The organism is Kitasatospora sp. NPDC042419, assembly GCF_056437345.1.
The window spans coordinates 1-57,671 of the sequence record NZ_JBWKAW010000040.1 but is presented as its reverse complement, the minus strand read 5'-3'; the positions used below and the strand labels follow the sequence as shown (position 1 = coordinate 57,671).

Below are 57,671 nucleotides of genomic sequence, written 5' to 3'. Positions count from 1 at the left end.
CAGCTGGCTGGCCTTCGCCGACCCGGCGGCCCCCGGTCTGCGGGTGCCGGCGGAAGCGGTCCTGCGGTCGGTCGTGCGGCGGGCCGCGGAGCTGGTCCTGCGGGCCCACCAGGGCGACGGTCCGGCGGCGCTGGAGCGGCTGGGCCTGGAGTCGGCCGAGGCCCGTGAGCGGGCCCGGCGGGACGACGCCTCCCATCCGGCCGAGCCCGACGCCTTCGCGCTGGTCTGGCACGGCGTCCAGGCGGCGGCCGTCGGCATCGGGCCCGGCGCGGAGGACGACGCGGAGGACGGCGCGGAGGACGACGCGGAGGACGGCGCGGCGGGCCGCGAGGACGTCCACGGCACGCGGATGGCGGAGCGGTTCGAGGCGTACGTCCGCGAGCACCACCGCCGCCAGGACACCCTCGCGCTCACCCTGGCCTGCGCCCGGATCGCCGCGACCGCGCTGACGGAGCTCAGCGACGGCGACGCGGGCCGGACCGCCGCCCTCCTCGACGAGCACACGGCCCGGCACCTGCGGCCCACCGGCCCCGCTCCGCTCTGGGTACCGGGCCGCCCCGGCCAGCTCACCGGCTGAACCGGTCGGGCCGGTCGGGCCGGTCGGGCCGGTCGACGGTGGGCGCGGCGGGCCGATCGCACGGTCCCGCGGCCACCCGCCGCGGGCCGCCCGCCGTGACGCGCCAGGAGTGACGCGCCGGCAGTGGAGCGCCCGTCGGGCAGCTGCCCGGGAGCAACCGTCCCGGCGCCGCCCGCCCTGCGGCGCCCCACCCGACGCCGCCCCGCCCTGCGGCGCCCGTCACCCGCCGGCGCCGGGCACCCCGTCGAGGAGGCGCGCCAGGGCGTCGTCGCGGAGCACGTACCGGACGACCCGGCCCTCCTTCACCGAGTCGACGGCCCCGTGCGCTCGCAGCAGGCGCAGGTTCTGCGAGACGGCGGTCGCGCTCACGCCGCAGGCGAGGGCGAGGTCGGAGACCGGGATCGGTCCGGCCGCGCGCAGGGCCACCAGGAGGGCGAGCCGCCCCGGTTCGGCCAGCAGCGAGTACCGGGCGGCCGCCCGCCGCAGCCCGTCCCGGTCGGCCACGGCCGCGGCCGCCGCGCGTGCCGCGGCGTCGTCGATCGCCCGTCCCACCCCGCCCCCCAGTGTCGTACGCATGCCGCCACGTTGCGTTATTGCAACATATGCGCAACTGCGCAGCCTTGTCGAGAAGAGCGGGCTGCCCCTACGGTGGTCCCCGCCGTGGTGTTCGGGAAGACCGGTGACGCCCCCTCGGGGCCAGTCCGGAGCGGCCCTCGCCACTGTGAACGGGGAGTGTCCCTGCCGGGTCCGCGCACGCGGGCAGTCACCGGTGCCGCGCGGCGCCGGGAAGACGAGACAGGGGCACGCTCGGCCCTGCCCGGACGCGGACGGGGCCGTCCACCCAGAGCCAGGAGACCGGCCACGGCGTGCACGACTCCCCCGACCTCACCCGGGGGTGCCCCCCATCGAGGAGCTGGAGAGGCTGCCCACCCATGTCCCTGACCAATGAGTCCCCCGGAACGACACTCCCCCTGCCGCCCCGCTGGCAGCGGCGGGACACCGTCCGCACCGCGATCCTGCTCGGCGTCATCGCCGCCATGCACGTCGTCGCCTTCGGCACGCTGTTCCTGCTGGTCGCGCCCAACGACTACACCGTCGGCACCCAGGTCTTCGGCGTCGGACTCGGCGTCACCGCCTACACCCTCGGCATGCGGCACGCCTTCGACGCCGACCACATCGCCGCCATCGACAACACCACCCGCAAGCTGATGGCGGACGGGCAGCGCCCGATCTCCGTCGGCTTCTGGTTCGCGCTCGGCCACTCCAGCATCGTCATGGCGATGGCCGCCCTGGTCGCCGGGGGCGCCCGGTTCGCGGGCACGCTGGTCGACGAGGAGTCCAGCGTGCACGGCGCGCTCGGCGTGATCGGCACCAGCGTCTCCGGCACCTTCCTCTACCTGATCGCCGCCCTCAACCTGTTCGCGCTGGCCGGCATCTACAAGGTCTACAAGGCCATGCGGGCCGGGCAGTTCGACGAGCGGCAGCTGGAGAAGCACCTCGACGAGCGCGGCTTCATGAACCGCGTCCTCGGCCGCCTCACCAAGTCCATCACCCGCCCGGGCCAGATGTACCCGCTCGGTGTGCTCTTCGGCCTCGGCTTCGACACCGCGACCGAGGTCGCCCTGATGGTGATGGCCGGCTCCGGCGCCGCCTCGGGCCTGCCCTGGTACGCCATCCTCTGCCTGCCGCTGCTCTTCGCCTGCGGCATGAGCCTGTTCGACACCCTCGACGGCACCTTCATGAACTTCGCCTACCACTGGGCGTTCTCCAACCCGGTGCGCAAGGTCTACTACAACCTCACCATCACCGGCCTGTCCATCGCCGTCGCCTTCCTGATCGGCACCATCGAGCTGGTGAGCGTCCTGCACGAGAAGCTCGACCTCACCGACCCGGTCAGTACCTGGATCGCCGAGATCAGCCTCGACAACGTCGGCTACGTCATCGTCGGACTGTTCGTCGTCGTCTGGGCCTGCGCGCTCGGCTACTGGCGCATCAGCAACGTCGAACAGCGCTGGGCCGCCCGGGTCGAGAAGACCGGCTGACCCGAGCGCTCCGAACGGCCGCCGCGCCCCCGGGCCGCCACCGCACGGTGGCCCGGGGGCGCGGCGCTGCCGCCCGGCGGTCCGTCAGGAACCGCCCGGACGGGCGTCGGCGCGGACGGGGTAGGGCACGAAGGTGCTGGCGTGCTCGTCGACGACGAGGGGCCGACCGATCGGCGGGGCGGAGCGCTGGGCGCAGGCCGGGCGCTCGCAGACCTTGCAGCCGAGGCCGATCGGGGTCGCGGCCGCCTGGTCCGCGAGGTCCAGCCCCGCCGAGTACACCAGCCGGTGGGCGTGGCGCAGTTCGCAGCCGAGGCCGATGGCGAAGGTCTTGCCGGGACGCCCCCAGCCGCCGGGCGAGCGGGTGAGCGCGCGGGCCGTCCACAGGTGGCGCTGCCCGTCCGGCATGGCGGCGACCTGGACGTGGACGCGGCCGGGCGAGGCGAAGGCCTCGTAGACGTTCCACAGCGGGCAGGTGCCGCCGGTCCGGGAGAAGTGGAAGCCGGTGGCGGACTGCCGCTTGGAGACGTTGCCGGCCCGGTCGACCCGGACGAAGGAGAACGGCACTCCGCGCAGCCGGGGCCGCTGCAGGGTGCTGAGCCGGTGGCAGACCGTCTCGTAGCCGACCCCGAAGTGGTCCGCGAGGTGCTCGATGTCGTAGCGGGCGGACTCGGCCTCGGCGTGGAAGGCCGGGTACGGCAGCACGAGCGCGGCGGCGAAGTAGTTGGCCAGGCCGATCCGGGTCAGCGACCACGCGGTGGAGTCCACCGGGCTGTCCTGGGCGGCGAGTTCGGAGAGCAGCGCGTCGTGCTCCAGGTAACCGAGCTGGGTGGCCATCCGGAAGGCCTGCTGGCCCGGGCGCAGCCGGTCGGACAGCCGCAGCACCCGGGCCCGCGGGTCGTACGCGTGGAGGCGTTCGCCCCCGGCGTCCGGGCGCTCTCCCCCGACGGCCACGCGGACGCCGTGCCGGTCGGCCAGCCGCTCGGCCAGCGCGGACCTGACGCCGCCCCGGCGCAGTCCGACGGCCGCGGCCAGCGCCTCGGCGGCGGTGTCGAGTTCGTCGACGTAGTTGCGGCGGCGGTAGAAGAACTCGCGGACCTCCTCGTGCGGGGTGCGCACGGAGTCCAGGGCGCGGCCGCGGTCCCCGGCGAGGACGGCGAGCTGCTCGGCGGTGTCCCGGCGGCTGCGGCCGAGGTCGGTCAGGACCCGGGCGACGGCGGGCAGCCGGGTTGCGAGGTCGTCGAGGTCGCCGGGGGTGAGGCGGCCGGCGGCGATCTCCTCGCCGAGGGCCTCGCGCAGTTCGGCGGTGAGCCGGGCGGTGTCGGGCGGGGCGAAGTAGCCGGCGTCGACGCCGAAGGCCTCGGTGAGCCTGAGCAGCACCGGGACGGTGAGCGGGCGGGCGTCGTGCTCCAGCTGGTTGAGGTAGCTGGGCGAGAGGTCGAGCAGCCGGGCCAGTGCGGCCTGGCTGAGGCCGCGCTCCTCCCGCAGGCGGCGCAGCCGCGCGCCGGCGAAGGTCCTTGCCATCGAGCCGTCTCCCGTCGCCGCCGTCCCGCCGGGTGTCGCGCGCGGTGCGCCCCCGGGTGCCCCGCGAGGTCGCCGCCGGGTGCCCCGCAGCATAGCCCGGGAGATCCGGCCGCACCCTTCGCAACCTTCGCCGATCGGCGCCGGGTGATTCGCAGAAGTTGGCAGCCGTCCACCGGTGACGGACACCCGCCGGGCCTGCCAGAGTCGGTCCTGCGGCCGGACGGCGCGTCACAACAGCGCCCCCACCAGGTGGTTTCTGCCCGGCGGTGGGGCCGAGGGCGACCACGTCCCGGCAGTTCCGCTGCCCGCCCCGGCGCCCCCGGCCGCACCTCACCTCGCCAGGTGAGCCCGCTCACACCCTTCGCAACGAGCACCCCCGGGAGCGGATCATGACCCAGTCGGTTCGGCAGCAGCAGGAGCAGCAGGCGGCGGAGCTGGCCGCCCGGTGGGCGTCCGACCCGCGGTGGTCCGGCGTCGAGCGCAGCTACCCGGCGGCGGACGTGGTGCGGCTGTCCGGGACGGTACGGGAGGAGCACACGCTGGCCCGGCGCGGAGCCGAGCGGCTCTGGCGCCAACTGCACGAGCAGGACTACGTCCACGCGCTGGGCGCGCTGACCGGCGGCCAGGCCGTGCAGATGGTGAAGGCCGGCCTGCAGGCGATCTACCTGTCGGGCTGGCAGGTCGCCGCCGACGCCAACCAGGCCGGGCAGACCTACCCGGACCAGAGCCTCTACCCCGCCAACTCGGTGCCGCAGGTGGTGCGCCGGATCAACAACGCGCTGCTGCGGGCCGACGGGATCGACGCCGCCGAGGGCAACGACGGCCCGGACTGGCTGGTGCCGATCGTCGCCGACGCCGAGGCCGGGTTCGGCGGCCCGCTGAACGCCTTCGAACTCACCAAGGGCATGATCGCGGCCGGCGCGGCGGGCATCCACTACGAGGACCAGCTCGCCTCCGAGAAGAAGTGCGGCCACCTCGGCGGCAAGGTGCTCGTCCCCACCGCCCAGCACGTCCGCACCCTCAACTCCGCCCGCCTGGCAGCCGACATCGCCGACGTGCCGACCGTGATCGTGGCCCGCACCGACGCGCTCGCCGCCAACCTGCTGACCACCGACGTCGACGAGCGCGACGCCCGGTTCTGCACCGGAGAACGCACCGCCGAGGGCTTCTACCGGGTCGAGCCGGGCATGGCCCCGGTGATCTCGCGCGGTCTGGCCTTCGCCCCGTACGCCGACCTGCTCTGGGTGGAGACCGGCACCCCGGACCTGGCCCAGGCCCGGGAGTTCGCCGAGGCCGTCAAGGCCGAGTACCCGGACAAGATGCTCGCCTACAACTGCTCGCCGTCCTTCAACTGGAAGGCGGCCCTGGACGACGACCGGATCGCCAAGTTCCAGCGCGAGCTGGGCGCGATGGGCTACCGGTTCCAGTTCATCACCCTGGCCGGCTTCCACGCGCTCAACCACTCGATGTTCCAGCTCGCCCGCGGCTACGCCGAGCACGGCATGACCGCCTACGTCGACCTCCAGGAGGCCGAGTTCGCCGCCGTGCCGGACGGCTACACCGCGGTGAAGCACCAACGCGAGGTCGGCACCGGCTACTTCGACCTGGTCTCCACCGCCCTCAACCCCGACGCCGCGACCCTCGCCCTGACCGGCTCCACCGAGGCCGAGCAGTTCCACTGAGCCGCCCCCGGCGGCCGGCACCACCGGAGCCAGGGGAGCTCCCCGGCCGCCGCCCACCCCGCCCGGGGCCTCGTCGAGGGACGAGGCCCCGGGCCCCGCCCGCCTGCTTCCTGGAGAACCGGATGACCCTGACCAGCCGGCACCTGACCAGCCGAGACCTCAGCAATCGGATCGAGATCCTCGGCGCGCACGAGCCGCGGTTCGACGAGATCCTCACCCCCGAGGCCCTGGCCTTCCTGGCCCGCCTCGACGAGGCGTTCGCGGACCGCCGCGCCGACCTGCTCGCCGAGCGCGGACGCCGCGCCGCCGCCCTCGCCGCGGGCGGCACCCTGGACTTCCTCCCGCACACCCGCGCCGTGCGCGAGGACCCCACCTGGCGGGTCGCCGGCGCCGGGCCCGGGCTGCACGACCGCCGGGTGGAGATCACCGGCCCGCCCGAGCGCCGGATGACCGTCAACGCGCTCAACTCCGGTGCCAGGGTGTGGCTCGCCGACTTCGAGGACGCCACCTCGCCCACCTGGCACAACATCGTCTCCGGCCAGCTGAACCTGCTCGACGCGACCGAGCGCCGGATCGACGAGACCACGCCGGACGGCCGCCGGTACCGGGTCGGCGACACGCCCGCCACCGTCGTGGTCCGCCCGCGCGGCTGGCACCTCGACGAGCACCACCTGCGGATCGACGGCCGCCCGCTGCCCGCCGCGCTGGTCGACTTCGGTCTCTACCTCTTCCACTGCGGCAGGCGCCGGACCGAGGCCGGCAGCGGCCCCTACTTCTACCTGCCCAAGCTGGAGAACCACCTCGAAGCACGGCTCTGGAACGACGTCTTCACCTTCGCCCAGGCCGAGTTGGGGATCCCGCACGGCACCGTGCGGGCCACCGTCCTGATCGAGACGATCACCGCCGCGTTCGAGATGGACGAGATCCTCTACGAGCTGCGCGAGCACGCGGCCGGGCTCAACGCCGGCCGCTGGGACTACCTGTTCAGCCTGATCAAGAACTTCGCCCGGCACGGCCCGAGGTTCGTCCTGCCCGACCGCGCCAACCTCACGATGACGCAGCCCTTCATGCGCGCCTACACCGACCTGCTGGTCCGCACCTGCCACCGGCGGGGCGCGCACGCCATCGGCGGGATGGCCGCCGCGGTCCCGCAGCGCGACCCCGGGGCCAACGAGGTCGCCCTCACCAAGGTCCGCATCGACAAGGAACGCGAGGCCCACGACGGCTTCGACGGCTCCTGGGTCGCCCACCCCGCCCTGGTCGCCACCTGCCGCACCGCGTTCGACGCCGTCCTCGGTGACCGGCCCCACCAGCTGGACCGCACCCACGAGGACGTCGAGGTCACCGCCGCCGACCTGCTCGCCGTCCAGCGCCTCTCCACCGGCCTGCCGACCGAACGGGGGCTGCGCTCCAACGTCGCCGTCGCGCTGCGCTACCTCACCGCCTGGCTCGGCGGCACCGGCGCCGTCGCCGTCTTCGGTCTGATGGAGGACGTCGCCACCGCCGAGATCGCCCGCTGCCAGCTCTGGCAGTGGCAGCACCACTGCTCCCGGCTCACCGGCGGCTCGCTCGCCACCCCCGGCATGGTCCGGCGGCTCATCGACGCCGAGCGGGCCGCCCTGCTCGGCGAGGGCGCCGACCCGGTCCTGATCGACGACGCGGTGCGGATCCTGGAGGAGACCGCCCTCGGCGCGGAGCTGCCCGCCTTCCTCACCACCGACGCCTACGCCCGCCACCTGGTCCGCACGGCCGCGCCGTCGGCCCGCTAGAGAGGCCCACCCCATGAACGAGATCCGCCGGGTCGCCGTCGTCGGCGCCGGCCAGATGGGCTCCGGCATCGCCGAGGTCTTCGCGCGCGCCGGGCTCGACACCGTCGTCTGCGAGCGGGGGCCGGACGCGCTGCGCGCCGCCCGCGCCCGGATCGACCGCTCCCTGCACCACGCCGTGGACCGCGGCCGGCTGAGCACCACCGGGCGCGAGGACGCCTGGGCCCACCTGCTGTTCGCCGACGACCCGGAGGCGCTGGCCGACCGTCAACTGGTCGTCGAGGCCGTGGTGGAGGACGAGGCGGTGAAGACGGACGTGCTGGCCACCCTGGACAAGGTGCTCGCCGACGAACAGGCCGTCCTCGCCACCAACACCTCCGCCATCCCCGTCACCCGGCTCGGCATCGCCACCGGCCGCGCCTCGCACGTCCTCGGCCTGCACTTCTTCAACCCCGCGCCGGTGATGCCGCTGGTGGAGCTGGTCTCCTCGCTGCACACCGACCACACGGTCCTCAACCGGGTCGAGGGCTTCGTCCGGGACACCCTCGGCAAGCAGGTCGTCCGCTCGCGCGACCGCGCCGGCTTCGTCGTCAACGCCCTCCTCGTCCCCTACCTGCTGTCGGCGATCCGGATGGCCGAGGCCGGCCACGCCACCGCGGCCGACATCGACTCCGGCATGGTGCACGGCTGCGCCCACCCGATGGGCCCGCTCCGGCTCGCCGACCTCATCGGCCTGGACACCGTGCAGGCCATCGCCGAGTCGCTGTACGCCGAGTACAAGGAACCGCTGTACGCGCCCCCGCCGCTGCTCGCCCGGATGGTCGAGGCCGGACTGCTCGGCCGCAAGGCCGGACGCGGCTTCTACCCCTACCGGGACCGCTGAACCCGCCGGTCCCGACCCGGCGTCCCCTCCCCGGCGTGCACGGTCCGGCATGCCCGACCCGGCATGCCCGACCCGGCGTGCCCAACCCCGGTACACCGGTGCCCCGGCCTCCGTCGCGGAGGGCCGGGGCACCGGCACGACGGCCCGCGGGTCAGGGCGCGGTGATGCCCGGCTGGGCACCCGCCCCGAAGGACCAGCCCTCGACCTCGCCGGGGGCCGGGTTGTAGCTGCCCGCGCCCAGGTTGCTGTACGACCAGGGGCCGCCGTGCGGCGCGTGCCAGTACGACCAGTAGGCGCTGCCGGTCGGGTTGGTGCAGGTCGCCGGCAGTGCGTTGATCTTGCAGACGAAGCCCGGGAAGCGCGGGTGGAAGGCGTACGAGAACCCGGCGCCGGTCAGCGCGGCGAGGCCGCTGGCCGGGTCGCCGGGGGCGCAGCCGGTCTCGATCCCGCCGCCGAGCGCGGTGAAGTCGACGACCACGGTGACCCCGGAGGTGCCGGAGCACGCGGCGGCCCGGGCCGGCGGGGCGGCGGCGGTGGAGACGCCGAGCAGACCGGCGGTCAGGGCCGCGGCGGCGGCGACCGCGGCGAACGCGCGGCGGGACGGGCGGTGGGACGGGCGGCGGGACATCCGGGTGTCGTTCATCGCGGTGCTCCTCGCGGTCACTGGGCGGCGGCCGGGCAGGCCAGGACGGGGGCGGCCGGGCGGGCGCCCTGCGCGGACAGCCCGGCCAGGTTCGCGCCGGAGAGCCCCAGCACGGCCTGGGCGGTGGCCCGGGTGGCGGTCGCGGGGTTGAAGCCGCTCGCGTCGTAGGCGACGGCGCCGCGGACGGCCGGGGCCGCCGAGCAGCCCTGCTGGAACTTGACCAGGCTGCTCCAGCCCTTGAGCCCGGACACGATCCGGCCGTTGGAGAGCAGCGCCGAGGTCGCCAGACCGGTGCTGTTGGCGTTGGAGGCGGCCGCGCCGGCCGCGGCGAAACCGCCGTCCGTGTTCTGGTGGGCCGTCAGCCAGTCCAGGCCCGCCTTGGCCTTCGCGTGGCGGCCGGTCGCCGCCAGGGCCTGGACGGCGAGCGCGGTGGCGTCGGTGTCGCCGGTGCAGGCCGCCTGGCCGAAGGCGACCGGGAAGCCGCCGTCGGTGCACTGGGCGGCGGCCAGGAAGTCGACGGCGGCGGCGGGCGCCCCGCCGGGGGTGCGCTGGAGCGCGATCAGCGCGAGCGACTGGCCGAAGGCGTTGCTGTAGTCGCCCCACTGGGAGCGGTCCGAGAACCGGCCGGACGGGGCCTGGAGGGAGCGCAGCCGGGCCGGCAGGTCGACGCCGCCGAACGCCGCCGGGTCGGTGCCGCGCACCTCGGCGGCCAGCAGCAGCTTGGCGGTGGCGCCGGCGTAGGCCTCGGTGGTGCCGTCGCCCAGGTAGCCGGCGAGGATCTCCGGCTTCGCGAGCCAAGCGGTGGCCTTCGCGGCCGCCTGGTCGGAGCTGCGGGCGGCGGCGAAGGCGAGGACGGCGTCGATGGTCAGGCCCTGGTCGGGGTAGGCGGTGCCGTCGAAGACCGACTCGAAGTGGTCCCCGTCGACCAGCTGGCGGGCCAGCCAGCCGGCCGCGGCGGCGTCCGGGCGGAAGGTCGCGGCGGCGTCCCCGGAGGCGGGAGCGGCCGGGGCGGCGGAGGCGGCGGACGCCGGGAGCACGGCGGTCAGGACGAGGGCGGGTATCGCGAGCAGGCCGAGGGAGCGGCGGCGGAGCACGGGCATCAGAGGCCTTTCCGGGCCCGGGCACACGGATCCCCACCGGCCGCCGGCACGGCACCGGACAGCCTCGGAGCTCCGGCCCGCAGACCACGACGGGAGGAGGGAACACACCTCCGCCGACGGGTACTCGGGCTCGCCGCCGACAGCCGTCGGAGGCCTACCGTTGCGGGTCAGCGCCGGATTCGAACCGGACTTCCCCCGACGGCGGAGTCGAACAATGACGGCTCATCATGGCGTCCGCCCGGAGAGGGGTCAAGGCCTGGACCCGGGGTGACCTGGCGAACCGTCACCGGCCGCCGCGCATCCTCGACCACCGAACGGGCCGACGGACGGCTCCTCGCGGACGGCTCCCCGCGGACGGGCTCGGCACGGCCGGCGTGGCCGCGATCCACCTCGGCGCCGGACAGCGCGACGTGGTCCGACCGCTGCCGTCCCCCACCGGCCTGCTGCCGCCGCTCGCGGCCCCCACCGCGGCCGGGGCGGCTACGGCTCCATGAAGAACCAGCTCATCGGCAGCATCCTGAAGGTGGCGTCCTCCTTCGCCGAGGCCGGATTGACGCCGAGGGATTCGACGTAGAGGTGATAGTCGCGATGCCGGATCCACCGGTCGCGGAAGTTGAACGACTGGAAGGAGATCCAGCCGGCGTCCAGGTTCCCGGCCTTTCCGGCACGGACGAGGAAGGTCGAATCGTCCGAGAAGAGGTCGGGGGCCGAAGCACCGTCCCAAGCCTCAAGGTTGAGCCGGAAGTTCCGATGCCGCAGGACGTGGCCGCCCTCCTCCGGACGGACGGAGTGGAAACGGATCGTCGGTACGGTGTCGGCACCGTCGATCGCGCTACCGCGCTCCAGGCCGAAGACGAAGCGGGACTTCCTGGCCGGATCGAACGGACTCAGTTCTCCTTCGGAGTTGTGGGACTCGATGAACCTGTCCTGACGGTTGAAGGACTGAAGCACCACCGTCTCGGCCATTTCGGACCCTCCGATCAACCAACCGGTGTCGGCTCCCCGCGCTGTGCGCGGTGGTGCGGGGTGCCCCGGGCCCACCGCGAGCGACCGCCGGGCGTCAGAAGAAGTGGACCACCCTCAGCCGGAAGCGGGCCTGCACCGCGATGCCGGCGGACTCGTTCGCGAAGGTCACGTCCCGGTGCAGGGCCACGTCGGGCTGGGTGACGTCGGCACTGGAGACCGTCCCGAAGGACTCCCCCAGGGACAGCGGCGCGATGTCCTCCGCGAACAGCTCCCCGCCGAAGTCGAGGAAGTAGCCGAAGTACTTCGGCTCCGTGGGGTCGAGGTTCTCGCCGATCGACAGGGCGATCCGCATGCCCGCGTCGACGGGCGCGGACTCGCCCTCGTAGAGCCGGAGCGGGCCCTCCGGGAAGGTGAAGACGTCGTTCCGCGCCATCTCGACGGCCGTGACGGCTCCACCGGACAGCAGGACCTTGTTGTAGGTGACTCCCCGGAGCACGCCCGACACGTCCACGTAGTCGTCGGATCCGAACCCGCCGGACTCGGCGTAGAGCTCCTCCAGGACCACCTCGACGAGTTTCGCCATCGGGGACCTCCGTCCGCCTCGCTCCACCCGGCCCCGGGGGCAGGCGCCCGCCGGGGCGGAGGCTCCTCCCCAGGATCCCAGCCGTGGAGCGGCCCCGCATGCCGGGCGAGGTGCCCGTCCCGCGGGGCCGCGGTGGTGGCGGGACGGCCTGCGGCGCCCCGGCGTGGCGTCAGCGCTTGACGATCCGGTCCAGGACGTCGGCGAGGCGGGCCTTGACCGCGTCGCGGTGGTGCAGCGGCTGCGGCGCCGAATCGGCGTCCGGCCGCACGCCCCGGTCCGCGAGGACGTAGAGCAGGCGCAGCGTGCGCAGGCAGTTGGTGAGGTGGGCGGGCACCGGCACGCGGATGCGGTCGGCGCCGAAGCGGTCGGCGAGCGGATCCAGCCAGGCGGTCGCGTCGCGCTCGCCCAGGTCGTTCCGGGTGAGGACCCGCGCGACCGCCCGCGCCAGGCGGTCGTCCTCCAGCTGGTCGAAGACGTGGGCGGTGGGTGCCGTCAGCCGCGCGGCGGCGAGGTCCAGCATCCGGACCGGCGGGACCTCCGCGTGGCACCCGAAGCGGCCGAGCAGGTCGGCGCCGTGGGCGACGGCGTGGAGCCAGCCGAGCTTCTCGTCGTGGCCGCGCAGGTCGGTCTCCCGCGGGTACCAGCGCTCGAACGCGGCCACCCAGTCCGCGCGGAAGTCCCCGTTGGCCACGAGCATGTCGAGTACGAGGGGCGCGAAGGTGCGGGCCTGGACCTGCGGGTCGAGGAAGCGGGCGGCCATCTCGTCCCCGAGCGCGAGGCGGCCGGGGGCGTCGATCACGCCGCGGGCTATCCAGGTGTCGAGGACGGTGTAGGCGGCTCCGTCCCGGACCAGCGGGTCGGGGTCCGCCAGGGCGCCGGAGAGTCCCCGCACCAGTTCGCCGAGCGGGCGGTCGGTGGGCACGGCGCAGTCGGCGGCCTCGATGCTGTTCCAGTCGATCACGGCGGGCAGGATAGCGCCGTACCGCCGTACCGCGCCGGGAATTTCCGCCGCGCGGGCGGGCCGGTGAGGCAGGCCGAGACCACCTGCTCCTGCTGCGGGTCGCGGTCCGGCGTCCGGGCCGGCCCCGGGGACAGGGGGGCGCGATCCGCTGACGTTCGAGGCAGGCGTTGACGAGGGCGGTGAGGTCGGCGAGCGCGGCGCTCTCGGTGCGGGTCGGCGCCTCCAGCACCACCGGGGACGTGCAGCGCACGCCGGGGGCGCGGTCGTCGGCGACCCGCAGCTGTGGCCGCCCGGCGGGGTCGTCGGCGACGGTCGCCTCGATGCCGAGCACCGACCGCAGGCAGTCGGCCTGCTTCCGCAGGGTCTCCTCCCGGGCGCCGCGCTCGGCGGGGGTGAGCCGGAACGGGCCCACGGCCCGGGCGTCGATGCGGTCGCCGGGAGCGCCGGGCAGCATGGCGATGTCGACGGAGAGCGGGTCGATGGTGGTGACGGGCGTACGGGGCAGGGCGGTCCGGTCGACGGTGCCGCTCCGGGTGTCCGCCGGGCGCGGCCCGGTCGGCGTCGCCGCCGTGGCGGGCACGGGCGGCGGGACGGGCGAGGGCGGGGAGCCGACGGGACGGGCTCAGCCGACGGTTTCGTCGCCCGGGGGCCGGCGGCGGAGGGCGTCCTGGGAGTCGACGTACTTGAGCATCAGCCGGGCGAACTCCAGGCGCTCCCGCTCGCTCCAGTCGGCGGTGATGTACTCGAAGGCCGAGCGCTGGTGGCGGCCGAAGCGGGCCATCAGTTCGCGGCCCTCGGGGCTGAGGTGGAGGACGGTCCGCCGGCCGTCCTGCTGGGAGGCCGCGCGGACCAGGTAGCCGGCCGAGATACAGTCGGAGACCATCCGGCTGGCCACCGACGGGTCCACGGCAAGGTGCCGGGCGATCGCGCCGACGGTGACCTCGCCCGCGTCGGACCGCGGCTCCGACGCGGGCCCGGCGGCCTCCTGTTCGGCGTCCAGGACGATCCTGAGCACCAGGGTGCGGCTCAGGTCCTTCTGGGAGATCGGGTTCTCGACCTCCAGGAGCGAGGAGCGCCGCAGCTTCCCGAAGGCCGGGCCCACCGCGTCCAGCAGCTCGTCAGCCGTCTTCGGCTCGTGCTTCGTCATGCCCGCCATCGTACAGATATGGATGACTGACCGAAGAGATGTGTTGACTCGCAAATATGTGCATGGCAACATGCATATGTCTTCACGCAACGAACGGAGCAGTTCCCATGACCATCCTCGTCACCGGCGCCCGCGGCAAGGTCGGCCGCGCAGTCGTCGACCGCCTGCACTCCACCGGGCTCACCGTCCGGGCCGCCAGCGCCGACCCCGCCCGCCTCACCGTCCCGATCGGCACCGAGGTCGCCGAAGTGGCCCTCGACCGGCCCGAGACCTTCGACGCCGCACTCCGCGGCGTCCGCCAGGTCTTCCTCTACCCCCAGCCCGCCGGCATCCACGACCTGGTCAAGGCCGCCGAGGCCGCGGGCGTCGAGCACGTCGTCCTGCTCTCCTCCTCCTCGGTCCTCGGACCCGACGCCGAGCACGACCCGCTGGCGAGCCACAGCCTCCAGGTCGAGCGGGCCCTCGCCGACTCCGACCTCACCTGCACGTTCCTGCGCCCCGACGCCTTCGCCAGCAACGCGCTCGGCTGGGCGTGGCCCATCGGCCGGTCGATGCCGGTCCGGCTCGCCTACCCGGACGCCCACATCGCGCCCATCCACCCCGAGGACATCGCCGACATCGCCGCCGAGGCGCTCACCGGCACCACCCTCACCGGCCGCCCGGTCACCCTCACCGGACCCGTGTCGCTCACCTTCCGCGAGCAGCTCGCCGTCCTCGCCGACGCCCTCGGCCGGCCGGTCCCGGTCGAGCGGATCACCCGTGCCGAGGCCGAGGCGGAGATGGGCGCCCACATGCCCGCCCCGATGGTCGCCTCGCTGCTCGACCTCTGGGAGGCCGCCGACCGGCACGGTCCGGCGGTCGTCGCCGACACCACCGAGACCCTCCTCGGCCGCCCCGCCCGCACCTTCGCGCAGTGGGCCCGGGAGAACACCGCCGCCTTCGCCCGGACCTGATCCGGCGGCGGGCGGGCACCCGGGCCTGCGGGCACGCGGCCCGGCCCGGCCCGGCCCGGCCCACCACGAACCCGGATCCCCGACAAACGCAGTGCCGCGCCGCGGGCCGTGGCATCGTGTGTCGTATGTGCGGTCGCTTCGTCTCCACCACCACGCCCGTCGACCTGGTCGCCCTGCTCGGGGAGATGCGCTGGGACCCCGCCGAGGCACTGGCGCCGAACTGGAACGTGGCGCCGACCGACCCGGTGACGGCCGTGCTGGAACGGCTCGACCGGGAGACCGGGGAGCTGGTGCGACAGGTCCGGCCACTGCGGTGGGGGCTGGTGCCGTCCTGGTCGAAGGACGCGTCCGGCGGGGCGCGGATGATCAACGCGCGGTCGGAGACCGTGCACGAGAAGCCGGCCTTCCGGAAGGCGTTCGCGAAACGGCGCTGCGTGATCCCGGCGGACGGCTACTTCGAGTGGCGGCCCGTCCCGGCCGCCGACGGCCGCAAGGCGTACAAGCAGCCGTACTTCCTCACCACCGGGGAGCCGGAGCCGCTGCTGATGGCCGGCCTGTACGAGTTCTGGCGCGACCCGGCCGTACCCGAGGACGACCCGGCCGCGTGGCTGACCACCACGACCATCGTCACCAGGGACGCCACCGACAGCGCCGGCCGCGTCCACGACCGGATGCCGCTGACCATCGCCGCGGCCGACCTCGCGACCTGGCTCGACCCCGCGACCACGGACCCCGACGCCCTGCACCACCTGCTGCACACCCCGGCCGGCGGCGACCTCACGGTCCGCGCCGTCTCCACCGCGGTGAACAACGTCCGCGCCGACGGCCCGCAACTGCTGGACGAGGTACCGGACCCACTGGGCCTCGCGGGCTAGCTAGGGGTTGTCCGCGGCGACCCCGGTCGGTCGTCCGCGGCACGTGACGACGGCGGCGCGGGCGCAGCAGGCCGGAGATTCGGCGTTCGCGCGCACAGCGGCGGACGAGGCGGCGGCAGCCGGTGAGACAGGCCCGGTACGACGCCGAAGGCAAGGCCACACCGCCGGCCGGGCGGCCCGTGCGCCGCCCGGTGGCCGGGGGCGGTGGAGGCGCCGGGACGGGCGCGGGCGCAGCGGTCGGTGTCGGCCTCGTTCAGTAGGCGTATTGACGTGGGCGACCCGCCTCGTTCAGAGTTCACATGTGAACCCATCGGGAGGGGTGTGGTCGTGAAGTTCCTGGCCAGTACGTTGGTTCCCAAGAAGAGCAGGGGCCTGGGAAGCCCGCCGCTCAGCCGGACGGAGCGGTTCGCGGAGCTGATCGATCTCGCGCTGTGGGCCGAGCGGGTGGGGTACGACGCGTTCGGGGTCGGCGAGCGGCACAATCCGGAGCTGCTGTCGGCGTCACCTGCGGTGCTCCTGTCGAACATCGCCGCCCGGACGTCCCGGATCCGCCTCGTCACCACGGTCGCGGTGCTGTCGCTCACCGACCCCGTCCGCTCCGCCGAGGACTACGCCACGCTCGACCACCTCAGCGGAGGACGGCTCGACCTGATCATCGGCAAGGGCGGCGACGCGGTCGCGCCGAGCGTCTTCGGCGTCGACCCGGCCGACCTGTGGGACCGGCTGGAGGAGGGTTACGAGCTGCTGCGGCGGCTGTGGCGGGAGGAGAAGGTCACCTGGGAGGGCCGCTACCGTCCGAAGCTGACCGAGGCGTCCCTCGAACCCCGGCCGCTCCAGCAGCCGGCGCCCCGGGTGTGGCACGGTTCGGCCACCGACAAGCGCTCCACCGAACTGGCGGCGCGCTGGGGGGACCCGCTGTACTCCGCCAACGGCACGGACCGCGTCGACCACTACCTGGACCTGGTCGCCCACTACCGCGAGCGGCTCGCCTTCCACGGCCACGATCCCGACACCGCGCTGGTCGCCGTGGGCGTGCACTCCCCCGTCATCACCGACCGCTCGCAGGACGCCCTGGCGATCGCGCGGCCGATGTTCGAAGCCTCGGTGGCCGAGCACTACCGCGTCCGCGCCCGTTTCCCCTTCGAGTCCCTGGAGGACTTCCTGGAGAACGGGTCCGCGCTCGTCGGTACCGCCGAGCAGATCACCGAGAAACTCCTCGGCCTGCAGCGGAAGTTCGGCAACCAGGTGTTCGGCGTCGGGGTGGAGGGGTTCTTCTCGACCTACACGACCGACCTGGCGGTCACCCGCGGCTACCTCGAACGGTTCTTCGCCGAGGTCGCCCCCGTCCTGCGGGCCGAGATCCCCACCACCGTCTGGGAGTGATCCTCAGCCCGGCGGGTCACGGCGCACATGGGCGCGGATCTTGTCGGAGATGGTGATGAGCCGCTCCACCTCGTCCGCGGTGAGGGCGCCGATCAGCTCCTCCCGGATGTGCCGGGCGCGGTACGCCTGCGCCCGGCGGAACACCGACAGGCCGTGCGGGGTGAGGGACACCACCGTGGCGCGGGCGTCGCCGGGCACCGGCCCCCGCTCCACCAGACCGCGCTGCTCCATGCGTCCGACGTGCTGGTGGAGCCGGCTCTTTCCGAACATCAGCGCCTTCGCCAGCTCGAACGCGCGCCGCGTGTGGCCCTCGGTGTTGCCCAGCGCGTCCAGGACCTGCCAGTCCGGCTCGGACAGCCCGGTGTCCTGCTGGAGCCTGTGGGTCAGCACCTGCCACAGCTCGACGTCCATGTGGAAGAAGGCGTCCCACAGTGCGCGTTCGCGCTCTCGCTGCCGCATGGCTCCACACTGTACCGAGCCACCGGTCGGAGCGTGTCGGCAGGACCGTCTTCGCAGGTCCAGGCGTCGTGACGACGATCGCGGCGTCGAGGCCGGCACGCCGCCGGGCACTGGTGAGCGGTCCGGAACCGGCCTCGGACCGGGCCGCTCACCACCTGCTACTCCTCGCTAGGAGTCGGCCGCCCGGCCCGCCGGATGGAAGTTGATGCGTTCACGGACGACGGGGAAGCCGGCCTTGGCGAAGTTCGCCGCCATGGGGAGGTTCCCCCGGTCCGTCGCTCCGCTGACGAACTCCGCGCCCTGCTCGACGAGGAGGTGGGTGCACTCCGCGAGGAGGTCGTAGGCGTAGCCGCGACCGCGCTGTTCCGGGACGACTCCGATGAAGCCGACGGTCGGGCCGGACGGGTTGTGGGCCGGGATGTGGATGCCGGCCAGCTCGCCCTCCGGCGTGTGCGCGGTCTGCCACCACTCCCGCGGGGAGGGGCACCAGTGGAAGAAGTCGAGTTCCTCCTGGGCGGCTCGGTCGAGGCCGCCCTCCTCGACGGCCCTGAGCGCGTGGGCGTCCAGGGTGACGGAGTGGATGCGGCGCAACGCGTCGAAGAACACGCTGTCGTCGGGTTCCGCACTGAAGCGCAGGCGTCCGGGCCGCTCGGGCAGACCGCGCTCCGGGGTCCAGCGGTACAGGAAGCGTTCCACCAGGAGTTCGTACCCCGCGGCCCGTGCGGCGGCGAAGCGCGCCTCGGCACCGGCGCGCAGGTCGGCCTGCTCACGCCAGCCGCCCGGCAGGTTGATCTCGAGTTCGACCTGCCAGGGGGCGGAGCGCAGGAGTTCGGCCCCGGCCTCCTCCTCGCCCTCGGCCACGTCGAACCAGTTGATGTTGACGGGCTCCGGGTCGTCGGGGCCGCCCCACCACGCGCCGCGTGCGACGACCTCGCCGTCGCGCAGGGCGACGCGCTTCCAGTCGGGGCGGAACCGGGTACGCCGATGGCCTTCACCGGCGCCGAGGGGGTCGGGGAGTGCGTCGAAGAGATGGGCGTCGCTCGCGGAGAGCGCGCGGATGACCGGATCGGTCATGGATTCCTCCGGGAAACAGGCTGCTTGGAGCGCTCCCGGTCAGAACTGACGAACCACGCCGGGACAGCGGAAGAGGGAGCGCTGGAAAGGTGTGAACCGCACGGCACTCGCCTCCTTCCGTTCGTCTCAGGGCGTGCAGCCACACGGTACGTGATCTTCCGTGGGCCCGTCCACGGATTTCCGCGCCCCTGCGCGAGGGTCCTCACCGGGTTTCCGGCGGCGGAGGCGGATCGGTGACCCCGACACCGGTTCGACGACTCGGCGTGGACTCGGGCGTGGACGCCGGCGCCGGGGGCGCGGCGGGCGGCAAACGTGCGGTCAGGCGGGCGGGGCTGCGGCGCGGAAGGCCAGCAGGGCGATGTCGTCGCGCGCGTCGGGGACCTGGGCCAGCAGGTGGTCGCACAGGTCGTCCAGCGTGCGGTCACGCGCCTGGTCGGCCGCCGCCGCGAGGCGGTCGAGACCGGTGGTCAGGTGCTCGCCGGGGACCTCGACGAGCCCGTCCGTGTACAGGAGCAGCGTGTCGCCGTCGGCGACGGCGGTGCGGTGGGTGTGGCGCGGTTCGGCGGGGGCCACGCAGAGCGGCACGTCGGCCTGCCCGGCGGCGAGGTAGCGGGGCGGGCCGACGGCGGGCAGCAACATCGGGGGCGGGTGGCCGGCGTTGGACCAGGCCGCGAGCCAGCCCGGGCCGGAGCGGGTGAGGTGGACGTGGACGGCGGTGGCGAAGGAGCCGATGCCGAGGCCGACGGCGGCCCGGTCGAGCGCGGCCAGGGTGTCGGCGGGGCTGTGCCGGGGGGTGGCGTTGTAGGCGACCGAGCGCAGCATGCTGCGGAGCTGGCCCATGGTGGTGGCGGCCGTGAGGTCGTGGCCGGCGACGTCGCCGACGGTCAGGGTGAGGGAGTGGTCGGGCAGCAGGAACGCGTCGTACCAGTCGCCGCCGACCTCGGCGGTGCGGTTGCCGGGCTGGTAGCGGGCGGCGAGCCCGGCGTCGGGGACGGCGGGCGGGTCGGTGAGCAGGGCCCGCTGGAGGAGGAGGGCGGCGTGACGGGTGCGCTGGAGCTCCAGGGTCTGGTTCAGGGCGCCCTGGGCGCGCTGGAGGACCTCCTGGAGGAGGTCGATGTCGCCGCGGCCGGGCGGGGGCGAGTCCTGGCAGGTGGCGGCCGCGGCGAGGACGGCGGTGGTGCCGTCGATGACCAGGGGCAGCAGGGTGAGGCTGGTGGCACGGGTGGCGGCCAGCCAGCGCGCGGACTCCTCGGGCACCAGCCCGGCCGGGACCTCGCCGGGCGGGAAGGTGAGCAGGACCGGGGTGCGGCCGGCCACCGCGCGCAGGGCCTCCGGTCCGAGCCGGAACGTCTGCCCGCGCAGCGGGGGCAGCGGGGGCAGGCCCGGGCGGGCGGTGGAGGCGATGCGGGTGCCGACGGTCGCCCCGCGCTCGCGGTCGGAGAGCAGGAACACGGTGCAGGCGTCCGTGAGGTCGGGCACCACCAGCCCGGCGACGGCCGCGAAGGCGTCCTCCGGGCCGGCGCTCTCGGTGACGGCCACGGTGTCGGCGAGCAGGCGCTCGCGCAGCCGGGTGCGCCAGCGGTCCTCGACGTCGGCGGTCGCACCGACCCACTCGACGAGCTCGCCCGCGCGCACGATCGGGACCCCGCGGGCGGTGATGTGCCGGTACTCGCCGGAGGCGAAGCGCAGCCGGTAGGTGTGTTCGAACATGGACGGCTCGCCGGCCTCCGCCCGGGTCCACTGTTCCCGCAGGCCCTCGCGGTCGCTCGGGTGGACCAGCGACATCCAGGCCTCGTCCATGGTGTCGCGCCAGGGGTGCCCGGTCAGCCGCTCCCAGCCCGGGACCAGCTCGGTCATCGCACCGTCCGGGTGTGCGGTCCAGACCAGCTGGGAGACCGCCGAGACCAGCGCCTCGTAGCGCTGCAGCGCGTGCAGGCGCTCCCCCGACAGCTGCTCGGCGCGCTGGGTGGCGTGCACCTGCGTGGTGGTGTCGATCGCGGAGACGAGCACGCCGGGGCCGAAGCGGGAGGCGACCGGCGAGCAGCTGTAGACGAAGTGCCGGTGCTCGCGCTCGCCGTCGCCGGAGGCCTCCAGCGTGCGCGGGGTGGTGACCTGCCGGGCGGTCGCGTCGGCGAGGACGAGGTCGAGGGTGTGGACGAAGCCCTCCTCCTGCGGTTCGCTGAACAGCTCGCCGACGGGCACGCCGATCGACCGGGGACCGAACAGGTCGAGGAAGGCGTCGTTGCGGTAGACCAGGCGGTGCTCCCGCCCGGCCGTGAGCGCGATCGCCACGATCGCCCGGTCGAAGACCTCGGGTGTCAGCTGCGGCTCGACCACCGCGACGGCCCCTTTCCGGTTTCCGGGCGACGGACCACGGGCGGTGGACCGACGGGTCGACGGGGCGACGGGTCGATCGGTCGACGGCGGTCCACGACCGCCCGGGGTCGGCTGCTCGGCTTCGGCGGCCCGGCAGGCGAAGCCGTCGGACCGCCGACGGGTTCCGAATGCCATAGAACCACTGATATGCCGCATTCCGCATCCATGCCGGACCCGCGGTGCCCGGTCCGGCCGCCCGGCCCGGGCGGGCGACCGTCGCGTTCACCCGTTCGGGCTAGGACCGGGCCTTCGGTGACGGGGCCGGTGACGACGACCGGTGACGGGGCCGGTGACGGACGGGCGGCGAGGGCCGGAAACGGGCGGGCGGCGGCGTCCCGGACCGGGGTGGGCCGGTCCGGGGCGCCGCCGCGGGATCACCCCGTCGCCGTCCACCGCAGCAGCGCCGCACCGAGCGACATGCCGCCGCCGAACCCGGCGAGCAGCACCAGGTCCCCCTCGCCCAGGTGACCGGCCCGGTGGGCCTCGTCGAGGGTGATCGCGACCGACGCGCTGCCGGTGTTGCCGTAGCGCTCCAGCGTCCGGTGGGTGTGCGCGTGGTCCAGGCCCGCGCGGGTCACCAGTTCGTCGAGCAGCACGCCGTTCGCCTGGTGCGGCACGAAGTGGTCGACGTCCGCCAGCCGGTGGCCGGTGCGCTCGACGAGCGTCCGGACCGCACCGGGGACGTGCTCCGTGGCGAAATCCCGCACGGCCCGGCCGTTCATCCGGAAGAAGTGGCCGCCCTCCTCGACGGTGCCGTGCGACGCCGGGGCCCGGCTGCCGCCGGCCGCCACCCCGATCAGCCCGTGCGCGTGCCCGTGGCCGGCCAGCTCGGCGTCCACGAATCCGCCCGACGGCACGGCGCCGACCAGCGCGGCCCCGGCGCCGTCGCCGAACAGCACCACGGTCCTGCGGTCGGCCGGGTCCAGGATCCGCGAGTACACGTCGGCGGCGACCACCAGCGCGTACGCGTCCGGCTCCCGGGCGACCAGGGCCCGGGCCAGTTCCAGGCCGTAGACGAAACCGCTGCAGACGACGTTGATGTCGAAGCACGCGGCGCGGTGCGCGCCGATCGCGTCCTGCACCAGGTACGAGGTGGGCGGCTGCGGCGAGTCGGGCGTGGAGGTGGAGACGATGAGGTACCGCAGCGACGAGGCCGGCAGGCCCGCCTGGTCGAGCGTCCGCACCGCCGCCCCGACCGCCAGGTCCGAGGTGGCCTGGTCCGGTGCGGCGTAGCGGCGGGCGGCGATCCGGGTCTTCCGTTCGATCCACTCCGGGGTGACGCCGGCCGGCCCGGCGAGCTCGGCTCCGGTCACGATCCGCTCGGGGACGTAGGAACCGGTGGCCAGGATCCCGGTCCCGTTCGTCACCGCGCCCGCGTCCCGCGTCGCCCCGCCCGTCCCGCCCGTCCCGCCCATCGTCACACCCGCGCCGTCGACGCGTACCGGCGCCAGGAGGTGAGCCGCTCGACGCCGATCCGGGCGCGGGTCTCCGGGTCCGTCACCCCGAGGCCCTCGGCGGGCGCGAGGCAGAGCACGCCGACCTTGCCGATGTGCCGGTTGGCCTGCACCAGCCGCAGCGCCTCGGCGGTCTCCGCCAGCGGGAAGACGTCGGTGAGGATCGGGACCAGGCCGCCCTGCCGGAACAGCCGGGCGGTGTCGAACACCTCCTGCAGGTTGGCGATGTGACTGCCGATCACCCGCTTGAGGTTCATCCACAGGTAGCGGTTGTCGTACTGGTGCTGGTAGCCGGTGCTCGACCCGCAGGTGACGACGACGCCGCCGCGCCGCACGACGTGCACCGAGGTGCCGAAGGTGGCCCGGCCGACGTAGTCGAAGGCGACCCGCGGGTCCTCGCCGAGCTCGGCCCGGATCCTGCGGCCCAGCCGCTTGCCGTACTCGATCGCGTCCGCCGGGTCCGGGTGGCCGTCGCCCATGCCGATCTCGCGGCGGTCGATGATCACGTCGCAGCCCTGCTCGCGGAGGATCTCCGCCTTGCGGTCGGAGGAGACCACGCCGACCGCGACGCCGCCGCCGTTCTTGACCATCTGGACGGCGAACCCTCCCAGGCCGCCGGTCGCGCCCCAGACCAGCACGACGTCGCCCTGCTTGATCTGCGCACCGTGCTCGCCGACCAGCATCCGGTAGGCGGTGCCCGCGCACAGCGTGATCGAGGCGGCCTCCTCCCAGGTCAGGTGCGCCGGCTTGGGTGCCAGCTGGGTGGCCCGCACGACCGTGTAGTGGGCCAGGCCGCCGAAGTTGGTCTCGTACCCCCAGGCCCGCCCGCCGGGGCCCATCATGCCGTCGTCGTGCGCGCCCGGCTCCTGCTCGTCGACGTAGGCCGGGCTGACCATGACGTGGTCGCCGATCTTCCAGTGCCGCACACCGTCGCCGACCCGGACCACCACGCCGGCGGCGTCCGAGCCGACGACCTGGTGCGGCAGGTCGTGGCGGGCCGCGTAACCGCCCTGCCGGGCCAGCCGGTTGAGCGCCGTGAAGGTCGAGATCGGCTTGAACATCGCCGACCACACCGTGTTGTAGTTGATCGAGCTGGCCATCACCGCGACGACCACCTCGTCCGGGGCCAGCTGGGGCATCGGCACCGGGCCGACGTGCAGCGACCGCCGGACGTCGGGGTCGGCCTCGCCGTCGAAGATCCCGACGTCGGAGGCCCGCAGGTGCGCCGCGGGGAACAGGTCGGGGAGCGGGAGCGCGCCGAGTTCCTCCGGCGCGGCACCGGAGAGCACCGCTTCGGCCAAGATATCCATGAAAAGTCCTCGCGATCGCGAACAAGGTGTGCGGTCGGCCGGCGGGGCCGGACGCGGTGACGCCGGCGGTGTCACGTGCCTCCCCCCGCGATCCTCGGGGTCCCCCGGGCCGGTTCACACCCCAGCACCGCCCCTAATCCCGGCCGCGGGGGCCGACGGGGAGACCCGCCGGCCTGGGACCGGGTGGCTGCCCGAAGGTGCACGCGCGGGTGCCCCGGCGCTTCTTATCCGCCGTCCGGCGCTTCTGACGGGATGCGCAGTGCCGTGCCGGCGCCCGGACGCACCCGTCCGCCCGCCGCACCGGCGTCCACACTTCGACGGCAGAGCGGTCGGAGCTGTCACCGCGCGCCCGTGGGGAAGGGCGCCGACGCGCACCGCGGCGCCGCCGTTCCCCGGAGGCCGGAAGGAATCCAGACCGGCGACTGCCTGACCATGGCGGTCGACACCACCGACGGTTCGCTGTCGGCCTACGGCCAGGGGTGCGGCGGCAACGGCACCAGCGCCCGGTTCGGCGATCAGCTCTGGGAGTTCGACGACCTGCGGATCCGGAACATCAGCGGGGCCGCGCTGACGAACTCCTCCGTGCAGTGGCACGGGCGCCCCTACCTCCGGATGGAGCTCAACGACGACGACTCCGCCGCACGGTTCTTCGCCCAGAGCACCTCCACCGGTCGCGCCCAGCTTCACAACGTCCCGACGGCGGGCCTCGGACGGGCGGCGGACTTCCTCAACAGCTCGACGGACCGGTACGGGGCGCCCTCGGACCTCCGGATACCGGCCAGCTACCGGGGCGGGCACTTCGCCGACGAGGAGGCGTTCGGCCGCGGAGTGGATCCAGTCCAACTCCTTCGACACCCGCAACAACCTCGGCTACACCGGCGGCTTCGCCGACACCTCCGACCGGGAGGACGGCAGCGGGATGGTCAAGCGGACCTGGAAGGCCACCGAGCACAACATCGACGTCGGCGCGTTCTTCGCGATGCTGTCCCAGGTCACCGGGGACGCCGTGTGGAAGGGCCGGTCCGACAACGCCTTCGCCTTCGTGAAGTCGATGCAGGCCGCCAACGGCCACCTGTGGACCGGCACCGGCCTGGACGGGGTGGCCGTCAACGAGGACGTCGAGCCCGAGGACGTCCAGACCTGGAGCTACCTGGCCACCCTCGACCCGGGCTACGCGCCCGCCGTCGACTGGGCGGCCGGCCGGATGGCGGCGACCGACGGCCCCTACAGCGGCGTCAGCTTCAGCGGCGCCGACACCTCCAAGGTCTGGTTCGAGGGCACCGCCCACCTGCCGGCCGCCTACCAGGCACGCCGGGCACCGGGCGACGACACCAGGGCGGCCGCGCTGATGGCCACCCTGGCCAAGGCCCAGGCGGACGCCCCCAACGCCGACGGCGGCGGAATCGTCGCCGCCTCCAGCGACGGCCTCGTCACCGGGGAGGGCGACATCTACTACGCGTCGCTCCACACCGGGGCGACCGCCTGGTACGTCATCGCCGCGCTGGGGGGCAACCCCTTCCGGCTGTGACCACCACGGGGTGAGGAGGTCGGTGCCGCACCGCGGCACCGACCTCCGGCGCGTCGGGGCGGGCGCGGCCGAGGCGCGGACCGGCGACGGCCGGCCGTCACGCAGCCGGTGCGAGCGTGACGCCCGCCGCCTCCGCGAGCACCGCGTCGGCCGCCGCGCCGGGGGCGCAGGAGCGCCGCAGGGCGGCCAGCAGCCGCGGGTCCAGGCGGGCCGAGGCCGCCTGCCGGCCCTGGTCGACCAGGCGGCCGGCCTCCGCCAGCCACTCGGCGGAGGCCGGTACGCCGAGAAACCCGGCCAGCCGGACCAGCTCCGCCTCGGCGTCGGCGACCACGGCCCCGTAGGAGATCATCATCCACCGGTCGGAGGGGAGCCGGAGCAGTTCCTCGGCGCCCTCGCGGACCATCGAGGACCACAGCGCGCCGAACGCGGTCACCGGGATGTCCCGCCGCATCAGCCGCGGCAGTTCCGCCGGGTTCACCAGCATCCCGCCCAACTCGGCCGGGAGCAGCCGGAACTGGGCGGCCCCCAGCTGCGCCGGGGAGGCGACGCCGGCGATCCGGGCGGCCTCCTGGCCCAGCAGCATCTGCCGGAACCCGGGGTGCTGGCTCATCGACAGGGCCGAGTCGGCGCCGTCGCGGGTGAGGTAGACGAACCGGGCCTCGGGGAAGCGCTCGCGCAGGGCCGGCAGCATCCCCAGCGACCCGCCGGACCGCTCCACGACCACCGGCCGGTCGAAGCGTTCGACCAGGTGGGCGAAGAGCGCCCGGTACTGGTCGGCGACCGGGCGGGCGGGCCAGCGCGGCAGCTCCTCGGCCAGTTCGTCGTGGAGCGCGTCCGGGTCGTCGGTGAGCATCGGCAACGTCATGTGGCAGATCGCCGGGATGCCCTCGGCCGGGTCGAACCGCCCCTTGCCGTACGGGTAGATCAGTTCGGAGACCTGGAGGCCCTCGGCGACCATGACGTCCATGGTCGGGTCGGGCTCGCTGAGCATCCGCCAGAACTGCGCGCCGTCGGGGGCGCCGTCGAGGTAGCCGCGGCTGCGGACGGTGCTGAAGAGCTCGCTGAGGCTGAGCACCTCGGGGTGGGCACGAAGCATCCGGGAGAGCAGGGTGGACCCGCAGCGGCCGGTGCTGATCACAATCGTCGGAGTCATGGACCGTCCTCAGAGCGAGAGGGAGAGCAGCTGGTCGCTGATCAGGTTGATCACCGCACGCTGGTGCTTGGCGAGGTAGAAGTGACCGCCCTCGAAGGACCGCAGCTCGAACTCTCCGGTGGTGTGCTCGGCCCAGGCGCCGGCCTCGTCGAGGGTCACCTTCGGGTCGCTCTCGCCGGTCAGCGCGAGGATCGGGCAGTCGAGCATCGGGCCGGGCCGGTACCGGTAGGTCTCGGCGGCCGTGTAGTCGCTGCGGATCGCCGGCAGGATCATCCGCAGCAGCTCCAGGTCCCCGAGGATGCGGGAGTCGGTGCCGCTGAGGGTCTTCAGCTCGTTGACGATCTCCTCGTCACCGAGCTTGTGCACGTTCTCGTCACGGTGGCGGGAGGGGGCGCGGCGGCCGGAGGCGAACAGCGTGACGGGGGCGGCGTGCAGTTCCTGCTTCATCCGCACGGCGACCTCGAAGGCCAGCGTGGCGCCCATGCTGTGCCCGAAGAAGGCGAGCGGCCGGTCCATCAGCGGGCGCAGCGCGGCGAACGTCTCGTCGGCCAGGTCGGCGATGGTGGTCAGCGGCTGCTCGTGCCGCCGGTCCTGACGGCCCGGGTACTGGAGCGCCACCACCTGGGCGGTGGACTGCAGCGCCTCGGAGACCGGGTAGAAGAAGCTGGCCGAGCCGCCGGCGTGCGGGAAGCAGACCAGGGTGACCTGGCTCGGTTCCTGGTGGAACCGGCGGATCCACAGGTTGTCGTAGGCGACGTTGTTCATCGGGTGGCGGCTTTCGGCTCGTGGGCGGATGACGGGGAAACGGATGACGGATCGGAGGGGGAAGGAGCGGGAGCAGCGGGAGGTGCGGAGAGCCAGGCGTCGACGGTCCGCGCCGTGGTCGCGGCGTGCTCCTCCATGACCGAGAAGTGGTTGCCGGGGGTGTCGGCGGTGCTGTGCGGCAGCGTCCACGAGGAGCGCCACTCACCGTCGCGCGACCAGCCGAACATCGGCTCGGAGGCCCGGACGAGCAGCGTGCGGGCCCGGATCGGGGTCGGCTGCCAGCCGTGGAAGAGCCGGACGTAGCCGCCCATCGCGGTGAGCCGGGTGTCGTCCATCGGGACGTAGCCGTCCTCCCGCTCGATCATGCCGGCGCTGAGGACCGGCTGGATGCCGGCGAGCGCCTCGACGTCGTGCGAGTAGATGTCGATGAGCACCAGCGCGTCCACGGCGGCGCCGGCGCGTTCGAGTTCGGCGGCGACGGCGTGCGCGAGCATGCCGCCGGAGGAGTGTCCGACCAGTGCGAACGGCGCCCCGCCGGTGTGCGCGAGGATCGCCTCGGCCTGGGCGGAGACCACCGCCTCCACCGTGGCCGGCAGCGGTTCGCCCCGGCCGAACCCGGGCGCCGCGATCGCGGCCACGTTGCGCCGGCCCCGCAGCGCGCCGGCGAACCGGACGTACTGGTGCGGGCCGGAGATGGCCAGGATGGACGGCAGGCAGACCAGGCCGGGCGGCCCGTCCGCGCCGCCGGCCAGCCGCACGACGTCGACCGGCTTGGGCAGCTCGTCGCTGCTCCGGAAGGCCGGACGGAACTCCGAGGCGGCGACCAGGAGGCCGAAGAAGTCGCCGCTGCGCCCGCTCGCGGAGGCCTCCCGGAACAGGGTGCCGAGCGTGCCGGACTCCTCCTGCGGCGCCGGCCGGTCCCGGGCCGTGAACTGGTCGGCGAGGTGGGTCACGAGGGCGTCGGGGGCGGGGTGGTCGAACAGCAGCGTGGTCGGCAGCCGCAGCCCGGTGGCCGCGCCCAGCCGGTTGCGCAGCTCCACCGAGGTGAGCGAGTCGAACCCGGCTTCCAGGAACGGCCGGTGCGGGTCGATCGCGTCGGAGCCGCTGTGGCCGAGGACGACCGCGGCCTGCCGGGCGACCAGGTCGGCCAGCGCCGCCCTGCGCTCGTCGGCGGGCAGTTGCGCCAGCCGGCGCTGGAAGGCCGCCAGCGCCGCCGTCTGGTCCGGCGCGCCGGCGCCGCCGGGCGGGCCGGCCGGCACCAGGCCGGTGAGGACGGCGGGGAGCGCTCCGGCGGCCCCGGCCGCGCGCAGCCCGGCCGGGTCCAGGGCGATCGGGACGACGAGCGGCCGTCCGTCGGCGAGGGCGGCGTCGAAGGCGGCGAGGCCCTGCGCGTCGGTGAGCGGGAGGACCCCGCCCTGGCGCATCCGCCGCCGCTCGGCGTCGGTGAGGGACTCCGCCATGCCCGAGTCCCACAGGCCCCAGGCGAGCGAGACCGCCGGGACGCCCCGCGCCCGCAGCTCGGCGGCGTAGGCGTCGAGGAAGGCGTTCGCGGCGGAGTAGTTGGCCTGGCCCGCGTTGCCGACGACTCCGGCCACCGAGGAGAAGAGGACGAAGGCGCTCAGCCGCCTGTCCTCGGTCGCGGCGGCGAGGTTGCGGGCCGCGTCGACCTTGGCGCGGAACACCGTGTCGAGGCGCTCGGGCGTCAGGTCGGCGACCAGGGCGTCGTCCAGCACGCCGGCGGAGTGGACCACCGCCGTGACCGGCTCGTCCCGCAGCGCCTCGGCGACCGCGTCGGCGTCGGCCACGTCGCAGGCCACCGCCCGTACCCGGGCCGGAGCGAGCTCCTCGGCGAGACCGGCGTCGCCGCCGGAGCGGGAGAGCAGCAGCAGGTCACGGACACCGTGGTGCTCCACCAGGTGCTTGGCGACCAGCCGGCCCAGGGTGCCGGTGGCACCGGTGACCACGACCGCGCCGTCGCCGAACCCGACCGCGTCGGAGTCGGGGGCGTCGGAGTCGGCGGCACCCTGGGCCGGCGCGGGGAGCCGGACCAGGCGCGGGACGGTGACGACGCCGTCCCGCACGACCGCCTGCGGCTCCGGGTGGAACACGTCCTCGGCGGCGTCCAGCAGGTGGATCCGGTCCGGGTGCTCGGCCTGGGCGGAGCGCACCAGGCCCCACAGCGCCGCGCCGTCCGCGTCCGTGACCTCCTCGCCCGCCGCGCCGTGCGTACGGACCACGAGACGGGACTCGGCCCACGCCGGATCGGGGAGCCAGGCGTGGAGCAGGGACAGGAGCGCGGCGGACCGCTCACCGGCGGTGCCCGGCGCCGTGGCGTCGACGAGCAGCACCCCGGCGGGCTCGGGCAGCGCGTCACCGAGGCGGATCACCGCGTCCGGTGCCGTGACCGGCTCCTCGCGCGGCGTCCACTCGACGCCGTGGAGCAGGCGGTCCGACGCTCCCCCGCCCAACTGGCCGGCCGTGACCGCCCGCAGGGTGAGCCGCTCGACCCGGGCGACCGGCAGGCCGGTCGGGTCCGCGAGGTCGATCCCCACCGCGTCACCGCCCCGGGCCGCCAGCCGGACCCGCAGCGCGGTGCCGGCCGGCGCGAACCGCCGCACCCCGGAGAACACGAACGGCAACCGGAGCCCGTCACCGGGCAGCAGCCCCGCCGGGCCGATCGTGTGCAGGACGGCGTCGAACAGCGCCGGGTGCAGCCCGAACCCGTCGTCCGGGGCGTCGGTCCGCACCTCGGCGAACACCTCCTCGCCGCGCCGCCAGGCCCGGCGCAGGCCCCGGAACGCCGGCCCGTAGTCCAGGCCCGCGTCCGCGAACGCCTCGTAGAGCCCGGCCAGCGGCAGTTCCTCGGCGCCGGACGGCGGCCAGTCGACCAGGTCGGCGTCCACGTCGGCGGACTCCTCGGCCGAGAGGACGCCGGTGGCGTGCAGGGCCCAGGGCTCGCCGTCGGCGGCCCGCGAGTGGACGGTGAGCGGGCGGCGCCCGTCCTCCTCCGTGACGGTGAGCCGGAGCGTGACCGTGCCCCGCTCGGGCAGCGTCAGCGGCGCCTGGAGCAGCAGTTCGTCCAGCACCGGTGCGCCGGCGCGCTCACCGGCGGCCAGGGCCAGCTCGACCAGCGCGGTACCCGGCAGCACGGCGCGGCCCAGCACGGTGTGCTCGGCCAGCCACGGCTGGGCGGCCGCGTTGAGCGTCCCGGTGAGGACGAGCGTGGAGCTGTCCGGGACGTCGACGGCGGCGCCGAGCAGGGGGTGGCCGGTCGGCTCCAGGCCCAGGCTCTGCGGGTCGCCGCCGCCGCCGGCACGCGGACGGGGCCAGAACCGGCGGTGGGTGAACGGGTAGGTCGGCAGGTCCGCCCGGCCGGTGCCCCCGACGACGGCGGCCCAGTCGACGTCGGCGCCGTCGACGAACAGCGCGGCGGCCGAGTTCAGCAGCGTCCGCGGCTCGGCCTGCCCGCGCCGCAGCGTCGGCACGGCCAGCAGTCCGGCGTCCGGGGCCGCGTCCTGGACCAGCGCGGTGAGCACCGCGTCGGGGCCCACCTCCAGGACCCGGGTGACGCCCTGGGCGGCGAGGGCGTGCACGGCGTCGGCGAACCGGACGGGCTCGCGGACCTGGCGCACCCAGTACTTCGGGTCGCTCCACTCGCCCGGGGCGACCGGCGCCCCGGTCACGGTGGAGACGGCGGACACCCGCGGCTCGGCGAACGCCGACCCGGCCGCCGCCTCGGCGAACTCGGCGAGCATCGGCTCCATGAGCCGGGAGTGGAAGGCGTGGCTGGTGCGCAGGCGGGTCGTCTTCCAGCCGCGCTCGGCGGCGGCGGCCGCGGCACGCTCGATCGCCGCGTCGGGCCCGGAGACCACCACCGCGCGCGGTCCGTTGACGGCGGCCACGTCGATGTCCGGGCACGCCTGGCGCACCTCGGCCTCGGACGCCCCGACGGCGAGCATCGCGCCGCCCTCGGGGAGCGCCTGCATCAGGCGGCCGCGCGCGGCCACCAGCTTCGCCGCGTCGGCCAGGGACAGCACACCGGCGGCGTACGCGGCGGCGATCTCGCCGACCGAGTGGCCGGCGACCGCGTCCGGCCGGATGCCCCACTCCTCCAGCAGGGCCAGCAGTGCGACCTCGACGGCGAAGATCGCGGGCTGCGCCGTTCCGGTGCGGTGGATCCCCTCCTCGTCGTCGAGCAGGTCGTGCAGCGGCAGGCCGAGGGCCTCGCAGGCCGCGTCGAACGCGGCGGCGTAGGCCGGGAACGCCTCGTACAGTTCGCGGCCCATGCCGGTCCGCTGGGCGCCCTGTCCGGTGAAGACGAGGGCGAGCCGGCCGGGGCGCGCGGTGCCCCGGACGGTCCCGCCCGCGGCCAGCTCGGCCGCCAGCCCGGCCCCGTCGCCACCGAGGGCGACGGCCCGGTGCGGCAGCCGGGACCGGCCGGCGAGCGTACGGGCGACCTCGCGCAGCGGGGCGTCCGGGCGGGCGGTGAGGTACGCGGCCAGGCGGGCGGCCTGGGCGTCGAGCGCGGCGCCGTCGGCCGCCGCGAGGACGGCCGGGGTGACCGGCAGTACCGGAGCCGGCGGCTCGGCGGTCTCGGCAGTCTCGGTGGTCTCGGCGGCCGGTGCGGCTTCGAGGATCACGTGGGCGTTGGTGCCGCTGATGCCGAACGAGGAGACGGCGGCGCGGCGCGGCCGGTCGGCCTCGGGCCAGTCGCGGGCCTCGGTGAGCAGCTCCACCGCCCCGGCCGACCAGTCCACGTGCGAGGACGGCTCGTCCACGTGCAGGGTGCCGGGGAGGACGCCGTGCTTCATCGACTGGACCATCTTGATGATGCCCGCGACGCCGGCGGCGGCCTGGGTGTGCCCGAGGTTGGACTTCACCGACCCCAGCCACAGCGGCTCGCCGGAGCGGCCCTGCCCGTACGTGGCCAGCAGGGCCTGGGCCTCGATCGGGTCGCCGAGCGGCGTCCCCGTGCCGTGCGCCTCGACGGCGTCCACGTCACCGGCTTCGAGCCGCGCGTTGGCCAGCGCCTGACGGATCACCCGCTGCTGCGAGGGACCGTTCGGCGCGGTCAGACCGTTCGACGCGCCGTCGGAGTTCACCGCGCTGCCGCGGACCACGGCCAGCACCGGGTGGCCCAGGCGCTGCGCGTCCGAGAGCCGCTCGACCAGGAGCATGCCCGCGCCCTCGCCCCAGCCGGTGCCGTCCGCGCCCTCGGCGAAGGACTTGCACCGGCCGTCGGGCGCCAGCCCGCGCTGCCGCGAGAACCCGATGAACGTGTTCGGGGTGGCCATCACGGTGACACCGCCGACCAGTGCCAGCCCGCACTCCCCGTTCCGCAGCGCCTGCACCGCCAGGTGCAGGGCGACCAGGGACGACGAACAGGCGGTGTCGACGGTGAGGGTCGGCCCCTCCAGGCCGAAGGTGTAGGCGACCCGGCCCGACGCGATGCTGCCGCCGGTGCCGAGGAAGCCCTCGGTGCTGTCGTCCGAAGCTCCCAGCACCATCGAGTAGTCGTTGTACATCACACCGGCGAACACACCGGTGCGCGAGCCCCGCAGACCCTGCGGGTCGATCCCGGCCCGCTCGAAGGCCTCCCAGGCGGTCTCCAGCAGCAGCCGGTGCTGCGGGTCCATCGCCAGCGCCTCGCGCGGCGAGATCCCGAACACCTCCGGGTCGAAGTCCGCCGCACCGTACAGGAAGCCGCCCTCGCGGGAGTACGACGTCCCCGGGTGGTCCGGGTCCGGGTGGTACAGGTTCTCGACGTCCCAGCCCCGGTCCTCGGGGAAGGGCACGATCCCGTCCCGGCCGGCGGCCACCAGCTCCCAGAGATCCTCCGGGGAGGCGATCCCGCCGGGGAACCGGCAGGCCATCCCGACGATCGCGATCGGCTCGGACGCGGCCTGCTCGGCCCCCCGGAGCAGCTCCCGGGTGTCGTGGAGCTCCGCGGTGACTCGTTTCAGGAAGTAACGCAGCCGATCCTCGGGGACCCGGCCTGGCTCGCTCATGTGCTGTCGCCCTCTCTCTTGCTGCGGCGGGTCAGGAGATTCCGAATTCCTTGCCGATCAGGTCGAACATCTCGTCGTCGGTGGCGGCCTCCAGCTCCTCGACGAGGACGGCGCCGCCGGTCGGCACCGGGTCCGCCGCCTGCCAGGCGGCGAGCAGGCCGTGCAGCCTGGCGGTCACCCGGGACCGCTCCTCGTCACCCGCCGCCGCCTGCAGCCCCTCTTCGAGCCGGTCGAGTTCGGCCAGCAGGGCGGCGACCGGGGACACCGTGGCGGGCCTGAGCCGCTCGGCGAGGTGCGCGGCGAGGGCGGCGGTGTTCGGGTAGTCGAAGACCAGCGTGGAGGGCAGTCGCAGGTCGGTCACGACCATCAGGCGGTTGCGCAGGTCGACCGCGATGAGCGAGTCGAAGCCCAGCTCGCTGAACGGCCTCCCCACCGGGACGGCGGCGCCGGAGTCGTAGCCCAGCACGGCCGCGACCTGTGCCTGGACGGCTTCGAGCACCAGCCTGTCCTGGTCCTCGACGGGCAGCCCCTCCAGGCGCCGGCCCAGCGTCGGCCCGGCGGGCGCCGCCCGGCGGGAGCGCGGTGTCCGGACCAGGCTCGCCAGCAGCGGGGGCAGCAGCCCGGCCGCCGCGGCCTCGCGCAGCGGGGCCGTGTCGAGCGCCAGCGGTGCGACGAGCGGGCGGTCGGCGGCGAGCGCGGCGTCGAAGGCGGCGAGGCCCTGTTCGGCGGTGAGCGGCAGGATGCCGCCCTGCCGGGCCCTCGCCCGCTCGGCCTCGCTCAGCCCGCCGCCCATGCCCGCGTCCCACAGGCCCCAGGCCAGCGAGACCGCCGGGACGCCCTGCGCCCGCAGTTCGGCGGCGTAGGCGTCGAGGAAGGCGTTCGCGGCCGAGTAGTTGGCCTGGCCCGCGTTGCCGAACAGACCGGCGGCGGAGGAGTAGAGGACGAACGCGTCGAGCGTCCGGTCCTTCGTCGCGGCGAAGAGGTTGCGGGCGGCGTCGACCTTCGCCCGGAACACCGTGTCGAGGCGCTCGGGCGTCAGGTCGGCGAGCAGGGCGTCGTCCAGGACGCCGGCGGAGTGGACCACCGCCGTGACCGGCTCGTCCCGCAGCGCCGCGGCGACCGCGTCGGCGTCAGCCACGTCGCAGGCCACCGCCCGCACCCGGGCCGGAGCCAGCTCCTCCGCGAGACCGGCGTCGCCGCCCGAGCGGGAGAGCAGGACGAGGTCACGGACACCGTGGGCCTCGACCAGGTGCTTGGCGACCAGCCGGCCCAGGGTGCCGGTGGCACCGGTGACCACCACCGGACCGTCACCGAACCCGACCGCGTCGGACGCGGAAGCGGACAGCCGGACCAGACGCGGAACGCTCACCACGCCGTCCCGGACGACCGCCTGCGGCACCGGGAAGTACGCGTCCTCGGCGGCGTCCAGCAGGTGGATCCGGTCCGGGTGCTCCGCCTGCGCCGAACGCACCAGGCCCCACAGGGCGGCACCGTCCGGGTCCGTGATCTCCTCACCCGCGGCGCCGAACGTCCGCACCACCAGCCGGGAATCGGACCGGGCGTCATCGGCAAGCCACGACTGCAGGAGCGTCAACAGGGCCGCGGAGCGGTCCAGGGCAGAACCCGGAGCCGTCGCGTCCACCATCAGCACCCCGGCCGAAGCCTCCGGCAGCGGAGCCCCCAGCACGAGCGGCACCAGGGCCTCCGCCGAGGCGGACACCTCCTGCGGCGTCCAGTCCACCGCGTGGAGCAGCCGGTCGGCCGCGCCCGGCCGGGTGGCCGAGACCGGACGCAGCACCAGGCCGTCGACCTCGGCGACCGGTGTGCCGGACGCGTCGGCGAGCAGCAGCCGAACGGTGTCGGCGCCGCCTGCCGTGGTCAGGTGCGCCCGCAGGCGCGGCCCGGCCGGTCCGAACGTCCGGAAGCCGGTGACGGCGAACGGGAGCCGGATGTCGCCGTCGGTGAACAGGCCGCCGGCGCCGATGGCGTGCAGCACCGCGTCGAACAGTGCCGGGTGCAGCGCGTAGCCGGTGGTCGCGTGGTCCAGCTCGACCTCGGCGAACACCTCCCCGTCGCGCTTCCAGACGCCCCGCAGGCCCTGGAACGCCGGGCCGTAGGCGAGCCCGCTCGCGGCCGTCTCCGGGTAGAAGCCGGTGACGTCGACCTCGTCCGCGCCGGCCGGCGGCCAGGAGACGAGGTCCGCCTCGGCGGGCGCCCGGTCGTCCTCGGCGGCCAGGACACCGGTGGCGTGGGTCGTCCACGGGTCCTCGTCCTCGGCGCGGGCGTGCACCGTCAGCGCACGGCGGCCGTGGGCGTCGGCCTCGGCGACCGTGGCCCGGAGCTGGACGCCGCCGCGGGCGGGCAGCGGAAGCGGCGCCTGCAGCAGGAGTTCCTCGACCACCGGGACGCCGGCGCGCTCGCCGGCGGCACGGGCCATCTCGGCCAGCGCGGTGCCCGGCACCAGCGGGGTGCCCTGCACGACGTGGTCGGCCAGCCACGGGTGGCTGCGCAGCGACACCAGCCCGGTGAGCAGCGTCGTCGACGCGTCGGGGGCCTCGACGGCTGCGCCGAGCAGCGGGTGGCCGGTCTCGGCGAGTCCCAGGCCGACCGCGTCGCGGTGGCCGCCGGTCCGCGGGCGGGGCCAGTAGCGCCGTCGCTGGAAGGGGTAGGTGGGCAGCTCGGCCTGGCGGGTTCCGGTGCCCTCGAACACCGCCTGCCATTCCACCTGCTGGCCCCGCACGTACAGCTCGGCGAGGGCGGTCAGCAGGGCCGTCGGCTCGTCCCGGTCCCGGCGCAGTCCGGCCACCGCCACGGCGTCCGGGCGCACCTCGCCGACCAGGACGGCCAGGACGCTGTCCGGGCCCAGTTCCAGGACCCGGTCGGCGCCCAGCGCCGCTGCCGCGTCGGCGAAGCGGACGGGCTCGCGGACCTGCCGCACCCAGTAGTCCGGGTCGGTCCACTCGCCGGGTGTCACGGTTTCGCCGGTCACCGTGGAGACGGCGGGGGTGACGGGCTCGGCGAAGGCGAGCGTCTCCACGACCGTGCGGAACCCGTCGAGCATCGGCTCCATCAGGCGGGAGTGGAAGGCGTGGCTGGTCCGCAGGCGGTTCGTCTTCCAGCCCTGCTCGGCCGACAGTTCGGCGGCCGCCGCGATGTCCTGCTCGGGACCGGACAGCACCACGGCGTCCGGCCCGTTCACGGCCGCGAGGTCGAGGTCGGGGAACGCCTCGCGCACCTCCGCCTCGGACGCGCCGACGGCCAGCATCGCACCGCCGGCGGGGAGTTCCTGCATCAGCCGGCCGCGCGCGGCCACCAGCTTCGCCGCGTCGGCCAGGGTCAGGACCCCGGCCGCGTAGGCGGCGGTGATCTCACCGACCGAGTGGCCCGCGACGACCTGGGGCGTCACGCCCCAGGAGCGGACGAGCTCCAGCAGCGCCACCTCGACGGCGAAGATCGCCGGCTGCGCCCAACCCGTCTGCTCCAGCCGGTCCTTGTCCTCCAGGACGTCGTGCAGCGGAAGGTCCAGCGCCGCGCACACCTCGTCGAAGGCGGCCGCGTACACCGGGAAGGTGTCGTACAACTCGCGGCCCATGCCGACCCGCTGGGACCCCTGACCGGTGAAGACGACGGCCAGCCGGCCGTTGCCCGCCACCCCGGTCTGCGGGTGGGTCCCGGCGGCCACCGCCGCCAGGCCCGCGTCCAGGGCGAAGTGGTCGGCGGCCACGACGACGGCGCGGTGCCGCAGCGCGGAGCGCCTGGTCAGCGACCGGGCCAGGTCGACGGTCGGCACGTCCAGTCCGTGCAGCTGCTCGGCGTGGGCGCGCAGCCCGGCCTCGTCGGCGGCGGTGAGGACGACGGGGACGACCGGCAGCGGTCGCACGTCGTCCGGCGCGGCGGTGGTCCCGGTGGCCGGGGCGGCGGCCGGTGCGGCTTCGAGGATCACGTGGGCGTTGGTGCCGCTGATGCCGAAGGAGGAGACGGCGGCGCGGCGCGGCCGGTCGGCCGTCGGCCAGTCGCGGGCCTCGGTGAGCAGCTCCACCGCACCGGCCGACCAGTCGACCTGCGAGGACGGCTCGTCCACGTGCAGGGTGCCGGGAAGCACGCCGTGCTTCATCGACTGGACCATCTTGATGATGCCCGCGACGCCGGCGGCGGCCTGGGTGTGGCCGAGGTTGGACTTGACCGAACCGAGCCACAACGGCTCGCCGGCGCGGTCCCGCCCGTAGGTCGCCAGCAGCGCCTGGGCCTCGATCGGGTCACCGAGCGGCGTCCCCGTGCCGTGCGCCTCGACGACGTCCACGTCACCGGCTTCGAGCCGCGCGTTGGCCAGCGCCTGACGGATCACCCGCTGCTGCGAGGGACCGTTCGGCGCCGTGAGGCCGTTCGACGCGCCGTCCTGGTTGACGGCACTGCCCCGGACGACGGCCAGGACCGGGTGGCCCAGCCGCTCGGCGTCGGCCAGCCGCTCCACCAGGAGCATGCCGGCGCCCTCGCCCCAGCCCGTGCCGTCCGCGCCCTCGGCGAAGGACTTGCACCGGCCGTCGGCCGCCAGGCCCCGCTGCCGCGAGAACCCGACGAAGGTGTTCGGGGTGCCCATGACGGTGACACCGCCCGCCAGCGCCGCGTCGCACTCGCCGGAGCGCAGCGCCTGCACGGCCAGGTGGAGGGCGACCAGCGAGGAGGAGCACGCCGTGTCGACGGTGACCGCCGGCCCCTCCAGGCCGAAGGTGTAGGACACCCGGCCGGACGCGATGCTGCCGCCGACGCCCATGAAGCCCTCGGTGCTGTCGTCCGAAGCCCCCAGCACCATCGAGTAGTCGTTGTACATGATGCCCGCGAACACGCCGGTGCGGGAGCCGCGCAGGCCGAGCGGATCGATCCCGGCGCGCTCGAAGGCCTCCCAGGAGGTCTCCAGCAGCAGCCGGTGCTGCGGGTCCATCGCCAGCGCCTCGCGCGGCGAGATCCCGAACACCTCCGGGTCGAAGTCCCCGGCGCTGTAGAGGAATCCGCCCTCGCGGGTGTACGAGGTACCGGGGTGGTCCGGGTCCGGGTGGTAGAGGTTCTCCACGTCCCAGCCGCGGTCCTCGGGGAAGAGCCCGATGCCGTCCCGGCCCGCCGCGACCAGCTCCCACAGGTCCTCCGGCGAGGCCACACCACCGGGGTAGCGGCACGCCATCCCGACGATCGCGATCGGCTCGTCCGAGGCGACGGCGGCGGTCACCACCGGGGCCGCCTCCGCGGCCGCACCGGCGAGTTCACCCGCGAGGTAGGCCGCGAGGGCGGTGACGTTCGGGTAGTCGAAGACCAGCGTGGACGGCAGGCGCAGGCCGGTCACCGTGTTCAGGCGGTTGCGCAGCTCGACCGCGGTCAGCGAGTCGAAGCCCAGCTCGCTGAACGGCAGGTCGGCGGCGACGGCCGATCCGTCGGCGTGGCCGAGGACGGCCGCGACGTGGGTGCGGACCAGGTCGAGGCCGACCCGCTCGCGTTCGGCGTCCGCCAGACCGGCCAGGCGCGCGGCGAACCCGCTGCCCGCCGTGCTCGCCGCCGCCCGGGCCGGCGCCGGGACGAGCCCGCGCAGCAGGGGCGGCACCCAGGGCCGGGTCCGCAGTGCGGCCAGGTCGAGGCCGAGCGGGACGACGACCGCGCGGTCCGCCGCGAGGGCGGCGTCGAAGGCGGCGAGGCCCTGCTCGGCGGTGAGCGGCACGATGCCGCCCTGCCGGGCCCTCGCCCGCTCGGCGTCGCTGAGTCCGCTGCCCATGCCCGCGTCCCACAGGCCCCAGGCCAGCGAGACCGCCGGGACGCCCTGGGACCGCAGTTCGGCGGCGTAGGCGTCCAGGAAGGCGTTGGCGGCGGCGTAGTTGGCCTGGCCGGGGCCGCCGAACAGGCCGGAGGCCGAGGAGTACAGCACGAAGGCCGTCAGGGGCCGGTCGGCGGTGGCCGCGCGCAGGTTGGCCGCGGCGTCGACCTTGGCGCGGAAGACCGCGTCCAGCCGCTCCGGGGTGAGGTCGGCGAGCAGGGCGTCGTCCAGCACGCCGGCGGCGTGGACCACCGCCGTGACCGGCTCGTCCCGCAGCACCGCGGCGACCGCGGCGGCGTCGGCCAGGTCGCACGCGGCCGACCGCACGGTCACCCCGTCGGCGTCGAGGCCGTCGGGGTCGACGGCGCCGCCGGAGCGGGAGAGCAGCAGCAGGTCACGGACGCCGTGGGTCCGCACCAGGTGACGGACCAGGAGGCGGCCGAGCGTGCCGGTGGCACCGGTGACCACCACCAGGCCGTCGCCGAGGTCCACCGCGCCCGCCGCCGGGATCCGCGCCAGGCGGGGCACCCGGACGGCGCCGTCGCGGACCAGCGCCTCCGGCAGCGGGAGGAGCACCGCCTCGGGGGCGTCGAGGAGATGGATCCGGTCCGGGTGCTCGGCCTGCGCCGAGCGGACCAGGCCCCACAGCGCGGCGCCGTCGGGGTCGGTGATCTCGTCACCGACCGCGCCGGAGGTGCGCACCACCAGCCGGGAGTCGGACCAGGCGCCGTCGGCCAGCCAGTCCTGCAGCAGGGCGAGCAGCGCGGCGGCGCGCTCCCCCGCCGAGCCGGGCGCGGTCGCGTCGACCGTCAGCACCGGGGCGGGGTCGGGCAGCGCGGCGCCGAGCGGGACCACGACCTGGGGCTCCGCGGAGGCCTCGGCCTCCTCCGGCACCCACTCCACGCCGTAGAGCAGCCGCTCGGCGGCGGAGAGCTGGGCCCCGGAGACCGGGCGGAGCGTCAGCTGCTCGACCTCGGCCACCGGCAGGCCGGAGGCGTCGGCCAGCGCCACCCGCACGCTGTCCGGCCGCGCCCCGGGGGTGAGCCGCACCCGCAGGGTCGTGCCGGCCTCGCCGGAGATCCGCACGCCGGCGAACTCGAAGGGCAGCCGGACGCCGTGCTCGGGCAGCAGCCCGCCGGCGCCGACGGCGTGCAGGGCCGCGTCGAACAGCGCCGGGTGCAGCGCGTACCCGTCGACCGGCTCCTCGGTGCCGACCTCGGCCAGCACCTCGTCGCCGTGCCGCCAGACCTTGCGCAGGCCCCGGAAGGCAGGCCCGTAGGCCATGCCGGTGGCGGCGAGCGCCGGGTAGAAGTCGGCGATCGGCACCGGCTCGGCACCGGCCGGCGGCCAGACGACGGGACCGGCGGCCGGCTCGGCGTGCTCGGCGGTGAGCGAACCGGCCGCGTGGACGGTCCAGGGCTCGCCCTCGTCGGCGCGGGCGTGCAGGGTGACGGCGTACCGGCCGTCGTCCGGTCCGGCCGCGACCGTGGCCCGGATCTGGACGCCGCCGTCCGCCGGCAGGGTCAGCGGGGTCTGCAGCAGCAGCTCCTCCAGCGCCGGGGCGCCCGCCCGGTCGCCCGCGGCGAGGGCCATCTCGACCAGCGCGGTGCCGGGCACCACGATCCGGTCGAGCACGACGTGGTCGGCCAGCCACGGGTGGGTGGCGACCGACAGCCGGCCGGTGAGGACGGTGGTCGACGAGTCGGGCAGCTCCACCGCCGCGCCGAGCAGGGCGTGGCCGGTGCCGACCAGGCCGAGGCCGGCCGGGTCGGACGCGTGCCGGCCGGGGCGCGGGCGGGGCCAGTAGGTGACGTGCTGGAAGGCGTAGGTGGGCAGCTCGATCCGGGTCGCGCCGGTGCCGGCGAAGACCGCCGCCCAGTCCACCGCGACGCCGGCCGTGAACAGCCTTCCGAGCGCGGTGAGCAGGGTTCCGGGCTCCTCGTGGTCGCGGCGCAGCGTCGCGACGGCGGTCAGCTCGGGGCGCACGTCCTGCACCAGCGCGGCGAGGACGGCGTCCGGGCCGATCTCCAGGACCCGGTCGGCGTCGAGGGCGGTGACGGCCTCGGCGAAACGGACGGGGCGGCGGACCTGGTCGACCCAGTACTCGGGGTCGGTCCACTCGCCCTCGGCGACGGGGGCGCCGGTGACGGTGGAGACCGCGGCCAGGCGCGGCTCGTCGAAGGCCAGGCCGCCGACGACCGTGCGGAACTCCGCCAGCATCGGCTCCATCAGGCGGGAGTGGAACGCGTGGCTGGTCCGCAGGCGGCTGGTCTTCCAGCTCCGCTCGGCCGCCAGCCCGGCGATCCGGGCGATGTCCTCCTCGGTGCCGGACACCACCACGGCGTCCGGCCCGTTCACGGCCGCGAGGTCGATGTCCGGGAACGCCTGGCGCACCTCGCTCTCGGAGGCCCGGACGGCCAGCATCGCGCCGCCGGCGGGGAGTTCCTGCATCAGCCGGCCGCGCGCGGCGACCAGCTTCGCCGCGTCCGCCAGGCTCAGCACCCCGGCCGCGTACGCCGCCGTGATCTCACCGACCGAGTGACCGGCCACCACGTCCGGCGTCACGCCCCAGGAGCGGACGAGCGCCAGCAGCGCCACCTCGACGGCGAAGATCGCCGGCTGCGCCCAGCCGGTCTGCTCCAGCCGCTCGCCGTCCTGCAGGACGTCGTGCAAGGGCAGGTCCAGCGCCGCACACGCCTCGTCGAAGGCGGCCGCGTACACCGGGAAGGCCTCGTACAGCTCCCGGCCCATGCCGATCCGCTGCGACCCCTGGCCGGTGAAGACGACGGCCAGCCGGCCCTCGGCCGCGACGCCGCCGCTCCTCGCACCCTCGGCGAGGTCCAGCAGTTCCATCACGGTCTGGTCTCCGGTGCGCGCCAGCACCACCGCCCGGTGCGGCAGCACCGCGCGGCCGGCCAGCGAGTGGCCGACGTCCAGCGGCCGCGCGGTGGGACGCGCGTCGAGGAAGTCCAGCATCCGGGCGGCCTGGCCGGCCAGGCCGGCGGCGTCGTGCCCGGAGAGCACCAGCGGCACGACCGGCAGCGGACGGCCGGCGGCCGGCTCCTCCGCCGCGGCGGCGGGGACCTCCGCGGGGGCCTCCTCCAGGATGATGTGGGCGTTGGTGCCGCTGATGCCGAACGAGGAGACGCCGGCCCGGCGGGGGTGCGCGGAGCGCGGCCAGGGGCGGTCCTCGGCGAGCAGCTCCACCGCTCCGGCGGCCCAGTCGACCTGCGGCGAGGGCCGGTCGACGTGCAGGGTGCGGGGCAGCACGCCGTAGTGCATGGCCAGCACCATCTTGATGACGCCGGCGACGCCCGCGGCGGCCTGGGTGTGGCCGATGTTCGACTTGACCGAGCCGAGCCACAGCGGGTCCCCGGTGCGGCCCTGGCCGTAGGTCGCCAGCAGGGCCTGCGCCTCGATCGGGTCGCCGAGCGAGGTGCCGGTGCCGTGCGCCTCGACGGCGTCGACCGCGGTGGGGGTGAGCCCGGCGGTGGCCAGGGCCTGCCGGATCACCCGCTGCTGGGAGGGACCGTTGGGGGCGGTGATGCCGTTGCTGGCGCCGTCCTGGTTGACGGCGCTGCCGCGGAGCACGGCGAGCACCGGGTGTCCGGCGCGGCGGGCGTCGGAGAGCCGTTCGAGCAGGACGACGCCCGCTCCCTCGCCCCAGCCGGTGCCGTCGCCGGCCGCGGCGAAGGCCTTGCAGCGGCCGTCGGAGGCCAGGCCGCGCTGGCGGCTGAACTCGACGAAGGCGCCCGGGGTGGCCATCACGGTGACGCCGCCGGCGAGCGCGAGGTCGCACTCGCCGGAGCGCAGCGCCTGGGCGGCCAGGTGCAGGGCGACCAGCGAGGAGGAGCAGGCGGTGTCGACGGTGATCGCCGGGCCCTCGAAGCCGAAGGTGTAGGAGACCCGGCCGGAGACCAGGCTGCCCGCGCTGGCCGCGCCGGCGTAGCCCTCGGCCCCGGCGCTGGCCTGCCGCAGCAGGGTGCCGTAGTCGCTGTACAGGACGCCGGCGAAGACACCGGTCCGGCTGCCGCGCAGCGCGGTCGGGTCGATGCCGGCGCGCTCCAGGGCCTCCCAGGAGGTCTCCAGCAGGAGCCGCTGCTGCGGGTCCATGGTGACGGCCTCGCGCGGGCTGATCCCGAAGAACCCGGCGTCGAAGCGGCCGGCGCCGCTGAGGAAGCCGCCCTCGTTGACGTAGGAGGTGCCGGGGTGGTCGGGGTCGGGGTGGTAGAGCGCGTCGAGGTTCCAGCCGCGGTCGTCGGGGAAGCCGGAGACGCCGTCGCGGCTGTCGGCGAGCAGCCGCCAGAAGTCCTCGGGGGTGTCGGCGCCGCCGGGGAGGCGGCAGCCGAGGCCGACGATGACGACGGGGTCGTCGAGGTCGGCGCCGGCGGGCCGCGGCGCGGCGGCCGGGGTGTCCTGTTCGGCCAGGGCGCCCACGAGTTCGCCGCGCAGGAAGGCCACCAGGGCCTGCGGGGTCGGGTAGTCGAAGGTGAGCGTCGCGGGCAGGCGCAGCGCGGTGGCGGCGTTCAGCCGGTTGCGCAGCTCGACCGCGGTGAGCGAGTCGAAGCCCAGCTCGCTGAAGGCCCGGCCGGCCGGGACGGCGTCGCCGGAGCCGTGGCCGAGCACCGCGGCAACCTGGGTGCGGACCAGGTCGAGCAGCAGCCGGTCCTGGTCGGCGGGGGCGAGCTCGGCGAGGCGCTGGAGCAGGGAGGCCGCGGTGGCGCCGGTGGCGGCCCGCCGGACGTTCTCGCGGACCAGGCCGCGCAGCAGCGGGGGCAGTCCGGCGTCGCCCTGCCGGGCGCGCAGCACGGTGTGGTCGATGCGGATCGGCACCAGCAGCGGGCGCTCGGCGTCGAGGGCGGTGTCGAAGAGGCCGAGGGCCTCGGGCAGCGCCAGGGGCGCGATGCCGCCCCGGCTGAGCCGCCGGCGGTCGACCTCGGAGAGGTTCTGGGCCATGCCGGCGTCGGTGTCCCAGGCGCCCCAGGCCAGCGAGGTGCCGGGCAGGCCGCGGCTGCGGCGGGCGGCGGCGAAGGCGTCGAGGTAGGCGTTGGCGGCGGCGTAGTTGCCCTGGCCGGGGGTGCCGAACAGGCCGGCGACCGAGGAGTACAGCACGAAGGCGTCGAGGTCGGCGCCGGCGGTGGCGTGGTGGAGGTTGACCACCGCGTCGACCTTGGCGCGGAGCACGGCGTCGAGCCGGTCGGGGGTCAGGGCGGTGAGCACGGTGTCGTCGAGGACGCCGGCGACGTGGACGACGGCGCGGACGTCCACGCCGTCGAGCACCCGGTCGAGGTCGCCGCGGTCGGCGACGTCGCAGCGGACCAGCCGGACGCGGGCGCCGGCGTCGGTGAGCTCGGACCAGAGTTCGGCGGCGCCGGGCGCGTCGGTGCCGCTGCGGCTGAGCAGCAGCAGGTCGCGGACGCCCTTGGTGTGCACGAGGTGCCGGACGAGGAGGCGGCCGAGCGTGCCGGTGGCGCCGGTGACGACGGTGGTCCCGGTCTCGCGGGCCCGCCGGGGCATCAGCAGGACGTTCTTGCCGATGTGCTTGGCCTGGCTGACGAAGCGGAACGCGTCGCGGGCCTGCCGGACGTCCCAGGCGCGCACCGGGGGCAGGCGCAGGTCACCGGCGTCGAACAGGGCGACGATCTCGGTGAGCATCGCGCCGATCCGCTCCGGTCCGGCCTCGAAGAGGTCGAACGGCCGGTAGCGGACGCCGGGGTGGTCCTCGGCGAGGCGGGCCGGGTCGCGCAGGTCGGTCTTGCCCATCTCCAGGAACCGGCCGCCGGACGGCAGCAGCGTCAGGGAGGCGTCGATGAGCTCGTTGGCCAGCGAGTTGAGCACGACGTCGGCGCCCCGGCCGTCGGTGGCGCGGGCGAACTGCTCGGCGAACGCGGTGGTGCGGGAGGAGGCGATGTCCTCGTCGGGCAGGCCGAGGGCGCGCAGGGCGTCCCACTTGGCGGGGCTGGCGGTGGCCAGGACGCGGGCGCCGAGGTGGCGGGCGATCTGGATCGCGGCGGTGCCGACGCCGCCGGCGCCGGCGTGCACGAGCACGGTCTCGCCGGGCTGCACGTCGGCGAGGTCGACGAGCGCGTAGTAGGCGGTGAGGTAGGCCATCGGCACGGCGGCGGCCTCGGCGAACGTCCAGTCGGACGGGATCCGGGCCAGTAGCCTGCCGTCGGTGACGGCGACCGGGCCGAAGCCGCCGGCGAACGCGCCCATGACCCGGTCGCCCGGGTCGAGGTCCGGCACGTCCGGGCCGACCTCCAGGACCACGCCGGCGCCCTCGCTGCCCAGGTCGAGCGGGTTGTCGCTGGGGTGGACGCCGAGGGCGATCAGCACGTCGCGGAAGTTCAGGCCGGCGGCGCGGACGGCGACCCGCACCATGCCGGGCTCCAGCGGGCTCGCGGGCTCCGGGCAGGCGACCAGCCGCAGCTGGTCGAGGGTGTCGCCGCCGGGCGTCTTCTCCAGCCGCCAGGCCGGTGCGTCGGGCGGGGTCATCGCCGGGTCGGGGAGGACGCGGGCCAGCCGGGGCGCGGCGACGGAGCCGGCGCGGACCAGGGCCTGCGGGACGTCGCCGGCGGCGACCAGCGCGGGCAGGGCGGCCCAGGACGCCGCGCTGCCGTCGACGTCGGCCAGCACGATCCTGGCCGGGTACTCGGACTGGGCGGAGCGGACCAGGCCCCAGACGGCGGCGTGCACGAGGTCGGTGGGCTCCTCGCCGGGGCCGCCGGCGACGGCTCCGGTGGTGGTGACGAGCAGCGTCGTCCCCTCGTACCGCTCGTCGTCGATCCACTCCTGGAGCGCGGCCAGCACCCGCCGGGTGGCGGCGTGGACCTCGTCGGCCGGTCCGACCGGGTCGTCGGAGGGGTCGGTGTGCCCGGGCGGGCAGTCCAGCAGCAGGACGGTCGGCGGGCCGTCCTGGGCGTCCGGGCCGGCCAGAGGGAGGCCGGTGTCGCGGACCGGGCCGAGGGCGGCCCAGCCGGTCGGGGCCGGGGCCTCCTCCAGCCGGCGCTCGACCCAGTCGACGCCGAACAGCGAGCGGGGTGCCTGGCGCGGCCCGGCCTCCGCCGGTCCGGCGGCGACGGGCCGCATGACCATCGAGCCGATGGTGACGACGGGGGCGCCGGTGCCGTCGGCGGCGAGCAGCGCGACCCGGTCGGCGCCGGAGGGGGTGAGCCGGACGCGCAGCGCGGTGGCGGCGACGGCGTGCACGGTGAGGTCGGTGAAGGCGAACGCCATCCGGGCCGACTGGTCGGTGCCGGCCGCGGCGAGGGCGACGCCGTGCAGGGCGGCGTCCAGCAGGGCGGGGTGGAGCTGGAACCGGGCGGCCTGACCGTGCTCGGACTCCGGCAGGGCCACCTCGGCGTAGACGTCGTCGCCGAGCCGCCAGGCGGCGGTCAGGCCCCGGAACGCCGGCCCGTACCCGAAGCCGGCGCCGGCCAGCCGTTCGTAGAACCCGTCGACCGGCAGGGCGGTGGCGCCGGCCGGCGGCCAGGCGGCCAGGTCGTCCGGCGCGGCCTGCGGCCCGGCGGGGGCGAGGTAGCCGGTGGCGTGCAGGGTCCACGGCTCGTCGGGCAGCGCGTCCTCGCGGCGCGAGTGGACGCCGACGGTGCGCCGTCCGCTCTCGTCGGCGGCGCCGGTGACGACCTGCAGCGCGACGCCGCCGGACGCGGGGACGGTGAGCGCGGCCTGGACGGTGAGTTCCTCCAGCACCGGCGTGTCGACCTGTTCGCCGGCCCGCAGCGCCAGTTCCACCATCGCGGTGCCGGGCAGCACGGCGGTGCCGAGCACCGCGTGGTCGGCCAGCCAGGGGTGGGTCTGGACGGCGATCCGGCCGGTGAAGACGCTGCCGTCGCCGTCGGCGAGGGTCAGCACCGCGCCGAGCAGCGGGTGTCCGGTCGCGGTCAGTCCCAGGCCCGCGGCGTCGACCGTGAGCAGGTCCGCCGGCGAGGGCCAGTAGTTCTCGTGCCGGAACGGGTAGGTGGGCAGGTCGAGCAGTTCGGCGGGGCGTGCCGGGAAGAGGGCCGACCAGGCGACGGTGGAGCCGGCGGCGTGGATCCTGGCCAGCGCGGTGAGGAAGGAGGTGACCTCGTCGCGGTCGCGGCGCAGCGCGCCGACGCACGGCGGGGCGTCCGGCAGGGTCTCGGCGGCCATCGCGGCGAGCACGGTGTCGGGGCCGAGTTCCAGGTAGCGGCCGGCGCCCAGAGCGTCCAGGGCGGTGACGGCGTCGGCGAACCGGACCGGGCGGCGCACCTGGTCGACCCAGTACTGCGGGTCGCTCCACTGTCCGACGGCGACCGGGCGGCCGGTCACGGAGGAGACCGCGGCGAGGGTGGGCTCGGCGAAGTCGAGCCCACGGACCACCGCGCCGAACTCGGCGAGCATCGGCTCCATCAGCCGGGAGTGGAACGCGTGGCTGGTGTTCAGCCGGCTGGTCTTCCAGCCGGCCGCGCGGGCCTTGTCGGCGAACCGGTCGACGGCGTCCTCGGGGCCGGAGAGCACGACGGAGGTCGGGCCGTTGACGGCGGCGACGTCGAGGTCCTCGGGGCCGGCGTCCCGGACGGCGTCCTCGGTCGCCTGGACGGCGAGCATCGCGCCGCCGGCGGGCAGCGCCTGCATCAGCCGGCCGCGGGCGGTGACCAGGGCGGCGGCGTCGTCCAGGGAGAGCACGCCGGCGGCGTAGGCGGCGGCGATCTCGCCGACCGAGTGTCCGGCCACGATCTCCGGCTGCAGGCCGAGTCCGCGGACGGTCTCCAGCAGGGCGACCTCGACGGCGAACAGGGCCGGCTGGGCGTATCCGGTGCGGTGCAGCAGGTCGCTGTCGAGCACCTCCCGCAGCGGGAGGTCCCCGGGCTCCCGCACGAGGTGCCGGTCGAGGGCGGCGGCGACGGTGTCGAAGGCCTCGGCGTACCGGGGGAAGCGCTCGGCGAGCTGCCGGCCCATGGCCGTCCGCTGGGCGCCCTGGCCGGTGAAGAGGAAGGCGAGCTTGCCCTCGGCCGGCTCGCCGGTGACCAGGCCGGTCCCGGGCTCGCCGACGGCGAGGGCGGTGAGGGCGCTCTGCAGGGACTCGCGGTCGTCGGCGAGCAGCACGGCGCGGTGCTCCAGCGCGGCGCGCCCGGTGGCCAGGGCGTGGCCCAGGTCGGCGGGCTGCACCTGCGGCCGGTCCTCGACGAAGGTGTAGAGCTGCCCGGCCTGGGCGCGGAGGGCGTCGGCGTCCCGGGCGGAGATCACCACCGGGGCGGGCAGCACCGCCGGGGCGGGGGCCGGCTCGGCGGAGGCGGCCGCGGCGGGCTCGTCCTTGGCGGGTCCGGCCGTGGCGGGGCCGGCCGGAGCGGGCTCGTCCGTGGCGGGGCCGGCCGGAGCGGGCGGCTCCTCGATGATCATGTGGACGTTGGTGCCGCTGACGCCGAACGAGGAGACGCCGGCCCGGCGGGGGGTGTCCCGGCGGGGCCAGGGGCGGGCCTCGGTGAGCAGCTCGACGTCCCCGGCCGCCCAGTCGACGTGCGGGCTGGGCTCGTCCAGGTGCAGCGACTTGGGCATGGTCTCGTGCCGCATCGACAGCACGGCCTTCATCACGCCGGCGACGCCCGCGGCGGCCTGGGTGTGCCCGATGTTCGACTTGACCGAGCCCAGCATGGCCGGTCGGCCGCCGGTGCGGTCCTGGCCGTAGGTGGCGAGCACCGCCTGGGCCTCGATCGGGTCGCCGAGCCGGGTGCCCGTCCCGTGCGCCTCGATCAGGTCGACGTCGTCGACCGACAGCCCGGCGTTGGCCAGCGCCTGCCGGATGACCCGCTGCTGGGAGGGGCCGTTCGGTGCGGCGATGCCGTTGCTGGCGCCGTCCTGGTTGACCGCGCTGCCGCGGATGACGCCGACCACGGGGTGGCCGAGGCGCTGGGCGCGGGAGAGCCGCTCCAGCAGCAGCAGGCCGACGCCCTCGGAGAGCCCGATGCCGTCGGCCTCGGCGGAGAACGCCTTGCAGCGGCCGTCGGCGGCCAGGCCGCGCTGGCGGCCGAACTCGGTGAACGCGCCCGGGGTGGCCATCACGGTGACGCCGCCGGCCAGCGCCATGGTGCACTCGTCGGCCCGCAGGGCCTGCGCGGCGAGGTGGATGGCGACCAGCGAGGAGGAGCAGGCGGTGTCGATCGTGACGGCCGGGCCCTCCAGCCCGAGCGTGTAGGACACCCGGCCGGAGAGCACCGCCGCGGTGGTGCCGGTGATCAGGAAGCCCTCGGCGGCCTGCACGCTGCCGCCGATGAGCCGGACGTAGTCCTGCGTGTTGGAGCCGATGAACACACCGGTGCGGCTGCCGCGCAGCGTGGTCGGGTCCACCCCGGCGCGCTCCAGCGCCTCCCAGGACGCCTCCAGCACCTGCCGCTGCTGCGGGTCCATCGACAGCGCCTCGCGCGGGCTGATGTCGAAGAAGGCCGCGTCGAACTCGCCCGCGCCGGCCAGGAAGCCGCCCTCGGCGGCTTGGCCGTCCGCGTAGGCGGAACCCTCGTCGTAGGCGTCGTCCAGGTCCCAGCCGCGGTCCGCGGGCGGGCGGCCGATCGCGTCGGCGCCGGTGTTCACCAGCCGCCACAGGTCGTCGGGGGTGCGCACCCCGGCCGGGTAACGGCAGCTCATGGCCACGATCGCGATCGGCTCCCGATCGGCGGACTCCGCCTTCTGGAGCCGCTCACGGGTCTGGTGCAGATCCGCCGTGACCCGCTTGAGATAGTCGAGGAGCTTCTCTTGAGCCACCAACTCAGGCCTCACCAAGTTCGGTTCGCGCGGAGCGCGGGGAAGCGATGCAGGGGACCGCCGAAGCGCTGTCTGCACTCCTGCCAGCCTGGGCCGAAGGTAGGCCGCCGCCCGGGCGGCGGCCTACCCCTACCTCTCCCCTGCCGGGCGGGTGGGGGCCCTCGGGCACCCCAGGGACGCGCGCGGGCCGCGCCCCCGGACACTTCCGGGGGCGCGGCCCAGGTGCTTCGGCACGGCCGTCGGCGGGCGGGGCCCGACGACGGCCGGCGGCGGGGACTAGGACACGCCCCTAGCCGATGCCGAGCTCGTCGATGAACTTGAACACCTCGTCGGCGCTGGCGGCCTCCAGCCGGTCGCTGACCGACTCCGCCCCCGGCTCCGTACCCGCCTCGGCCTCCTCGTCGAGGCCCGCGAGCAGGCCGCGCAGCCGCATGCCGACCCGCAGCCGCAGCGCGGTGTCGTCCGCGGTGGCGGCCAGTGCCCCGGCCAGCTGGTCGATCGTGGCCAGCACGCTCTCCGGGGTCGCGCCGCCGCCGGTCACCAGCTGTTCGAGCAGCAGCCCGGCCACCGCCGCCGGGGTCGGCCGGTCGAACACCAGCGTCGCCGGCAGTGTCAGGCCGGTCGCGGCGGTCAGGCGGTTGCGCAGGTCGACCGCGGTCAGCGAGTCGAACCCGAACTCCTTGAACGGGCGGCGGGCCTCGACCGCGTCCGGGCCGTCGTGGCCGAGCACCGCCGCGGCGTGGCCGCGCACCAGGTCGAGCGCGATCTGCTCGTGCTCGTGCGGCGGCGCGGCGGCGAGCTGCTCGCGCAGGGCCGCACCGGCGTCGGCCGGCGGCGCGGCCTCGGCGGTCGCCCGCAGGGCCCGGACGTCGGGCAGGTCGGCGATCAGCGGGCGGGTCCGGGCGAAGGCGAAGGCCGGGGCGAAGACCGACCAGTCGACGTCGGCGACCGCGAGGAAGGTCTCCCCCGCCCCGACGGCCTGCCGCATCGCGGTGATCGCCGCCTCGGGCGCCATGCCCCGGAAGCCGCGCCGGCGCATGTACTCCTCGCCGCCGGTCGCCTCGGCCATCCCGCCGCCGTCCCACAGGCCCCACGCCAGCGAGGTGACCGGCAGGCCGCGCTCCGCGGCCTGTTCGGCCAGCGCGTCGAGGGCGGCGTTGGCCGCGCCGTAGGTGCCCTGGCGGGCGCTGCCCCAGACGCCCGAGTTGGACGAGAACAGCACCGCGTGCTCCAGGTGCGCGGGGTCGAGCAGGTCGAGCAGGTGGACGGCGCCCTCGACCTTGCCGGAGCTCACCTCGGCCAGCTCCTCCGCGGTGGAGTCGGCGAGCAGGCCCGGGCTGAGCGTGCCGGCGGCGTGGACCAGTGCGGTGACCGGCTCGGGCAGGCCCGCCAGCAGCTCGGCGACCCGCGCCCGGTCCGCGGTGTCGCAGGCGGCGATCGTCACCCGTGCGCCGAGGGCCTCCAGCTCCTCGCGCAGCTCCGCGGCGCCCGGGGCGGCCTCGCCCCGGCGGCTGGTGAGCACGAGGTGGTCGGCGCCGGCGCCGGCGGCCCACCGGGCCACGTGCGCGCCGAGCGCGCCGGTGCCGCCGGTGACCAGCACGGTGCCGCGCGGCTCCCACAGCGGCGCGGCCGGATCGGCCGGCGCGGGCAGCAGGCGGCGGGCCAGCACGCCGCCGGCGCGGACGGCGACCTGGTCCTCGTCGTCGAGGCCGGCCAGCACGGCCGCGGCCCGGCCGGCGGCCCGGCCGTCCAGCACGGCCGGCAGGTCCAGCACACCGCCCCAGGCCTCGGGGTGCTCCAGCGCGAAGGTGCGGGCCAGCGCCCAGACCTGCGCGGGGGCGAGCCGGGAGGCCGGGTCGCCGGGGACGGCGGCGACCGCTCCCCGGGTGAGGATCCACAGCGCGGTGTCCACCCCGCCGACCGCCCGGAACAGCGCGAGCGTGTCGAGCACCGCCCGCTCGTCCTCGCGCAGCGCCAGCAGGGAGACGATCCCGGCGTAGGGACGGGCGGTCAGGGTCTCCCGGTCGACGGCGGTGGCGTGCTCGACCTCGGCGCCGGCGCCGGTCAGCAGGCCGGTCACCTCGCCCGGGTCGACGTCGGCCGGGTGGAGCACCAGCCAGGTGCCGGACAGCCGGCCCGGCTCCGGCTCGGGCAGGGACCGGAACGCGATCCGGAACCGCCAGGCGTCCAGCTGCGAGCGCTCCTGCCGCCCGCGCCGCCAGCCGGCGAGCGCCGGCAGCACCGGGGTGAGGGCCTCGGGGTCGACGCCGAGGGTCTTGCCGAGCAGCGCCGCGTCGGCGCTCTCGACCGCCGTCCAGAAGTCGTCGTCCGGGTCGTCGGACGCCGCACCGGGCTCGTCGGCCAGCCAGTAGCGCTGGTGCTGGAAGGCGTAGGTGGGGATCCCCGCCGCGCGGCGGCCCCCGGTCAGCAGCGCCGCCCAGTCCACCGGCACACCGGCCACCCAGGCCTCGGCGAGGGTCCGGACCTGGCGGCCCGGGCCGTCCTCGTCCCGGCGGAGCGTGCCGGCGACGGCCGCCTCTCCCGGGCCGGCGACGTCCTGGATGCTGGCGGTGAGCACCGGGTGCGGGCTGACCTCGACGAAGTGGCGGTAGCCGTCGGCGAGCAGCCGCCCGACGGTCGCGGCGAACCGGACCGGCTGCCGCAGGTTGTCGTACCAGTAGCCGGCGCCGTCCTCGGGCGTCATCGGCTCGGCCCGCACGGTGGAGTACCACGGCACCCGGCCGGCGCCGATCCGCACCGGGGCGAGACCCTCCAGGACCCGGTCGCGGAGGACCTCGACCTGGACGGAGTGGCCGGCGGCGCTGGACTTGACCCGGCGGGCCCGGACGCCCTCCTCCTCGTACCGGGCGGCCAGCTCGTCGACCGCGTCGGACTCGCCGGCCACGATCACCGAGGCCGGGCCGTTCACCGCGGCGATCTCCAGCCGGCAGCGCCCCGACCCGTCCTCGTACCCGGCGATCCGGGCGGCCACGTCGGCCTCGGGCGCGGCGACGGACAGCATCGCGCCGGCGCCGGCGATCGCCATCAGCTCCCGGCTGCGCAGCGCGACGATCCGGGCCGCGTCGTCCAGGCCGAGCGCGCCGGCCACGCAGGCCGCCGCGATCTCGCCCTGGGAGTGCCCGACGACCGCCGCCGGGGTGACGCCGTGCGCCTCCCACCAGGCCGCCAGCGACACCATCACGGAGAACAGCACCGGCTGGACGACGTCGAGCCGGCTCAGCGGCGGGGTCCCCGGCTCCTGCCGGAGCACCGCCTCCACCGAGTAGTCCAGGTACGCGCCGAGTGCGGTGTCGCAGGCGCGCAGGCGCTCGGCGAACGCCGGGGAGCTCTCCAGCAGGCCGGCGGCCATGCCCTCCCACTGGCCGCCCTGGCCGGGGAAGACGAGGACGACGCCGCCGGGCGGACCGGCCACGCCGGTGACGACGCCGCCCGAGGGGCGCCCGTCGGCCAGCGCCGCCAGGGCGGGCTCGTCCAGCACGACCGCGCGGTGCTCCAGCCGGGCCCGGCCGGCGAGGGTGTGGGCGACGTCGGTCAGCGGCAGGCCGGGCCGCTCGCGCAGGAACGCGGCGAGCCGGCGGGCCTGCGCGGCCGGTACGGCCCGGTCGCGGCCGGAGAGCAGCAGCGGGACGACCGGCAGCTCCGGGTTCTCCGGTGCGGACGCCACCGCCGGGGCCTGCTCCAGCACGACGTGCGCGTTGGTGCCGCTGATGCCGAAGGAGGAGACGGCGGCGCGGCGCGGCCGGCCGGTCTCGGGCCAGTCCCGCTCGGCGTCCAGCAGCGCGACGGCGCCGGACTCCCAGTCGATGTGCGGGGAGGGGGCGTCGATGTGCAGGCTGCGGGGCAGCACCCCGTGGTCGAGCGCGAGGATCATCTTGATCAGTCCGGCGACGCCGGCGGCGGCCTGGGTATGGCCGAGGTTGGACTTCACCGAGCCGAGCCAGAGCGGGACGTCGCCCTCGCGGTCCTGGCCGTAGGTGGCCAGCAGGGCCTGTGCCTCGATCGGGTCGCCCAGCTTGGTGCCGGTGCCGTGCGCCTCGACGGCGTCGACGTCCTTCGCGGTCAGTCCGGCGTCGGCGAGCGCGGCCCGGATCACCCGCTGCTGGGACGGGCCGTTGGGGGCGGTGAGGCCGTTGGACGCGCCGTCCTGGTTCACCGCCGTGCCCCGGACCACCGCCAGGACCGGGTGGCCCAGGCGCAGGGCGTCGGAGAGCCGGGCGACCAGCAGCACGCCCGCCCCCTCCGACCAGGTGGCGCCGTCGGCGGCGGCGGAGAACGGCTTGCACCGGCCGTCGGCGGCCGAGCCGCCCTGGCGGGCGACCTCGACGAAGGTACTGGGGTTGGCCATCACCGAGACGCCGCCCGCGAGGGCGAGCTCGCACTCGCCGCGGCGCAGCGACTCGGCGGCCAGGTGCAGGGCGACCAGCGAGGAGGAGCAGGCGGTGTCGACGGTGAGGGCCGGGCCCTCCAGGCCGAAGACGTAGGAGACGCGGCCGGACGCCACGCTGCCGGAGACGCCGGTCGCGCGGTAGCCCTCGACGCCCTCGGGCAGCGTCGACAGGCCGGTGCCGTAGTCGTGGTACATCAGGCCGGTGAACACGCCGGTCCGGGAGCCGCGCAGCCCGAGCGGGTCGAGGCCGGCGCGCTCGAACGCCTCCCAGGAGGTCTCCAGCAGCAGCCGCTGCTGCGGGTCCATGGCGAGCGCCTCGCGCGGGGAGATGCCGAACAGGCCGGCGTCGAACTCGCCCGCGTCGTGCAGGAAGCCGCCCTGCCGGGTGAAGTGGTAGCCGCCGAAGTCCCAGCCCCGGTCGGTGGGGAAGCCTGAGATCGCGTCGCCGCCGTCGCGCAGCAACTGCCAGAGGTCCTCGGGGCTGCGCACCCCGCCGGGGAAGCGGCAGGCCATGCCGATGACCGCGATCGGCTCGTCGGCGCGGGCCGGGCCGGGCCGCTCCGGCGCCGTGTCCGGCAGCCGGTCGGAGCCGAGGGCCCGGTCGAGCAGGTACCGGGCGATGGCGCGGGCGTTCGGGTAGTCGAACGCGAGCGTCGCCGGCAGCGTCAGCCCGGTGGCCGGCTGCAGCCGGTTGCGCAGCTCGACGGCGGTCAGCGAGTCGAAGCCCAGGTCGCGCAGCGCCCGGTTGCCGTCGATCGCACCGCCGGCGGCGAAGCCGAGGACGGCGGCGATCGTGCCGCGGACCAGCTCGGTGGCGGTCTGCTCGCGCTCCGCCTCCGGCAGGCCGGCGAGCCGCCGGGCGAACGAGCCCGGGCCGCCGGTGGTGGCGGCCCGGCGCGGGCCGGAGCGGACCAGCCCGGACAGGACGGGCGGGAGCATGCCGCCCTCGGCGGTGCTCCGCAGGGCGGGCAGGCTCAGCGCGACCGGGACGGCCAGCGCGGTGTCGGCGCGCAGCGCCGCGTCGAACAGGGCCAGGCCCTGGCCGACCTCCAGCGGCAGGACGCCGCCGCGCCGCAGCCGGCGCCGGTCGGCGTCGGTGAGGTTGCCGGCCATGCCCTCGTCGGTGTCCCACAGGCCCCAGGCCAGCGAGGTCGCGGGCAGCCCCCGGGCGCGCCGGAAGGCGGCGAAGGCGTCGGTGAAGGTGTTGGCGGCGGCGTAGTTGGCCTGGCCGGGGTTGCCGAGCAGGCCGGCGGCCGAGGAGAACAGCACGAACGCGGCGAGCGGCCGGCCGGCGGTGGCCTCGTGCAGGTTGCGGACGGCGTCCGCCTTGGGGCGCAGCACGGCGTCCAGGCGGTCGGGGGTGAGGTCGGCCAGCAGTCCGTCGTCGAGCACGCCGGCGGTGTGGATCACGGCGCTGACGGGCACGTCGCGCAGCGCGGCCTCGACGGCCGCCCGGTCGGTGACGTCGCAGGCGAGGGTGCGCACCCGCGCGCCGTCGAGGTCGGGGCCGCCGCCGGAGCGCGACAGCAGCAGCAGGTCCTGGACGCCGTGGGCCTCCACCAGGTGCCGGGCGACCAGGCGGCCGAGCGTGCCGGTGGCGCCGGTGACCACGACCGTGCCGGTGGTCAGGTCGGGGAGGTCGCCGTCCGGGGCGGCGTGCCGGACGATCCGGGGCACCAGGATCCGGTCGCCGCGGACCGCCGCCTGGGGGTGGCCGGCCGCGAGGACGTCGGGGATCCGGTCCGGGGCGGGGGCGTCGACGATCGTGAGCCGGCCGGGGTGCTCGCTCTGTGCGGAGCGGACCAGGCCCCAGGCGGCCGCGGAGAGCAGTCCGGGCACGGTGTCGGCGGGGTCGGCGGCGATCGCGCCGTCGGTGCGCACGACGAGGTGGGTGGCGGCCCGCTTCTCGTCGCCGAGGAACCGCTGGAGGGTCTCCAGCAGCAGCCCGGTGCGGCCGCGCACGGCGGCGGCGTCCGGAGCGGTGTCCGGAGCGGTGTCCTCCGGGGCGGGTGCGGCGCAGTCCAGGACCAGGACGTCGGCGGCGTCGGCGGGCAGCGGGTCGCCGAGCGCGATCGTCGGCAGCGGGGCCGCCGCCTCCGCCGTGCCCGCCGGCACCCCGGCGTCCGTCCAGTCCAGGGCGTAGAGCGGGGCGTCGGGCGCCGCACCGGCCCGGTCGGCGGCGACCGGCCGGACGGCGAGCGCGTCGACGTCGAGGACGGGGAGCCCCGCCTCGTCGGCGGCGTGCAGCCGGACCGTCTCGGCGCCCTCGCCGGCGGTGAGCCGGACCCGCAGCGAGCGGGCGCCGACGGCGTGCAGCCGGACGCCGGTGAACACGAAGGGCAGCCGGGCCGCGCCGTCCTCGCCGGGCACCAGGCCGCCGGCGGCCAGCGCGTGCAGGCAGGCGTCGAACAGCGCCGGGTGGAGGCCGAAGCCGTCGGTGCCCGTGGCGGCGTCGGTGCCCGTGCCGCCGTCGGTGTCGAAGGCGACCTCGGCGAGGATCTCGCCGTCGCGCCGCCACACCTGGCGCAGTCCGCGGAACACGGGCCCGTACACCAGGCCGGTGTCCGCCAGCGCGGCGTAGAGGTCCTCGGCGGGGACCGGCTCGGCGTCCCGCGGCGGCCACGGCAGGTCCACCGGCTCGGGGGCCGGCCCGGCCGGGCGGAGGGTGCCGGCGGCGTGCGCCGTCCAGGGGTGCTCGCGGTCGGGGCGGGAGTGGACGGTGACCGTGCGGCGGGCGCTGCCCGGCTCGGCCGGGGCGACGGTGACGCGCAGGTCGACGCCGCCGGTCACGGGCAGTGCCAGCGGGGCCTGGAGGAGGAGCTCCTCGACGTGCGGGGCGTCCGTCCACTCGCCGGCGGCGAGCGCCAGCTCGACCAGCGCCGCGCCGGGGACCAGGACGGTGCCGAGCACGTCGTGGTCGGTGAGCCAGGGGTGGGTGCGCCGGGAGACGTGCCCGGTGAAGACCACGGTGTCGGAGTCGGGCAGCCGGACGGCGGCCGCCAGCAGCGGGTGGCCGGTGCCGTCCAGACCGGCCCCGGCGAGGTCGCCGGTGCCGGGTTCGGAGGCCAGCCAGTAGTGCTGCCGCTGGAAGGGGTAGGTGGGCAGCTCCGGCAGCCACCGGCCGTCGGTGGGCCAGGCCCGCCAGTCGACCTCGGCGCCGCGGACCCAGGCCTCGCCGAGCGCGCGGACCTGGGCGGCCGGGCCGTCCTCGTCGCGCCGCAGCGTCCCCCAGATCCCGGCGTCGGGGGCGGACTGCTCCAGGGCGACGGTGAGCACGGGGTGCCCGGACACCTCGGCGAACAGCCGGAAGCCCTCCTCCGCGGCCTTCGCGACGACCGGGGCGAAGCGGACGCGCTCGCGGAGGTTGGACCACCAGTAGTCGGTGTCCACCGCCTCGGTGACCCGCTCCCCCGTCACCGTCGAGTACCACGGGATGCGCGGCACGGCGGCGCCGACCCCGTCCAGACCCGCGAGGACGGCCTCCCGCACCTGCTCGACCTGCGGCGAGTGCGAGGCGTAC

27 protein-coding genes and 1 riboswitch (1 of these 28 running past the window's edge) are annotated in these 57,671 nt (G+C 75.8%); of the genes, 9 read left to right on the top strand and 18 right to left on the bottom strand.

Features of this window, described 5'->3' with window-relative positions:
- Positions 1–577, top strand: the 3' portion of a protein-coding gene (locus AC067J_RS39960; protein WP_478307714.1) for a hypothetical protein. Its footprint begins 164 nt before the window's first position; only the last 577 of its 741 coding nucleotides appear in the window; its start codon lies off the left edge, out of view; the stop codon is at positions 575–577.
- Positions 578–796: 219 nt separating this feature from the next.
- Here the strand turns inward: AC067J_RS39960 and AC067J_RS39955 are convergent, their stop codons facing one another.
- Positions 797–1,153, bottom strand: coding sequence for an ArsR/SmtB family transcription factor (locus tag AC067J_RS39955; protein WP_478307713.1), 357 nt, complete (start codon positions 1,151–1,153; stop codon positions 797–799).
- 356 nt (positions 1,154–1,509) lie between these two features.
- On the opposite strand from AC067J_RS39955, the gene nicT reads away from it, so the two are divergent.
- Entirely contained in the window at positions 1,510–2,619 is a 1,110-nt protein-coding gene (gene nicT / locus AC067J_RS39950) for a Nickel transporter NicT (RefSeq protein WP_478307712.1), read from the top strand.
- An 84-nt stretch (positions 2,620–2,703) separates the two neighbouring features.
- Here nicT and AC067J_RS39945 read toward each other — a convergent pair whose 3' ends face one another.
- Positions 2,704–4,140 (bottom strand): short-chain fatty acyl-CoA regulator family protein, encoded by a 1,437-nt coding sequence (locus AC067J_RS39945; RefSeq protein ID WP_478307711.1) that lies wholly within the window; start codon positions 4,138–4,140, stop codon positions 2,704–2,706.
- Positions 4,141–4,529: 389 nt separating this feature from the next.
- Here AC067J_RS39945 and aceA point away from each other — a divergent pair, with 389 nt between their 5' ends.
- The 3 genes from aceA to AC067J_RS39930 all read left to right on the top strand — a co-directional run bounded on the left by aceA (position 4,530) and on the right by AC067J_RS39930 (position 8,471).
- Entirely contained in the window at positions 4,530–5,822 is a 1,293-nt protein-coding gene (gene aceA, locus AC067J_RS39940; protein WP_478307710.1) for an isocitrate lyase, read from the top strand.
- Positions 5,823–5,965: 143 nt separating this feature from the next.
- Positions 5,966–7,591, top strand: a complete 1,626-nt coding sequence (gene aceB, locus AC067J_RS39935; RefSeq protein WP_478307720.1) for a malate synthase A — start codon at positions 5,966–5,968, stop codon at positions 7,589–7,591.
- Positions 7,592–7,604: 13 nt separating this feature from the next.
- The gene (locus AC067J_RS39930) at positions 7,605–8,471 is read left to right on the top strand and encodes a 3-hydroxybutyryl-CoA dehydrogenase (RefSeq protein ID WP_478307709.1); all 867 of its coding nucleotides are present in this window, start codon (positions 7,605–7,607) and stop codon (positions 8,469–8,471) included.
- Positions 8,472–8,622: 151 nt separating this feature from the next.
- Here AC067J_RS39930 and AC067J_RS39925 read toward each other — a convergent pair whose 3' ends face one another.
- The 6 genes from AC067J_RS39925 to AC067J_RS39900 form a co-directional block, all read right to left on the bottom strand.
- The gene (locus AC067J_RS39925) at positions 8,623–9,114 is read right to left on the bottom strand and encodes a flagellar hook-length control protein FliK (protein WP_478307708.1); all 492 of its coding nucleotides are present in this window, start codon (positions 9,112–9,114) and stop codon (positions 8,623–8,625) included.
- 17 nt (positions 9,115–9,131) lie between these two features.
- Positions 9,132–10,214: a prenyltransferase/squalene oxidase repeat-containing protein gene (locus AC067J_RS39920; protein ID WP_478307707.1), complete on the bottom strand. Its 1,083-nt coding sequence runs from the start codon at positions 10,212–10,214 to the stop codon at positions 9,132–9,134.
- A 98-nt stretch (positions 10,215–10,312) separates the two neighbouring features.
- Positions 10,313–10,432, bottom strand: a riboswitch (cobalamin riboswitch).
- A 262-nt stretch (positions 10,433–10,694) separates the two neighbouring features.
- The gene (locus tag AC067J_RS39915) at positions 10,695–11,180 is read right to left on the bottom strand and encodes an AbfB domain-containing protein (RefSeq protein ID WP_478307706.1); all 486 of its coding nucleotides are present in this window, start codon (positions 11,178–11,180) and stop codon (positions 10,695–10,697) included.
- A gap of 94 nt (positions 11,181–11,274) precedes the next feature.
- Positions 11,275–11,763 (bottom strand): hypothetical protein, encoded by a 489-nt coding sequence (locus AC067J_RS39910; RefSeq protein ID WP_478307705.1) that lies wholly within the window; start codon positions 11,761–11,763, stop codon positions 11,275–11,277.
- A gap of 169 nt (positions 11,764–11,932) precedes the next feature.
- Positions 11,933–12,724: a DUF2785 domain-containing protein gene (locus AC067J_RS39905; RefSeq protein WP_478307704.1), complete on the bottom strand. Its 792-nt coding sequence runs from the start codon at positions 12,722–12,724 to the stop codon at positions 11,933–11,935.
- A 622-nt stretch (positions 12,725–13,346) separates the two neighbouring features.
- Positions 13,347–13,871, bottom strand: coding sequence for a MarR family winged helix-turn-helix transcriptional regulator (locus AC067J_RS39900; RefSeq protein WP_478307703.1), 525 nt, complete (start codon positions 13,869–13,871; stop codon positions 13,347–13,349).
- A gap of 107 nt (positions 13,872–13,978) precedes the next feature.
- Between AC067J_RS39900 and AC067J_RS39895 the strand changes: the two genes are divergently transcribed.
- The 3 genes from AC067J_RS39895 to AC067J_RS39885 all read left to right on the top strand — a co-directional run bounded on the left by AC067J_RS39895 (position 13,979) and on the right by AC067J_RS39885 (position 17,082).
- Positions 13,979–14,824, top strand: coding sequence for an NAD(P)H-binding protein (locus AC067J_RS39895; RefSeq protein WP_478307702.1), 846 nt, complete (start codon positions 13,979–13,981; stop codon positions 14,822–14,824).
- Between the two features lie 125 nt (positions 14,825–14,949).
- Entirely contained in the window at positions 14,950–15,699 is a 750-nt protein-coding gene (locus AC067J_RS39890; protein ID WP_478307701.1) for an SOS response-associated peptidase, read from the top strand.
- Positions 15,700–16,026: 327 nt separating this feature from the next.
- On the top strand, positions 16,027–17,082 hold the full coding sequence (locus tag AC067J_RS39885) for an LLM class flavin-dependent oxidoreductase (protein ID WP_478307700.1): 1,056 nt from the start codon (positions 16,027–16,029) through the stop codon (positions 17,080–17,082).
- 3 nt (positions 17,083–17,085) lie between these two features.
- Here AC067J_RS39885 and AC067J_RS39880 read toward each other — a convergent pair whose 3' ends face one another.
- The 5 genes from AC067J_RS39880 to ccrA all read right to left on the bottom strand — a co-directional run bounded on the left by AC067J_RS39880 (position 17,086) and on the right by ccrA (position 23,755).
- The gene (locus AC067J_RS39880) at positions 17,086–17,541 is read right to left on the bottom strand and encodes a MarR family winged helix-turn-helix transcriptional regulator (protein ID WP_478307699.1); all 456 of its coding nucleotides are present in this window, start codon (positions 17,539–17,541) and stop codon (positions 17,086–17,088) included.
- A 168-nt stretch (positions 17,542–17,709) separates the two neighbouring features.
- Positions 17,710–18,615 (bottom strand): GNAT family N-acetyltransferase, encoded by a 906-nt coding sequence (locus tag AC067J_RS39875; protein ID WP_478307698.1) that lies wholly within the window; start codon positions 18,613–18,615, stop codon positions 17,710–17,712.
- A 318-nt stretch (positions 18,616–18,933) separates the two neighbouring features.
- Complete coding sequence (locus AC067J_RS39870) at positions 18,934–20,952, bottom strand: SpoIIE family protein phosphatase (RefSeq protein ID WP_478307697.1); 2,019 nt, start codon at positions 20,950–20,952, stop codon at positions 18,934–18,936.
- A 413-nt stretch (positions 20,953–21,365) separates the two neighbouring features.
- Entirely contained in the window at positions 21,366–22,358 is a 993-nt protein-coding gene (locus AC067J_RS39865; RefSeq protein WP_478307696.1) for a 3-oxoacyl-ACP synthase III family protein, read from the bottom strand.
- Positions 22,359–22,408: 50 nt separating this feature from the next.
- The gene (gene ccrA, locus AC067J_RS39860) at positions 22,409–23,755 is read right to left on the bottom strand and encodes a crotonyl-CoA carboxylase/reductase (protein WP_478307695.1); all 1,347 of its coding nucleotides are present in this window, start codon (positions 23,753–23,755) and stop codon (positions 22,409–22,411) included.
- 919 nt (positions 23,756–24,674) lie between these two features.
- Between ccrA and AC067J_RS39855 the strand changes: the two genes are divergently transcribed.
- On the top strand, positions 24,675–25,283 hold the full coding sequence (locus AC067J_RS39855; protein WP_478307694.1) for a hypothetical protein: 609 nt from the start codon (positions 24,675–24,677) through the stop codon (positions 25,281–25,283).
- A 97-nt stretch (positions 25,284–25,380) separates the two neighbouring features.
- Here the strand turns inward: AC067J_RS39855 and AC067J_RS39850 are convergent, their stop codons facing one another.
- The 5 genes from AC067J_RS39850 to AC067J_RS39830 form a co-directional block, all read right to left on the bottom strand.
- Positions 25,381–26,436 (bottom strand): sulfotransferase, encoded by a 1,056-nt coding sequence (locus tag AC067J_RS39850; RefSeq protein ID WP_478307693.1) that lies wholly within the window; start codon positions 26,434–26,436, stop codon positions 25,381–25,383.
- Positions 26,437–26,445: 9 nt separating this feature from the next.
- Entirely contained in the window at positions 26,446–27,201 is a 756-nt protein-coding gene (locus AC067J_RS39845; RefSeq protein WP_478307692.1) for a thioesterase II family protein, read from the bottom strand.
- Positions 27,198–33,209 carry an SDR family NAD(P)-dependent oxidoreductase gene (locus AC067J_RS39840; RefSeq protein ID WP_478307691.1) on the bottom strand — a complete coding sequence of 2,004 codons (6,012 nt, stop codon included), beginning with the start codon at positions 33,207–33,209 and terminating at the stop codon, positions 27,198–27,200. Before AC067J_RS39840 ends, AC067J_RS39845 begins: the two co-directional genes overlap by 4 nt.
- Before the next feature lie 31 nt (positions 33,210–33,240).
- Positions 33,241–49,746, bottom strand: coding sequence for an SDR family NAD(P)-dependent oxidoreductase (locus AC067J_RS39835; RefSeq protein WP_478307690.1), 16,506 nt, complete (start codon positions 49,744–49,746; stop codon positions 33,241–33,243).
- Between the two features lie 286 nt (positions 49,747–50,032).
- Positions 50,033–57,671 (bottom strand): type I polyketide synthase (locus tag AC067J_RS39830; RefSeq protein ID WP_478307689.1); only part of this gene is annotated, 7,639 nt, incomplete at its 5' end.

Excerpts from the sequence above, each read along its gene's own strand:
- AC067J_RS39895 (WP_478307702.1), top strand. The coding sequence starts at position 13,979 with ATGACCATCCTCGTCACCGGCGCCCGCGGCAAGGTCGGCCGCGCAGTC.
- AC067J_RS39900 (WP_478307703.1), bottom strand. The coding sequence starts at position 13,871 with ATGACGAAGCACGAGCCGAAGACGGCTGACGAGCTGCTGGACGCGGTG.
- aceA (WP_478307710.1), top strand. The coding sequence starts at position 4,530 with ATGACCCAGTCGGTTCGGCAGCAGCAGGAGCAGCAGGCGGCGGAGCTG.
- AC067J_RS39920 (WP_478307707.1), bottom strand. The coding sequence starts at position 10,214 with ATGCCCGTGCTCCGCCGCCGCTCCCTCGGCCTGCTCGCGATACCCGCC.
- AC067J_RS39890 (WP_478307701.1), top strand. The coding sequence starts at position 14,950 with ATGTGCGGTCGCTTCGTCTCCACCACCACGCCCGTCGACCTGGTCGCC.
- AC067J_RS39925 (WP_478307708.1), bottom strand. The coding sequence starts at position 9,114 with ATGAACGACACCCGGATGTCCCGCCGCCCGTCCCACCGCCCGTCCCGC.
- AC067J_RS39845 (WP_478307692.1), bottom strand. The coding sequence starts at position 27,201 with ATGAACAACGTCGCCTACGACAACCTGTGGATCCGCCGGTTCCACCAG.
- nicT (WP_478307712.1), top strand. The coding sequence starts at position 1,510 with ATGTCCCTGACCAATGAGTCCCCCGGAACGACACTCCCCCTGCCGCCC.
- AC067J_RS39910 (WP_478307705.1), bottom strand. The coding sequence starts at position 11,763 with ATGGCGAAACTCGTCGAGGTGGTCCTGGAGGAGCTCTACGCCGAGTCC.
- AC067J_RS39840 (WP_478307691.1), bottom strand. The coding sequence starts at position 33,209 with ATGAGCGAGCCAGGCCGGGTCCCCGAGGATCGGCTGCGTTACTTCCTG.
- AC067J_RS39880 (WP_478307699.1), bottom strand. The coding sequence starts at position 17,541 with ATGCGGCAGCGAGAGCGCGAACGCGCACTGTGGGACGCCTTCTTCCAC.
- AC067J_RS39855 (WP_478307694.1), top strand. The coding sequence starts at position 24,675 with ATGGTCAAGCGGACCTGGAAGGCCACCGAGCACAACATCGACGTCGGC.
- AC067J_RS39930 (WP_478307709.1), top strand. The coding sequence starts at position 7,605 with ATGAACGAGATCCGCCGGGTCGCCGTCGTCGGCGCCGGCCAGATGGGC.
- AC067J_RS39850 (WP_478307693.1), bottom strand. The coding sequence starts at position 26,436 with ATGACTCCGACGATTGTGATCAGCACCGGCCGCTGCGGGTCCACCCTG.
- AC067J_RS39945 (WP_478307711.1), bottom strand. The coding sequence starts at position 4,140 with ATGGCAAGGACCTTCGCCGGCGCGCGGCTGCGCCGCCTGCGGGAGGAG.
- AC067J_RS39955 (WP_478307713.1), bottom strand. The coding sequence starts at position 1,153 with ATGCGTACGACACTGGGGGGCGGGGTGGGACGGGCGATCGACGACGCC.
- AC067J_RS39875 (WP_478307698.1), bottom strand. The coding sequence starts at position 18,615 with ATGACCGATCCGGTCATCCGCGCGCTCTCCGCGAGCGACGCCCATCTC.
- ccrA (WP_478307695.1), bottom strand. The coding sequence starts at position 23,755 with ATGGATATCTTGGCCGAAGCGGTGCTCTCCGGTGCCGCGCCGGAGGAA.
- AC067J_RS39915 (WP_478307706.1), bottom strand. The coding sequence starts at position 11,180 with ATGGCCGAGACGGTGGTGCTTCAGTCCTTCAACCGTCAGGACAGGTTC.